Genomic DNA, 44,481 nt, shown 5'->3' with positions numbered 1-44,481 from the left:
ATTCTTGGTGGCAATGCTACCAGTAAACTTGTATTACCCTCAGAAAAAGGGAGCTCCATAATGGGGGTTTTCCTCGAAGTAGAGATGGATTTTCCACTCTGTACTCCGCCCCATATTGTAACCCGTATAATCGTCGAATCGAGAATGATTACCGGCAATATGTTGAACGTTTGCACTCGCCACAGCAGCCCACGTATTTTCTTTATGTTGAAGCTCTTCAAGCCACTCTTCTAGCGCTGCCCTTTGCCCTTGTAGTAATAAAGATTCAGCTTCATCTGACCACGCCTCTAGCTCCCTAACATCAGCTTCATTGAGCATGCTCATATCATTCTCAATTTGCGACGTTGCCATATTGATCACATAGAAAAGGGCAACCACGCCCGTTCCAATAATCAGACACAGCTTCCAAAACAAACGCTTATTCATTTTATACAGTACCCCTTACCGTGTACTGTTTGTAAACGCGAGCCATCCCACCCTTTTTCCATGAGTTTCTTTCTTACTCGGCTCATATGCATGTCTAGGCTACGGTCGTATTGACTGTACTGTTTATTTAAGACCGCTTGATACAAAAATGCTTTGCTCAGAACCTGTTGAATGTTTTGAACTAAGATACTCAATAAACCGAACTCTGTCGGTGTTAGTGAAACGTCAGCGTCACCTACTAGCACCTGTTTAGTTGTTAGGCATAACGCTAAATTATCAATTTGAAGGCTGGCATTAGTGACGTTTTCGTTCCTGTTGGATCGGCGAATCACCGCGTCAATGCGTAACAATAGCTCTTGGGAATTAAAAGGCTTGGCTAGGTAATCATCAGCACCTGCACTCAACCCCATTATTCGCTCTTCTTCCGCATGTTTTGCCGAAACCACTATCACTGGTGTTGAATTGCAGCTTCTCAAAATGTTTAGCACTGACAATCCGTCTTTGCCCGGTAACATAATATCGAGCAGTATTAAGCTATAACTTGATGAGATAGCGAGCTCCAGTGCACTTTCACCATCAAAGCACTGAGTAAAGCAATAGCCATTACCGCCTAAAAGCACGGCTATTTGGTCGTTTAATATAGGATCGTCTTCAACAACAAGTATATGTGGCTGAGTTGAGGGTCTGTCTACAGCAAGCGCAGAGTTCATAAAAGCACGGATTATTGAATATCTGAGCAACGCTACCTTAGATTCTCAACGGATTCAATGCGAATGATTGTCTTTTACATTTGTTACATTTAACAGAAGAATCATTCGCTGCAATTTTGCACACCTGTGTTAGGCTACAATTCCAGAGGTTTTATTCTGTAGAACAGAGGTTTATTGCAGTGACAGAGACTAATTGGGCAGTGAGTTTTCACGAGCGCAGGCTGCCGCGAACCGAAACAAGAGACGGCGACCATCGCAATGCTTATCAGAGAGATAAAGCGCGCGTATTGCACAGTGCTGCATTTAGAAGATTACAAGCAAAAACGCAGGTGTTGGGCGTTGGATTGAGTGATTTTTATCGTACCCGCCTTACTCACTCCTTAGAAGCTGCGCAAATCGGTACAGGAATTACCGCTCAACTGTGTTCTAAATATCCTCAACTTACCGATGTTCTCGCTATGGACGCTACGCTCATCGAAACATTATGCTTGGCTCATGATATTGGGCACCCTCCTTTCGGCCACGGGGGAGAGATTGCCCTGCATTACATGATGCACGAACACGGCGGCTTCGAGGGCAACGGCCAAACATTCAGAATAATTACCCAGTTAGAACCCTACACTGCCGCCCACGGAATGAATTTATGTCGTCGCAGTATATTAGGCCTAGTTAAGTATCCTAATTTTGTTGATACGCTAAATAAACAAGAAATCCACCCCACTAAGCCCATGTCTTTTAGACAGGTTCGCGCTGATGACTGGCATCCACCCAAGGGCTTGTTTAGATGTGACGAAGCGCTGTTCGATTGGTTACTTACACCCTTCAATGAGCAAGACAAATCACTGTTTTCGACATATAACGACGTTGCTAACGGGCACAGTAAAACCCGCTTTAAATCTTTTGATTGTTCTATAATGGAGCTCGCAGACGATATCGCTTACGGTATTCACGATCTCGAAGATGCCATTGTTATGGATATGGTTAGAAAACAGGACTTCTTTACTTCGGTGACGGTTCCGTTGAGTCAACTCGAGATACCTTGGTTATCAAAAAGCATAGAATCGTTAACCGACAAACTATTCAGTGCTGTTCATCATGAACGTAAAAATGCTATTGGTGCTTTGGTTAACTGTTTCATTACCGCCATAGCGATTGAAACTGTCGAAGGTTTTGAACATCCATTACTCGCCTACAAGGCCGCACTGCCAAAACATGTAGAACAGGCATTAAGTCTATTCAAACGATTTGTTTACCGAAACGTGATCCGTCGTGCAGATGTACAACAACTCGAATACAAAGGCCAACTTATAGTGATGTCACTGTTTGAAGCGTTCAGTGCTGATCCCACTCGATTACTTCCAGAAAGTACTCAACAGCGCTGGAGAGATGCGGAAGAGCAAGGCTTAGGTATGCGTATTATTGCGGATTACATTTCCGGAATGACGGACGAATTCGCTGCGCGACTTTACGCAAACTTGTTCAGTCCAAAACACGGCAACTCATTAGATAACTTACATTTATAACTGCTCAATGGTGTTTTTTGTTTTCTACTGCTGAAATTGATTAGGCGTTTGTGCGGTCTATTTTAAAGCAGAGCACATTTTTCGCGATATCAGGTGTTTTATTAACTATCTCATGGCGTTGAATAGGTTCGGGTCAATCTTAATTTGCAAACACAACGTAATAGTCTTGTGTTTAATCAAAGAGTAAATGTATGTCTAAACGATTTAAGCCATCCGTTGTATTTAAAGACAATCAAGTCACCGATGAAGCGGTATATCACGACAGAAGACGATTACTTAAGTCTATGGGGTTCGTAGGTGCGTCAGCACTGTTATCAGGCAATGCATATGGCCAAGGTTGGTTTTGGGAACGTGAAGAAAAGCCATTAGCCCAACAACGGCCACTTGAGTTTACCAATAACTCGTCGTTTTCAACTAACGACACTCTGACTCCTGAGAGTAAAGCAACAACATACAATAACTTTTATGAGTTTGGCATGGGTAAGGATGACCCTGTAGAAGAAGCCAAGCACTTTCAAACTGACCCTTGGCAGCTACGAATCGATGGTCTGGTCAATAAACCGTTAACGCTGGGTTACGATGATCTATTCAATCAATTTCAATTGGAAGAGAGAGCTTATCGCCTGCGCTGTGTAGAGGCGTGGTCAATGGTGATCCCTTGGATAGGTTTTGAACTCGGTCAGTTAATTAGACAAGCCGATCCTCTCTCCTCAGCTAAATACGTTGCCTTTGAAACGCTATACGATCCTGACCAAATGCCTGGTCAAAAAAATAGATTTATCGGCGGTGGTATTGACTACCCCTATGTTGAGGGACTGCGTTTAGACGAAGCCATGCACCCGTTAACATTGCTGTCGGTGGGCATGTATGGAAAAACATTACCTCCACAAAATGGTGCACCGATACGTTTAGTCGTACCGTGGAAATACGGCTTTAAGAGTATCAAGTCTATTGTACGTATACGTTTGACTGACAAGCAGCCACCAACAACGTGGAATATCCTGGCACCTAATGAATACGGATTCTACGCAAATGTTAATCCTTCTGTTGCGCATCCTCGATGGAGTCAAGCAAGCGAACGTCGCATAACAACAGGTGGAGTGCTCAACAGAAACCGTATTCCCACGCAACCGTTCAACGGCTATACCGAAGTTGCGAGTTTGTATTCCAATATGGATTTGACGCGTTTTTACTAATGAAATTATTAAATAAACCATGGCGTCTCAGCAAGATACAGCGAGTTACCATAAAATCATTGGTACACCTGTTCTCCCTTGGATATCTCTCGATAATTTTCTATCTGGGGATTATCGATAACCTAGGACCAGATCCGGTTCAGGCGCTGCTGGATAAAACAGGGAATTGGGCCATCTATCTGTTAGTCGCTACCCTACTTCTTTCACCCATTGCAAAGGTCTTGCCGAGTCCAGAACCTCTACAATTCAGAAGGCTGTTAGGCGTATATAGCTTCGTATTCGCGCTAGCTCACTTCTTGGTTTATTGCGCTTTTGAGATACAACTAGACATGTCACTAATAGGTAGTGAAATTATCGAAAGACCTTACATCACTGTTGGTATGACGGCGCTTGTTTTACTGCTTGCGCTTGCTGCAACATCGTTTAATAAAGCAAAACGTATGTTAGGCCGCCGTTGGCAAAAGTTACATAACGCCGTGTATCTGATTCTTCCGCTTACTGTGCTGCATTACACATGGGCACAAAAATCAGATCTACTCAGTCCGGCAATTTATTGGATGATAGTCATCGCCGTTTTTTATATCAAACGAGATGCCCTAATCAAAATAATTATGGGAAAAAAGATAGTGCCTAGTGGTAGAAAAAAACGCCAAGCAATCAGTCCATAACGGGAAGACTTGCTAATAAGAACAGCGACCAAGAAAAAGCGTAGTTGCACTTTTAGTGCACCAGCGACGAGTGTTAGTGGGTCACCAATCACGGGGACCCACGCAAGTAACAACGTCCACTTACCCCAACGTTGGAACATGCTCTCGGCTTTGGCATAAGTGTTATCAGACATTCGTAGCATGCGCTTGGCCAAAGGCTCACCGTAGTTTAACCCCAAATAGTAATTTACGGCTGAACCTAATGTGTTACCGATGCTCGCGACAAGCCACAACGATATTACTTCGCTGCCTGCAGTAAGTAAGCCCACAAATACCACTTCCGAACCCAGTGGCAGGATAGTCGCAGCGCCAAAGGCGGCAACAAACATTCCAACTAAACCTAATTCAGACAAAGCGTCCAATATCTACACCTGCAAATTAACATTCTGAATAGTATATGTTTTTTAGTAATTTTATCGTAGTTCTAAACGCAAATGATCTAACTGCTCAAAAAAATAGCGATTTTCCGCTTGCATTATGAATCAACACAAACTACTGTATACACATACACACTGTATGAATAAACAGGAATAAAGATGAACACCGCCACTTCTTCAATTTCACGTTTTCGCGCGTTACAAAACAAAGTAAACAATGAAGTACAGTTACCCTTACCTTTTGAAGGTTACCCCAGCGAGTATGCTCCAAAGCAAAACAAAGGATGGCATTATCTACTCGCCGATTCTGTATCCTTCAAAAAGGATACTCATCACGCTATTCGCATTCAAAAACCCAACAAAGAGAAGATGCCAGAGTGGATCTCAAAACTTATTACTGGCGGTCAATGTAAAACACTGTACGTAGAGAATTTAGATTTAGATTTACAGCCTACTGAGTGTGAAATGATTAAAAAGCTGTGTGAGCTTTTTTCAGTATCTCTAGTTAATGTCAAAGTATCTCAGGAATCTGGTGATACAAACCTAGTCACCGGTCCGTGGTAATCGGCTCTAATTAGCGGTAGCATTTGCCCCTTTATTCTACGGCATTTATTGGGGCTTTTTTATGCGTTGTTTTTGTTGTTCTTCACTGCCGTTTTCCTCGTGCTGTGAGCCTTATTTGTCAGGTTCGAAAAAACCTCCTACCGCAGAAGCATTAATGCGCTCTAGATTCTCAGCTTATGCCACGCAGAACTATCAATACGTTCTAGACACGTACTCAGCACAGAAGCGCGTAGGCTTATCGTTAGACAACTTAAAAGAAAGCGCCACTGGAACTCACTGGTTTGCACTTACGGTAAAAAATGACGCCAGCGCAGAAGATATTGTGGAGTTTACTGCGTTCTACTTTGAATCTAAGCAGTGCTTTCAGTTGCACGAAACATCTCGTTTTATTATTGAGAATGGCGAATGGCGGTATCACGACGGAGAACTGCATAGTGACTGTGGGAAAGTGAAACTGGGCAGGAACCTTCCCTGCCCGTGTGATAGCGGTAAAAAATTCAAACAGTGTTGTGGTAAAAAACTCAGCTAGAACCATCTTGATTAGATTAGACTAGCGTATACTTTTTACATTCGTTTTTTGTTCATTAAACTTATTCTTATCTACGCACTCGTTCCAACAAACGCTTGTTTGTCTGTTGTGCGGTAAACTCAGCGTCGAACTCAGGATTGCGTTGAGTAGGCACGGGGGCATTTATGTTTTCACGCCACTGGTTTAGCTCTAGTGTTAAGTAATTCATAATACCCGGTAAATATTGTGCTAAATTCACATGTTCACCCAAGTCGTTCTCCAAATCGTACAGTTCATAGGCATCGTCTTCAAAATAATGATGCAATTTCCACCGACCTTTCCTCATGGTTGTACCTGGTCGTGTTCTGAATAGAGGATCACGTGATTGATCTGCGCTTGGGTTATACGCTTGCAAGTAGATGGGAAAATGCCAAAAGAGTGCGCGTGGTTTTATTGGCTTCTCATAGAACCAATTTGATGATAAGTCTACACCATCGAGAACTTGTCGACTAACATCAGCACCTGCAATATTAGCTAGGGTTGGATAGAAATCTGCATTCACAACCGGTGTGCTATCTGTTTTGGCGACAATTTTATGAGGCCAAGAAACTAGCAATGGAACTCGAGTACCACCTTCATAATATCCGCCTTTGCCACCTCTTAATGGATCTTGATATGCAACCGAGCGAATTCCGCCATTATCGGAAGTAAAAATCACTAAAGTATCTTTTAGCAAAGATTGCTGCTCCAGACTTCTCATGATGCGGCCTATATTTGTATCCATCAATTCAACCATTGCAGCATATGCGGCATGTTTTTCATTTTGAATTTTTGGATGGCTCAGGTACTTTTCTGTGACTGAGTCGATAGCGATAATTGGCGTGTGTACCGTGTAGTAAGGTATGTATGCAAAAAACGGCTGCTGGTTGTTTGCTGAACTAACCTCCTTAATCCAATTAATAGCTTCACTCGTAATGCGGTTGGGAAGATACTCACCGCTTGGACCGTCGATCAAATTGGTCATTTCATAAGGACTAAAGTAACTTTTGGGGTGTCCAGCCGTGTCACCTGCAACATTATGGTCAAATCCTTGAGTTATTGGGTCTTGTCCTAAGTGCCACTTTCCAAAAGTACCTGTGGTATAACCCCTCGACTCTAACATTTCAGCCATAGTAACTATGTCATTATCAAGATAAGGTGTATTGGGAGTAGGTATTATTTTTCTGGTTTTTTCATTCCCCCTTTCGGAACTGCCTACCGTGTAAACACCATGTCTCGGAGAATATTGACCACTCATTAATACTGCCCTGCTCGGTGCACAATTCGATGCCCCTGCATACGCGTCGGTGTAAACGATACTTTTAGTCGCCAATGCATCAATATTTGGCGTTTGAAATACACCAGTATGGTCATTATAACCGACATCAGCCCATCCCAAATCATCGACTACGATCAATACTATGTTTGGTGGTTTTGTGTTGTCTGCTATTGCTGGAACCGAATTAAATAACGCACCAACGACAAACACGATAAAACTGAAGTTTTTTACCATTATTGTTCTCCGTTTAGTTTTTTGAACCATAACGACTAGGCCAATAGTCGAAATTCCATTCATCCAAAAAAGAGCGTGTTCTAGAGGAATCCATTAACAAAGCTGCTTGTTGAACTAATCTCGGATACTTAGATGCTAAATCCGTTGTTTCAGAAGGGTCGTCTCTAAGGTTATACAATTCAATCGGAGGGTTATCCCGATACTGTTTATTGAATATTCGAATTGCTTTCCAGTCACCGTTTTTTTCATCTCTTATCCTAACCGCTTGCGCATGATCGCCTCGTTTATGATGAAACTCCCAATACAAACTCTCATGTTGTTTTTGCTCTCCTTCGCCAGTTAATGTTGGCAAAAACGAAATGCCATCTGTTGTCGAACTAAGCTCCACATCAGCCAATTCTGCGAGTGTGGGTAACACATCCCAAAACGCTGATACGTGATTGGTCAATTTGCCGGCGGGAACAACACCTGGCCAATGCGCAATGGTTGGCATACGAATGCCGCCCTCGTACAAGTCTCTTTTGTACCCTCTGAATTGACCGTTGCTATTAAAGAATTCCATGTCTGCGCCACCTTCGGGGCTTGGTCCATTGTCACTGGTGAAAATGATCATGGTATTTTCATCAATGTTCAGCTGCTTAAGTAACGCTTTGACTTGCCCTATCCCTTTATCAATGTGAGTGATCATTGCAGCGCGCGCCGCTCTGGGTCGTCTTTGCGGTAAGTAATTTGAATGCAATCCGTACGGTGTTTCTTCAAAGTCGTACTCATCGATATATTCTTCTGGCGCTTGCAAGGCAGCATGAGGCCCGGCGTAAGCTAGGTACAAAAAGAAAGGTTTATTCTGGTGTTCTTTTATGTATCTCAATGCATCTTGCGTTAAGCGCTCTTGAGCGAAGTCTTCTCGTAAGTATGCTTGGTAGTTGATAGGGTCATACGGATCAACTCCTTCTGGCAATGATTGGTGAGAATGTAAGAACTCATTATTGAGGGCAAACCACTCTTCGTTTCTCCATAGATGGGTTGGATAATGATTATGCGCTTGTTTTTGATCCAAGTAGCCAAAAAAGTAATCAAAACCCTGCTTGTTCGGTGTTCCATAAGAACTTGGGCCGCCGAGCCCCCATTTACCAATTAGTGCGGTATGGTAACCAGCAGATTGCATCACAGTGCCAAGTGTTGTGGAGCCTGGGTTAAGTGGCATCTGACCAAACTCTCGTTCGTCAGTGAAATCACCCAATTCGTAATTACCGCGAATTTGATTATGACCCGAATGTAAACCTGTCATAAGAGCAGCTCTTGAGGGCGCACACACAGTGTTACCAGCGTAATGCTGCACGAACGTTAAACCTTCATTTGCCAGTACCTGAAGGTTAGGTGTACTTATTTTTTGCTGACCATAAGGCTCAATATCACCAATACCTAAATCATCAACAATAATGTAAATAATATTCGGTTTGTCGTGTTGAACTTTACTCGGAGGATTATTAGTTAATACCTGCGTTGAGGCACTTTGTTGAAGTGACCACCCGATAAGTGCAATTACAGTAAACGCCATCACACTCATCGTAGCTAATTTTCTATTGATTGTTTTTATCAATTGCATGTCTCTCAAGAATCTAACACTAGTGTTAAAAGCCACTAAGCTGTGAGATTGCTACCCTAAGAGCCGTTATTATTTTTTAAAATGCAATTATCAATTTTACGTTTTTCCTCTGGACTTAAATAATTTGAATTTTGCTCAATACGTAATTAATTAAGGTTTGTTGCGGTCGATAAAAACCAGACATTTTTTTTGGTTATGAGATGAGCACAGCCCACTGTGGCGCTGCTAGTACTTATGGATGTTGCAATGCCACTATTCACTCTTTCAACTGACGAATCCTGTGGTCAATGACCTCTACAACTAAACCACAAATCGATTTACGCTGGTCTGCACTTGTTCAGATAAGCCTGACAACTGATTAGCTACGTTGGAATTGATACGGGTAGAATCAGCCATTTCATTGGCTCTACGTTCAAGGTTCTCAACGTTTGCGTTTATCTCACTAATTGTCTCTGATTGGACTTCACTGGATTGGGTAATGTTTTGATTGAGCGCAGCAATCTCGACAACCACCAGAGTTAGCTCGTCGAGTGTTTGCTGCACTAACTCAACCAACTGAATGCCATTATTTGCAGACGATGACGCATTGCCCATAGAGGACACCGCATGTTCAGCAGAGCTCGTCAAACCCTCAATCTGTTGTTGAATAGTCACTGTACTCTCTTGCGTTCTTGAGGCAAGTGTACGTACTTCATCCGCAACTACAGCAAAACCTCTTCCATGCTCCCCTGCCCGCGCTGCTTCAATCGCCGCATTCAGAGCAAGCAGGTTGGTTTGGTCAGCAATTGAATTAATCACCGAAAGCACTTCTCCAATATCTTTCACGCTGTTTTGTAAGTTTTCCAACGTTACTGTAGCCGTTGATACTTCATCGACAAGCTTGCTGATATTGTTTACCGCATTTCTCGCTCGCTCAGAGTTTTGTTCTGCAGTTTGTTTTGCTTTACGTGTTGAAGCAGCAGCGATTTGGGTTTGCTCTGTAATTTGCGAGACCGAGTCGCCAAAGCGACCCAAAGACTCTTTTACGTCCGACACTTCAATGCTCTGTTCATGCATGGTGTGGCGTGTTTGCTCAGTATTTTGACTCAATTCCGTACCATTAGCTGCAATAGTTTCAACCGCTTCTTTTACATGGGTCACGGTACCTTGCAGTTGTTGCACAAAAAGATTAAAGCTTTGTGCAATATCGTTAATTTCAGGAACGTCTGATTTAGGCACGCGTACCGTAAGGTCTGCTTCACCTTGAGAAAGATCCGCAAAACGATTAGCCAAACCGTCAAGAGGCTTGGTTAACTGTTTTGAAAATACATGGCTAATAAAGAATGCGAATACTAGTCCAATGCATACCACAATGAGCGCAACTGCTACAATTCGAGATATGACGCCATTCACTGATTGAAACGCTTCCGCTTCATCGATTTCTGACATAATTGCCCATTGATGATTCAACACATTAACTGAACTGTATGCACTCAATACTGGCACTCCCCGATAATCCTCAAATACGTCGAAGCCGGTCCGCCCGTTTAGTGCTTGTTCTACACCCATCGTATCTACTGGTTGCAGTGAAATCGTTGTTCCCTTTTTCTCAATGTCTGTCCATTGAGTAATGCCTGCCTGCTTAATGACGTTTAAGTATCCTTGCTGATCCTCAACAAAGAATCGACTTTCATTTCTCAACGTATTATCGGCCCCAACCAGATAAATCTCTCCACTTTCACCAAAACCTGCATCAGCCCATCTTTCAGACTGAGTCATGATGGCGTTTATTCTATCTATAGGCATTTGAAAAATTAATACAGCTACCGTTTTCCCATCGCGAACAATAGGAGTCGATATGAAACTGGCAGGGTTGTTGTAGGAAGGCACGTAAGACGCAAAGTCAGACAGGTAGGTTTGCCCGGCACTCAGAGTGAGTGCTTTATTAAATGCTTCAGCTATTCCACTGTTGTTATAAGGTCCAGTGCGCAAGCTAGTTGCAAAGTCTAATTCCTTAAACACAGAGTACACTACGTAACCAGACTCAGGTTCAACGATAAATATATCGTAATAGCCGAACGCGTTTAAGAACTGTCTGATAGTGGGGTGATATCGCTCGTGTAACTGATCATAAGTGTTGCTACCGGCAGCAGTATTGAGTCCATCTTTTTCACCCAGTGGAAAAACGTTATCTCCAATATACGCAGCCTGCAAACTAATTGACGTGCTATCTAATGTGTTGAGCAATCGCGCTGCTGATAAGCCATCATCGTTTTGTTCATCGTATACACGCTGAAAGTCTTGCGTGTAATAGTCTTTAAGCGTGGATTGAGTCGAGAGGCTGATTGGGCGCTGTTCAAAAGCAAGCGCGAAGTCCTGTGCAGCCTCGACGATACTGATATCATTCGCCATTACGAGGATTTGTTTCTGAATAGATGAAAAGTAATCTTCGATTTGCTGTTTAACGAGTGTTCTCTTGGCAACAAGGTCCCTTTGACTTTGTTGAAAGGCTTCATCTCGCATACTGCTGATTGAAAAGTAACTCGTGATGATAACCGCTAAAATAGATACTACCGCTGCCACCGTAGTAATTACGAGTGACATCTTTCTTCTCAAGCGCATAACTCTATATCCCTGTGTCCGAACATCTTTACTCTACAAAATTACTACACGGTTGTTTTTATAATTCTTTATCGAGAAGACACTATACTGCCAACTAACCAAGCAAAATAAAATACCTTTATAATACAATTGGTTAATTAATTGAGCAATTAGTCAGCGATGGTCACTTTATGAGCGATTTATCAGATAGAACTTAAGAATCTATTAAGCCATCAGAGGGATCGACAGCTAGATAAATGATGAAGCTTCAGCGGGTTTAAACTAATGGCCACCTGGTGATGTGTTTAATTTGCCATTGGCGTAATCAATGAGCGTTTGTGTGTTGAATCTTGGCCACCCGCCAAAACAATACCGGCCGATAAGCGCGTGATATTGGCCTTGTGTACGCAGTATCTCGTACTTTTTTTGGATATTGCCAAACTCGTTGAGTGAGCAATACATAGCAAGGGCAAAGTCTAAATACTTTCTATTGGACATAGATTCAGTGTAGGCGAATACAACTTCCTGTTCACTGTAGTGTTGCTTTTCACCAAAGTGAGCCACGAGGCGTAAAGTGACTTTACGCACTACCTTTCTCACATTAGCCCCCTCCAAAAACCACGAGATCACCGTTCCACCCTCATTTGCACCACTTCTATGTTTAGCCAAAAGTATGAGTATCGATGAAACTGACGACGTGGAAAAGTATTCAAACGTAAACGTTTGTTAGCAAATGTATATCTTAATCATATACAGAAGGTATTGCATAAAAAAAAGGGGGCGAATATCGCCCCCAAAATCCAGTGAAATTAAAGAGTTAGTTTACAGTGCAGTCACCGTAAGTGAGGGCATCGCACCATTAGGGCCAGACACTCTAAATTCATAAGTACCTGCATCCGTTACATCAATCATTAGATTGTTGTTACTAGAGCCCAATACTTTAGCTTCTCCCGGTACAACAACATTACTAGCTGCGTCGTTTGGATTCCCCAAGTTAACAGTTGCCCAGTCTTCGGATGCCACCTTAAACTCTACGCCACCAGCACTAAGATCGACTTGTACCGTATAAACCCCTTCACCTTGGTAGGTAAACTGACTATCGGTGCCCCAGCCATTCATGCCGCCGCGTAAGTAAACTTGTGTACTACCAAAGAACTCTTCTTTGTACACCGAGATCGTTGGTGCATCTAATGTAGTCACATCAAATACAAACACGTAACGGTCTGACTCATCGATGGTTAGTACTAAGTTATCGTTTGTTGCTGCTAGTGGAACAATCGTGCCCACAGATACAGCTTTGTCTGCATCATCACCACTGATAGCACCAAAGTTAACCGTAGACCAATCTTCTGATGCCACTTTAAACTCATAGGTTCCAGCATCTATGTCACGGGCAAAGGTGTAGATTCTGCCACCTTGATAGGTGAATGCATCGTCAGTTCCCCAGCCGTTCATCGCACCACGCAAATAAACTGTTGTACCCACGTATGGCTCTTCATTGACCACAGTCAGTACTGGTGCAGTTGGTTCTGTAGCGTCAATGGTGAACAAGTAGGTCGCTGTCACTGATGGTGTAAAGCTTAGGTTGTCGTTAGTTTGTGCGAGAACTTTCGCCTCCCCTTCAACGACCACACTTTCTGCACCACTCGCCGCACCATAGTTAACGGTCGCCCAATCTTCTGACGCAAACTTAAATCCATAAGTGCTATCGGCATCAAGCATTACTGCGACTTCGTACACTCCATTACCTTTGTAGGTAAATGCGTCGTTAGTAGACCAACCATTCATGTCACCACGAAGATAGACCGCTGTTTCACCATAAGGAACTACATCAGGTGCGCCAGATGTTGCAAACGATGATAATCCGTAGCCTTGCGCGCCCATTTGAGGCTTCACAAACACAGCGATAGTCATCGCAGGTACAGTAAAGGAACCGTTGCCATCTTCACCTTCAGTGAAATATGCTCCACGCACATCAGCATCCACTGAATTCATTTGCGCCATGTGAAGTTCAAAGCCTGTGGCTGTATTTACAGCAATCGACTTTTCTTCATAGCCAGTGTTAACCACCACCATAATCGCATCATGCATCATGTCGAGGTCTTCACGCATTTCTTCAGAGTCAGGCATAACACCGTCATCAATACTCATGGCAATAAGACCACGCTGTTGGCGGGCGCCTAAGTTGTGGAAGCCGATACGATCAATGATTTGTTCTGCTGACGTTAGACGGAACAATGGGCTAGACGTACGAATAGACAGTAATTCATTGAATACCGCACTGGCATACTGAATATCACTCATACCAGCCGCACGTTCAGGAGAGTAAACAAACTCACCCATTTCAGCCCAACGGCCTTCGTTGTCTTGTGCAAGGGGTAAACCCACGTTCCAGTTGTTCGACTCGTAGCTAAAGTCTACAAAGTTAAACCAGTCACCGGCGTCGTAAGTGTTTCTGTCCATAGACTTAGAGCGAAGGAAGTCACCACCCATTTGTAGGAACGGGATACCTTGAGAAACCAATGGCAGCCCAATAGCCACATTTTGTGCACGAACCCGCTCATACAAACTAATATCTGAAGGTAGCGTATAGTTAAGTTGGTCCCACAGGGTTTCATTATCGTGCTTAGACACATAGTTGATGATGTCTGCAGGATCATCGGCATAGCCACCTAAATTACTAGTCGCACCGGCAACGCCTGAAGACGTTTCAAGTACGTAGTCTTTAAGTGTGCCTGCAAGACTCATTTTCACGCGATCTTGGTCGTACAGTAACGAGTCAGACTCGGGTGTGAATATGCTGCCCTGACGAATAGCTTCACGAATACGGTCGTTGAACGTACCAATTTCCGTGCCCGCCATGTTGAGTTGATTAGCTTGCTCGTAGCCACGGTCGATACGTGTCCAACCTTCACCATAGAAGTAGTTATCACTATCGATAGCTTGCACGGCTTCGCGTAAGCGCACCATAGTTGCTTTAGACGCTTGGCTCATGATGTCGAAGCGGAAAGAGTCATATTTATAGTGCTCAGTCCAAATCAACAATGAGTCATGCATGAGTTTTTCCATCATGACATTACGTGGTTCAGTATCGTCACAGCAAGTTTCACGTACTATCGCACCTGAATCCGTCTCATAACGGTGGTAATAACCAGGAACCACTTTGTCTAGCACTGACTTAGAGAAGACGCCAGAGGCATTGGTATGGTTGTAAACCACGTCTAGCGCAACTCTCAGTCCCATTTCATGAAGCGCTTGAATCATTGCACGCATTTCAACAATACGTTCAACACCCTCTGCACTCGATGCATAACTACCCTCAGGTGCGTTGAAGTGATGCGGATCGTAACCCCAGTTGAACGTATCATAACCACGCATATCATTCGCTAGCTCTTGTGCCTTTGCAGCTTGCGCAAGTGGATCGTAGCTCTTAAACACATCAATAAGTAATGCAGATTCGCTTTCTTCATTACACACTGAAGCATCGCTGTTTAAACGACATAAATCAGCCACCGTGTCATACAAGTCTACGGTGTCACTAGGGTCTTCTTCGATAGTTGCAATGTCATTTGCTGGCAGCAAATGAATGTAGTTTAGGCCTGCATCCACTAACGATTCTAAGTGCATCACAGGTGCAGTGCCTTCTTCGGTAAAGGCAAGGTATTTGCCGCGATTTTCTGCGCTCGTTGTCATATCCAAAGCACTAAAGTCACGAATATGTGCTTCATAAATAACGGCGTCTTCTGGGTTAGCGACTACCGGAATAACGTGGTCATCCCAGCCTTCTGGCTTAAGATCATCATCGGCAAGATTAACAAAACGAGTAAACCGGCCATTTGTGCTCAGTGACACTGAATAAGGGTCAGTCACTTCTAACGTTTCTAATTGGCCCGTAACAGGGTGATAAACCACAACTTCATAGCGATATAGTGTACGGTCAAGGCTCATATCACCTTCGTAGCGCCATACACCAGACGCGTCATCGCGAGTCATGTCCATACTGCCCGACTGGGTTTTATGTCGTTAAAGGTCAGTAGTTTTACAGATTGTGCTGTCGGTGCCCAAACCGCAGCAGTAATACCACTGTCGGTATAAACTGCACCAAGTTGAGCTTCGTCAGCATCCGCTTCGCCAGAGGTGTAAACCGCGTCAATGGCATTCGCTAGTTGAATACCAGTGGCAGCAACTAAAACACCTTCACTATTGTAACCACCAAGCACAGCTTGTGTTGTCAACACGGCTTTAGCATCATCAACACTCCAAGTGCCTTCCCATGCCATCATATTAGCTAAGTGCGGTGCACGTGCAGACTGCTCTTCGGTTAGCGTAGCAGACATTAGCTCAACCGCAGTACCATTGATACCTGCGTCAAGTGACGTCTCTAAGTCGGCTGCTGCTGAGTAATGCAGTTTAACCATACTCACTGCGTCAGGCGCATCCCAAAGTAATGTATTGGCATCCAACCAATGCGCACTCATGCCCTCAATGTCAACAGGCTGTGGACCCAACGACATAATCGGGTATTCAAAAATAATTGGCTCGCCAGACAAGGTAAAGTTCATACGAACGAAAGTGTCGTCGTCTTGAATCAAAGAACCTTGGAAGTCCGCACCACCCATTTCTTTACCGGCATCATCGGTACCAATATGAATAATAAAGTTGTGGCAGTCGTCGTAACCTTCTTTTAAATCAAGGATCCAATAAGCACCATAATTGGGATCAACACCGTTGTGTATACGGCCATTCGCCCAATCTGTACCTGCGTCAGCATAGGCATCACATTGGTCGTTGTTCCACGTGTGTAGGCGCCAGCCCTCGTAGGCAGGGTCATTACTTGAATTGTCTGCATCTACCGCTGCACGGTTGTAATAGAGTACCGCCTGGTTTTCAGCAGGGAAAAATACAGGGTCTGGTAAGGTAGGATCTGCACCCACAACACAAGCGTCATTGGTCTCGTTGGGAACCAGTGGCGCATCACATTGAATAGGTGGTGGTGGTACACATGCTGTACCCTGTTCATTGGGTACTTCTGGTACACTACAAACAAGCAAGTCACTAGAGCCAGACTCAACGTCCGACCCGCCACAGCCTGCCATCACCAGAACTGCAAAAACTATGGCGATGGCTCGCCATGCTGGTATTTTGTTAAACATAGTAAACTCCAGATCAAAACTGAATAGCTTGGCCAAACCACGGCCTTTCTTTAATTGGGGGCTGATTGTTTTCATAATTGATAAGTCATCCCAAGAAAGTACTGTGTGCCAAAGAACTGAATCGTTCCGGTTTGTTCAGGTGAGGTGAAGTAGCTCTTCGTCGGTTCGTCAGTGACGTTGTTAACCTGGAACAAAACACTCCAATTATCATTAATTTCATACGATGCTTGGTAATCGATAACCAATTCAGAATCAAAGTTAACTACTTGATTGTTAACAGCAACTTGTTCAGAAACAAACGCATCTCTGTAGCGGCCAGAAACACGAGTTTCAAACCCTTCGTATTCCCAGAATAGCGTTACTGTTGCTACGTTCTCTGATAAACCCGGTAGACGGTTAGAGTAGATCCCATCACTCAATGTGCGCTGGATTTCACTTTCCGTATAAGAGTAGCTGGCACTGACGCCCAAGCCTGACCATGCGCCAGGTAGCATGCTATAGATTTGTGTATAGGCTATTTCAAGACCACGAATATAGCCGCCTTCCGCATTGTTTACCGCAGTTTCGTAACGACCGTTTTCAGTCGGAACGGTAACAAATATTGGATCGCCATTTTCGTCTAGTGCAAGCTCTGCTTCCTGACCAGAAAATTCTGGCTCTAAGAACACGGGTACCTGTACTTCGTCTGGAACTATGATGCCATTCGCAGCAAAGTCATAAGGCTCGATAGCAACTTCTTCAATGAAAGATTCGATGTCTTTAAAGAACGCCGCAACAACTAACGCGCCCTCTGTTTCTTCGAAATAGTATTCCCATGAAACGTCGTACTGAGTCGCATAGAATGGTTCAAGGTATGGGCTATTTTTCGCTGAACCGTTTACACGCGCTGTAGGCTGTGACAGGGTGATTTCACCAGAGTCGCGATCTTGAACTGCAGTAACCGTTTCGATAGTTGTTGACGCATTTGCTGCAAAGCGATTGATAGGCGCCCGTCCCATCACTTTTGCCGCCGCAACACGAAGCTGCGTAGCATCAGTAAGCTTGAAGTTCAGGTTGATTGATGGAAGTACATCAGAGAATTCGTGGGTTAACACCGCTGGACGGTAGAAATTATTAATTAATCCCGCTTCGTCCATAATGTTTTGTGCACCCGCTGTTGGGTCGCTCACCTCAACCGTTACACCAGTAACTGGGTCTGAAATCAGCTGAGTTGCTCGCTGAAGGGTTGTCGATGCTTGTTTTGTGCGTACATAGCGCACGCCTACGTTACCAGTAATAGGGAGCTCACCAATTTCTGTATCGATATTCGCCATCAAGTAACCAGCGTTAACGGTTTCAAACACATCGCCACTTTCTTGGATGGTCCAAGAAGTACTTGGTCCTGTGCCTGGCCCATTAATAACACCGGCAGCCCCTGGTCCCCACGTTTGCACCGGTTGCGGTGTACCTTGTGGGAACCACGCAGACAACGCTTTATTCAAGTCAACAGACAAGTAAGACGGGAAGTAACCAAATTCTCCACTCCAATCGATTTGCTCCACCATATCACTGGTTAGCTGAAGCGGTGGTTCACTCGCAGAGAATGCGCCATCGTTACCGTATTCAAATACTGAACGATCATTACTGTACTCGCGATCAGAATAGCGATAGCCGAACTCAATTCCAGAGAAGAATGGATTGTCAAAATAGTATTGGAAGTCTAGACGGTACGCGTCTAGCTCGTCGTTGTTCACGAAGGGATAAATACCGTATTTACTCACCATTACGCGATCTAAATCGGTAAATGCACTACTTTGATTAAATGCGAGGTCGGGTAAGTTTAGCCCGTTAAGCAAATATGAAATCTGCACATTTTCATCAAAGCGAGGACTAACAGCGTTTGCGTCTTCGCCAACTAACGACCATAACAGGCCATTGCGGAAATCACTTTGCGCTTTAGACAGTGAGATATCCGCTTGCATTGAGAAGCTGTCAGTAATCTCCCAATTCGCATTAATACCGTAGCTCTCTACTTGGTCAAAGTCTTGGTTATCATCGTTAACCAATTCAACCCGAGTAAAGCTTTGATCAGTGCGTGAGAACGTACCACCAACCACTGAGTTATTCACAATAACAGGGTTAGTAATGTTGGCATTGACGCCGCCAAGTTTTACACGAAAACCACGAGCAAATTGTTCAGAATCAAACTTAGAAACAAAAGCATCGGCTTTAAGAGTAAAAGTATCAATGGGTGCCCATTCGATAGCAGCAACATAACCGTTACGGGTTTCTTCACCGCCTTTGTGCTGCATTTCAAAACCCTCTGAAATCAACTCGCACTCTGGGCAATCAGTACCTGCTCTATCGTTATCACCCTCAACACCATCAACATCCACGGCCCCATTGTACGCTAGGCCGATAAATTGTGTTGATACGCTGGGTTGTACCAAACGAGCATAACCCAATGAGACACCCAATGTGTCTTCTAAAAACTTCGCTTGATAAGAGAAACTAATGCGCTGACCAAACTCCGTCGCATCGGCAATGTCACCTGCGGCGTCATTGTACATTCCGCGGACGTTAGCACTAAACTTGTACGGTTGGTCAATTGACAGTGGGCTGGCGGTCTTGAGTTCAACCGTACCCGCAATACCACCTTCAATCAAAGACGCTTTAGGTGATTTGTAAACAGCAGCTTCAGTAATCAATTCCGATGGATATTGATCAAACTCAATGGCTCTATCACCACTGGTTGAAACCTGCTCTCGACCGTTTAGCGTTGAGAATACGAAATCACCGGCTAAACCACGAATATTAATTTCCGCGGCCTGCCCACCAGTACGTACCGCTGATATACCGGGGAGTCGCGTTAATGCGTCAGCCATCGATACATCGGGTAATCCACCTAAGTCATCTGCAGAAATTTGCTCAGATACCGTGTCGGAAAAGCGCTTTTGGTTAAGTGATTGAATAAGGCTTGTACTAAAGCCTCTTACCTCAATACGCTCAAGTGTTTCTTCTTCAATCGCTGATTCAGAAACTTGAGGTACTTCATCGGTAGGAGGTGGTGTGTTTGACTCCTGCGCGAAGATGGGGAGTGATGCAAAAGCAAATCCACTACTCACCAACGCAGCCGTGATCAAGCTGGGTTTGAAGTTTTTCATTGTGTCCCATTCCTTGTTTTTATCGGCTAACCAACACTGTGGCTAACCCATTATGGTTCACTACAAATTTTATCTGCTTGACCAAAAAGGGAGCAATGGGATGCATACGTATTCATTCACAATAACTTCACTTGTGATTAACAAAATTTAAGATTTATTCGCTATCAAAATGAAATAAATGAATTTTCATGAGGTGCATTGGTGATAACTCTTACCACCAATGATAATAATATGTGATTAAAATGTTTAAATCGCAACTCTAGCGAGCTGACTTACACAACATCTCAATATAGGTGTCGTGGTCTGGTATTTGTGCGAGAGGTTCACGTTTAATATCGTAAATCGATGACAACATACTCTGAATTTTTTCGTCCGACATGCTATTCACTATACCGTGATAATCTTGTGGCGTTATCCCCTGCCCATACATCACCTGAAGCCATGAACCTTCTGAGAACAAATCATTTTGCTCGCGAACTAACGTACCGTTTTGACGAAACAGTTCCATTTTGTGCTTGAGGGAATCAGGCACATCAATATTCCGTATGTCGTTCCAGAACCGGCTTTCATAACGTTCATTCTGAATATAATGCAACACAAGGAAATCTCTGATTTGCTCGTACTCTAATTCTGATTGCTTGTTGTACTCGTCAATCAGTGAGTCTGAAACGCCGTTGTGTGGGAACAAATTGAGTAATCTGACAATAGCCGATTGAATCAGATGAATACTTGTTGACTCTAGCGGTTCCAAGAATCCGCTAGACAGACCCACTGCCACAACATTCTTAAGCCACTGCTTTCGTCGACGGCCTGTAGTAAAACGAATGAGTTTGGGATCGCCCAATGGTTTTGTGTCTAAGTTCGACATTAATACATGCTGAGCTTCGTCTTCACTGATATAACGAGAACAAAAAACATGGCCGTTGCCGTTTCTGTGTTGCAGTGGGATCCGCCACTGCCATCCCGCACTATGGGCAATTGAACGGGTGTATGGTGCGGTTTTTTCATGTCGTTCAGAAGGTACGGCTAGCGCAGAGTCACAAGGTAATAAATGAGACCAGTCGTCGTAACCCGCGCCAAGGGTTTTATTGATGAGTAATCCCTGAAAACCAGTACAATCGATAAACAAATCACCTTCGATGGTGTTGCCGTTATCTAATGAAAGTCCTGTAATAAAACCGGACTCACCGTGTCGTACAACGTGATTAATTTTACCTTCAACCCGAGTAACACCCATCATTTCACAACGCTTGCGCAAGAATCTTGCGTAAAGGGACGCATCAAAGTGATATGCAAAAGGAAGATCCAATACGCTGTCTTTTGCGTTGATACGGGCAAACTTACCGGCTTCAGCAGCTAGATAATTGAGGTCGTATTCCCAAAGATCATGCTCGTGACCTTGCTGTCGAGCTTTAAGCCAAAAGTGGTGAAAATGGCAAAAGGCCAAACTCTTTCCTGGGGCACCAAATGTGTGATAGTAGTGCTCGCCTTGGGTTTTCCAGTTTTCAAACCGAATAGCAAGTTTTACAGTTGCTTTTGTTTCGCGAATAAATTCGGCTTCATCTAATCCGAGTACTTGATTTACCAGTCGAATAGGAGGGATCGTGGCTTCACCCACCCCTACGGTACCGATTTGCTCAGACTCTACAAGGGTAACTTGAATAGCGTCACCAATGACTTTCTTCAACAGCGCCGCAGATAACCAACCTGCGGTACCACCACCTGCAACTACAACGCGCTTTACTGGCGCTTTTGACGGGTCATGCATACCTGCTTTGTCCTCGACATTGAATTTACACACAATACGCAAAGACAAGTAATCGCTACATTTTTAATTACTTGTCATTGGGCACTGCATAAAAGAAAAGCCACCTGCCTATTTGCTACCGCCCTACATCGATAACAAAACAACAGTGTGGCTTTAAATACAGTTTGGGGCAACATTAGAACGCCGTTACCCCGTAACAACTCGCACTTAGAATGTGTAGTTGAAGCCCAACAAGTAGTTAGTACCGTAAGACTGGAATTGCGTCACTTGACGAGCATCTGATGCTGACGTTTGAATATCTTCTAGGTCAGTCAAGTTTTGTGCCTGTAGTGTTACACGCAATCCTTCTAGGTACTCAATACCAGATTCACTGAAGTCATAACCAATCTGAGCATCAACAAGCGTTCCGCCCTGTTTAGTTGCATCAACCAATGCCAAACTTGTACCACGTTCTTCTGTTAGGTAAGAGTCACGCTTAGTACCTGCTACACGGAACTCAAAACCATTGCTCTCGTAGTAGAATGTCAAGCTGTAAGACTCTTCTGAAAGACCAGGAATACGTGTTTCCGTTTGGCCTGGTGCTGCATCAACTTCACCGTCCATAAAGGTTGCACTTGCAAATAGACCGAAGCCTTCAAGTGAGTCGTGTAGCATTTCACCCGTTAATAGACCCTGAAGTTCGTAACCACGTACAAAACCTTCGAACCCATCAAGTACACCAGAAACACCACCTAGGAATGTACCAGGAGTTTGGCCCTGTGATCCTTGGTGCAGTTCAGGAATGTACACGTCAGAGAAATCAACGATTACGCTGGTATCACGGTGCCAGTTCTTAATGTCTTTGTAGAAGAATGACGCTGCAACATAACCCGCATCAGCAAAGTAGTACTCGTATGCAAGGTCAAGCTGGTTAGCTTCAAGTGGTTTAAGTTCAGGGTTACCTGCACTACCACCCCACGGACCGTTTTCTGGATCTGTGCTGGTGATTTGGTTGTCGTTAAACGCGAAGCTCGCTTGTGTATTCGGACGCATGTCATCCATACGTGGGCGAGAAATTACTTTACCAAGTGCGAAACGAACGAATTGTCCTTCAGCAACTTCCGCAGACAAGTTCAAGGTTGGTAATACGTCAGTGTAATCAGCACCACCACTTACCGCAGTAGCTACCGTGTTGCCGTCTGCATCAGAGGTCGTTGAGAAGCCTGTTGACTGCTGGTCTGCGTTAACCACTTGAACACCCACGTTACCGCGAACCCAAATGTCACCGACTTCCCACTCAAGATCAAACTTGGTGTAGAACGTAAGCAATTCTTCATCGACAGTATAGGTATCACCTAAACGGTCATTCTGAACTAACTTGGCATCAGTTGCCGTGTAGTAACCACTGTTATATAGACCTAGTGAGTCATAACCTAAGATACCGTTGATACCAATGAAATCTAGAGGAACAACACCAACAACAGAAGGTAGTGCTTCATCACCAGGGTATGATGGAGCAGTTAAATACGCACCATTGTTAAGCTTAGTTTTAGAGCGGTCAGAGTAGATAACCCCAGTAGACATACCAGTTACTACACCCCATTCAACAAAACCTTTTGCATCAAAGCGCAAAGTATCAAGATCTTCTTCAAAGGTAGGTTGGTTAACAAAACCATCCTGAGCGTCAGAACCGATGATAGGTGCACCCCATGCCTGCGGACCCGCTAAGCGAATTAGGCTTTGATCAGTGAGATCAAGCGGTGCCAATGTTGGGTGGTCTGAATACATAACACCAGTAGAAGTCATTTCCCAGCTACGCGGCGCTAGAGGACGACCATCAATGCCAGCACGGCCAACCCCTGAATAGCTCTCTACGTCAATAATTTCTTTTTCAACACTACCCGTAGAATAATCAACTTCTAGCGTCCAAGAATCATTAAGTTGATACTCAGCGTTTACACCGATAGTGGTGAGTTTTGCATCTTGGCTACGCGCGTCGTTACGGATTACTGACAGGAATCCATCGTGATAACCAGAAGTCACAAGGCCGTTTTCAACACCCGTGATAGTGTAGTTAACACCACCCCACTCTGGACCACCTTCTTCAAGACCACGGCGGACATCGTTTTCAACAAAATCAATGTATAACGCGTCAACTTGAATGTTTAATTTGTCATTCGGCGCCCACTCAACAACAGCTGCAACCGAGTCACGCTCTAGCATTGCTGAACGTGCGAACGAATCGTGACCACCAAGAATAAGTGTACCGTCTGGTACGTCAACGCCGTCTGCCGCGTTTGCAGCATTGGCTGTTGCGTAACCCCAACCACGGAAGTGCTCTTCTTGACGAGGAGATTCCATGCTAGCAATAGTTAATGCTAGACCGAGTGTGTCGTCAGCGAATTGATCAACGAAATTCAACGATAAGCGATGGCCTTGGTTGTCATAATCTGGGTTAGGAGAATCTTCAGCATTTTTCTCAATGTTACCATTGAAAGTAAATGTGCTCTTTGCAGACAAAGGACTAACCGTTTGAAGGTCGATAGAGCCACCAATGTTCTGGGTAGTCATACCGGCTTCAGCCGTTTTATAAACAAGAATATTTGAGATAATTTCAGTTGGGTAAAGGTCGAATTCAACGCCTCGGTTATCACCCATACCTAGCAACTCACGTCCATTAAGCGATGTACCTACGTAGTTTTCGTTGAAACCACGAACTGAGATACCACTTGTACGACCGTTGCGACGTTCACCTGCAAGACCAGGTAGACGTGCGATCGATTCTGCGATACTTGTGTCAGGAAGCTTACCAATGTCTTCTGCAGAAAGTGCTTCAACGATAGACGTGCTATCCATCTTGATCGCTTGTGCACGTTGTAAGCTTCCGCGGATACCACTTACTTGAATTACTTCAACAGTGGCTTCGTCGATACCTTGTGCGTTAGCGTCTTGAGCAAAAGCAGATGAACTTCCAAAAGCAACGCCACTTGTAATCAGCGCTGCTTTTATGAGATTTGGTTTAAATTGTTTCATAAAACGGGTGTCCCATTCGGTTATAGTTTTTGTCTTATTCTTGTTTTTATGACAATCCAGTGACAATACATCTCGTCGCCGACAATGCTATAGACCTCGTTTCTTTTGCACAATTGCCTGCATACGTATTCAATAAAATTAACGCAACACACTGTTAACATTACCAATATACGAAAGCATGTAATTTAACACCAAAAAGCGCCGTATTTAGGGCGTTTACAGGCAATCTGTTGTAATTTTGTAACAAACCCAAAAATACAAAAAACGCTCGATGTTAATAAAACAAATCCATGACAATTGTGCGACGACGTGAAATTTACATCACATTGTAAAACTTAGAATAAAATCAGCGGTTCGCAAATAAAGTGCGTCTAAACACTAGGAAAATTGAGGAGTGGAGAGCATTGAGGTATTAATATTAGGCGCTCTTTTTCATGACATAAAAAAACCGCAAGTAATGTCCTTGCGGTTTGCATTGGTTACAAAATTAAGTTGTACTAATTTACTTTTGTGCTGCTATCCACTGCTCGATTTTTTGACTCAAAATCGGCATTGGCATTGCTCCGTCAGTTAATATTTGGGTGTGGAAATCACGGATATCAAACTTATCACCCAAGGTTTCACTTGCTGATTCACGAAGTTCTCGAATATGGCGTTCGCCTGTTTTATATGCGAGTGCTTGACCAGGCATAGAAATATATCGCTCAACTTCAGCAACCGCATCAGACTCAGCCATAGACGAGTTGTCTAGCATATACTGAATGGCCTTTTCACGACTCCAGCCCTTAGCGTGAAGCCCTGTATCCACCACCAAGCGCATTGCGCGAAGCTGCTCGTCATTCAATCGACCGTACCACATGTAGGGGTCTGAGAATAAACCGAGCTCTTTACCTAAACTTTCAGCATAAAGTGCCCACCCTTCACTGAACACGGTATAGCCGTTAAATTTACGGAATAAAGGCAAGCCTTCCACTTCTTGTTGAATAGCAATTTGGAAATGATGTCCTGGTGCGGCTTCGTGCACACTGAGCGTTTCCAAGCTGAACTTAGGCTGAGCTTTTAAGTCTCGCGTATTAATGTAGAAAATACCTGGACGGCTACCATCTGGTGCAGGCGGCATATAACTGGCCGCTGCAGAAGACGCAGCGCGATAAGGCTCAACCGCTTTCACAACATAGTCAGACTTGGGAAACACGTTAAATAAGGCAGGCAGTCGTGCATCTATGTCTGCTTTAACATTGGTATACGCAGCTATCAAGTCCTCTTCTGTGGTGAAGTAAAACTTGTCGTCTGTACGTAGATGGTCAAAAAATGCCGGCAAATCACCCTCGAAACCAACGGTTTCTCGTACTTTATTCATTTCATCAAGAATACGGCTAACTTCCTGCAAGCCAAATTCGTGAATGGCATCTGCACTCAAAGGTAATGTGGTGTGTGTCTTAATTTGATACTCGTACCATGCTTTTCCATCAGGCAACCCAGACAAACCTACACTAGCGCGAGTTGCTGGTAAGTACTCATTTTTCACATAATCGTGAACCCGTTGATACGCCGGAGCGATGACTTCTAGGATAAGCGCTTTGTAATCAGCAGTAATTCGCGCTTTATCTTCTTCAGAAATGCCCTCATTTTCTGACAGCGCTGCGACTGGCCCATAAAACACACTCGTCGTTACATCGTCTACGACATGTGCAGAAAGTTGCGGTAAGAGCTTTTCTGCGATTGGCGTAGGAAGTACAACCCCTTCCTTAACCCCAAGTTTCATATACGTCACTACGCTATCCATATACGTAGCGAAACCTAGGGTACGTTTAGCAAAGTTATCGTAGTCTTCCACACTATTAAATGGCTGAGCTGACTGACCAGAACCTAACATTGGGAAGAAGGTGTGTACACCACCCATCTGGGAGATAGGCATGTATTGTGTGCCAAATCTCACACCGTCGATACTGTGTTGGCGATCATTTTTAAAGATTTCGTAGCTGATCCAATCTTGGCCAGAAAGCTGAGTGCTATCAATTTTTTCCAGCTCGGCAAGATAACGTTTCTCAAAAGCAAGTGCGTCCGCTAGAAGCTCTGGGCTAAGAGGATCGTTGAACTGATCATTGTACTCACTGACACCATAGAAGGTTGCCATCAGTGGACTACGAGACAAACTTTCATCGAAATACTGTTGTGTTAACACTGCAAGCTTTTGCGCCTCAGACTGCTCAGTCACTTCAGCCCCGTGCGCGTTGCCGTTGTTATCGGTTGAGTGAGAGTGTGCCAAAACACCTGTCGATACCGACATTGCACCGGCAATGACCAGAGACAAGAGTTGTTTTTTCATGTCGTATTCCTAATTATTTATTGTTGTTCGCTGAGATTCTAAAGCAGTATGGCGCATTTATCGAAAGAGTTTTTCTGAAGTGCCAAGGTAAATTGTTTGAAAATATGTCACGACTGAGATTGTAGAAGGGAAATGCAAACGAGTCGGCCTCGACAATATGGATACCTCTAGACTAATGACATATTAAGATAGACTGTTAGAATGCGCGCTAATATGACAGTTACAGCGTTAAAAACAACAATAACCTTGCTATATCAGCAACATTAAAGCGCCACTAACGAGAGAAACATATGCGTAAACACATCTATATTGCTTATACAGGTGGCACCATTGGTATGAAGCCATCTGAGCAAGGCTATGTACCCGCCGCAGGCTTCTTACAGAATACATTGAAAAATATGCCGGAATTTCACCGTCCGGAAATGCCCGATTTCACCCTACATGAATACGATAATCTTATCGATTCGTCTGATATGAACCCTTCAGATTGGCAGCGCATAGCTAATGATATTGCTGCAAACTACGACAACTACGACGGATTTATCATTTTACATGGCACAGATACAATGGCCTATACTGCCTCTGCACTGAGTTTTATGCTTGAAAACCTCAGTAAACCCGTCATTGTTACTGGCTCGCAAATTCCGCTCGCAGAACTGCGCTCTGACGGACAGGTGAATCTGTTGAATGCGTTGTATGTGGCAGCGAACTACCCCATTGCCGAAGTCAGTTTATTCTTCAACAATCGTCTACTGAGAGGCAATCGAAGCCGAAAAGTTGATGCTGATGGATTCAATGCATTTGATTCTCCCAACTTTCCGCCCTTACTCGAGGCAGGGATAAATATAAGTCTAAACGCAGGTAAGCTAGCCACTCCCACCTCGGAGAGTTTAATGGTCTCTAAAGTCTCTGCACAACCCATTGGCATGGTAAGCCTATACCCTGGGATTGCCGCACAGGTCATTCAAAATACACTGATGCAACCGGTGAATGCTCTGATTCTGTTGAGTTACGGCGTGGGCAATGCGCCACAAAACGCAAAGTTAATTGAACAGCTCGAGTATGCACGGCAGCGTCAAATACCTATCGTAAATTGTACTCAATGTTTAAGAGGAAGCGTAAACATGCGTGGCTATGCCACAGGTAATGCACTCAAAGAAGCTGGGGTACTATCGGGCGGGGATATGACACCAGAGGCAACGCTGGCTAAACTACACTATCTATTAAGTAAAGATATTGACTACAAAACACTGACGGAACAACTCACCAAGAGCTTGCGCGGTGAACTTTCAGAGCGAGAATTATAATGGAAATTTCAGGTGCCTTACGCAAAATGCACACGCAAGCTGACGAGAATGGTTTAGTTAACTATACCCTTCCGATAGGCGAACAGTTGGTTGATATGTCTTCGCTCATCGGCCAACAAATTTCGGTGTCATTCGATGGTGATATCCATTGTGTCCATTGCGCAAAGAAACTAAAAAGAGCTTTAATCAAGGTTACTGTTATCGCTGTCTAATCACACTGGCTCAGTGTGATAGCTGTATTATCAAACCTGAGAAATGTCATTACCATGAAGGGACATGTCGAGAACCCTCATGGGGTGAAGAGCATTGTTTAAGTGACCATTTCGTTTACCTTGCCAATACTGGCAATTTAAAAGTTGGTATCACACGTCACGTAACCAATAGCATCTCATCGAGATGGATGGATCAAGGTGCAAGCCAAGCCTTAGTTATGCTTAGGGTTAAAGATAGGCTCACCAGTGGTAAGGTTGAGATGTTGTGTAAAGAGCACATTGGAGACAAAACGAACTGGCGTACAATGCTCAAGGGCCAGCCGGACTCGCAAGACTTGCTAGCGCTAAAGCAAACACTGATGGAAAAAATAGCGCCAGGTCTCGAAGCCATCAAACAAGAATTTGGCCTCCAAGCTGTGTCGGAAGTGGACAGCCCAATGCATGCTATTAATTACCCTGTCTCCGTATATCCAAGTAAAATCACGTCGATAAACGCGGAGAAAACGCCAGAGTTTTCAGGCGTGTTAAACGGAATTAAAGGGCAATATTGGCTACTAGACGATAACAGAGTTATTAATATAAGAAAGTACTCTGGGTATACTGTTACGTTGAAAGCCCCCGATGCGTAACGCTGTGAGGGCTTTCAGCCAGAGGATGACCGTGGTAAAGCGCTAGTTCCAATAAGTAACAAAGTCTGAGAGGTTTTTCTCAGGCTTAGTAGGCGCGGCGAACTGGGGCGTACCTAAATACAAGTAACCAACAATTTCGTCTTCTTTTTCTAATTCAAAAGCAGTTTTCACGTGTTCACAATGAGCGTAACTTCCTGTTCTCCACATTCCGTTAAAACCTTGTGCTAGGGCCGCCATTTGCATTGCCATTACACTGCAGGCAGCAGAGCCAATTTGCTCTACTCTTGGTACTTTCTCATGTTCAACATAGCGAGCAATAGCAACCACAACCATGGGAGCTCTCAGCGGTAGCTGTTTTGCTCGGTTTATATCAGAATCTGGCTTATCATTTGAACGGGCAGAATCACTATAAATCTCACCCAAGCGATTCAGCCCATCACCAGTGCAAACAATAAAACGCCAAGGACACAAACCCGCATGATCAGGAACTTGTGTTCCAGCCTTCAAAATATTCTCTAGCGCTTTCCCCGATGGAGCAGGCGCAACCAATTTTGGTTGCGAGCGGCGAGTCAAAAGTAGTTCTAATGCGTCCAATGGGCGCTCCTCACGATATAGTCGTACTGCGTTAATGAAAGTGGATACTACTTATCGTGAAATAAAGTGCAATAAAAAGTAGTTTAGCTAGTCTACCGCTTTCTTCGAACGGGCTTTCGACACAAAATAATCAACACTCACGTAACGTCCACCACCGTAGAACAATAGTACCGCTAACATCACAAAGTAAGTAGCGCCAAACTCTATACCATTGTTTAAAATGACAAAACTACCACTACCGGTGAGCCAATCGTAATGTCCATGTGCCTGAAGCAATGACTTAGCCGCAGCAAGACGCTCAGGCGCTTCCATTACGGTCTCATTAAGAAAAATAGTCCCGTCTGACAGCCATGAGGATGCGTCCGCAATTGCTGCCCAACCATTTTTAGCATGAACCGTCACCATGGCAACAACCATAGTGACTAACAACGGAATACTTACCAGGCGAGTCAACGCACCAATTAGGATGAGAAAGCCCCCTACCAACTCCGCGGCGGTAGCCAGGAATGCCATTACCAAGGGAAAGGGTAACCCCAAACCGTAATCTTCATTTCCAAACCAATTGACAATATTGTCGAAGCTTTGCACTTTAGTCCAACCCGCTTGAATCATCACTGGGGCGAGAAAAAGTCTCAGTAGTAGCAACGGTATGCCGTCACCATATTTCATCTTATCAACTACGGTGTTATATATTTGAGTTATCATTGTTTGGTCCTAAGTGGGCTTATTTGTAAATAAGAACGAACTCGAATGAAAAAACTTTCTTCATCTCTAAAGAATCGTGCAAAACCGTCGCCTTTCAAGCGAATCGTGGCCCGAGGACAAGAAAAAGTTCACTACAAACCGAAAGTAGGTAAGTTAATAATGAGTTTGAGTAGTGAAGATCATGAACGAATTGCAGTACTGATACGTAAGTGGTTAAAGGAAAGTGATTAGCGCGAAATCTGCGGTTTTACTCTCCTTCTGAAGTACAGTTCTAACAATTAATTACAATTAATCAGGCGATTTTGATTAGAATAGGTCGCATAATAGAATAAAACAAAACTAGGTATCAGATTTTATGGCTTCCAAAGGAAACTGGACAAAGTCCTTATTTTTAGGGTTGTGGGCGGTACTCAACTTTTCAAGAAAGTTGTTTTTTAACATCATTTTTTTAGTGTTGTTCGTCGGGCTAATCGTGGCATTAAGCCAAGACAATGATCCAATGAAGGTCAATAACAACAGTGCACTGATGTTGAGCCTAACGGGAACTCTCGTTATCGAGAAGGAAGGCGTTGACCCATTCGAGCAGTTCCTTCAAGACGCATTTGGGCAAGAATCTGATAATCCTGAAATGCTGGTTCGAGAAGTTGTAAAGGTCATCGAAAACGCCAAACAAGACCGCAGAATTACCGCGATGATTCTGGATTTGAACGGGCTTGCCGGTGGCGGTCTAGATAAGCTCCGTACCGTCGCGATGGCTATCGAGGATTTTAAAACTTCCGGTAAGCCTGTTTATGCTATTGGCGATTACTTTACCCAAAGTCAGTACTATCTCGCAGCGCATGCCGACCATGTTTATATGAACCCTATGGGTGCATTACTTATCGAAGGTTTTGGCCGCTACGGCATGTACTACAAGGACATGCTTGAAAAGCTTAAAATTACCACACACATTTTCCGTGTAGGTACTTACAAGTCTGCTGTAGAACCTTTCATGCGCAATGATATGTCAGAAGCGGCAAAGCAAGCCAATCAGTTGTGGTTAGATACGTACTGGGAGCAATACAAACAAGATATTGCAGCGGCTCGTGGGTTTGATGTTAACAACTTCGACGAAACGCTAGGTGAACTAGTTGAGAAGTTCAACAACGCAGGTGGTAACTTTGCACAGTACGCCGTGGACCACCAGTGGGTAGATGCGCTGAAAACTCGCGAAGAAGTTCGCCTTGAGCTATCAGAGGTTGTAGGTACTGGTGACAACCCACTCGGTATAAACATCACAGCTTATAGAACGTACTCGAATGTTGTGAATGCACCACTACCTGTTCCAGAGTCAAACTTATCTAAAGTCGCTGTAGTCGTTGCTAAAGGCACTATACTCAATGGCACTCAAAAAGCGGGCACAATTGGTGGTGACAGTACTGCACAACTGCTTCGCAAAGCCCGCCTCGACGACAACGTAAAAGCAGTAGTTCTTCAAATTGACTCTCCCGGTGGTAGCTCATTTGCCTCTGAGATAATTCGCCAAGAAGTACTAGAGCTGAAAAATGCAGGGAAGCCTGTGGTAGTCTCTATGAGTACTTATGCTGCGTCTGGCGGGTACTGGATAGCGGCCAACGCCGACAAAATTTTTGCCAGCCCGAGTACGATCACTGGCTCTATCGGTGTGTTTGGTATGTTCATGACGTATGAGAACACACTCGATTATCTTGGTATTCATAATGACGGTGTAGGTTCAACAGAAATGGCAGGTTTGTCTCCTCTTCGTCCACTTGCGCCAGAGTTCGGTCAATTGTTGCAACGCAGTGTAGAGAGCAGCTACCACGACTTCATTTCACTCGTGGCAAATGCTCGAGAAATGGAGCTGACACAAGTAGACGGTATTGCTCAGGGCCGTGTTTGGATTGGTGAAGATGCGCTAGAGCTTGGTTTGGTCGACGAACTCGGCACGTTAAGTGACGCAATCAACTCGGCTGCAGAATTCGCAGAGCTCGAGCAATACGACACTTTTTACGTACAACGTAGCTTATCGCCACAGGAGTTATTCTGGAAGGAATTCTTCGGACAAGCTTTCGGCGTTGTCGGTAAATGGCAATTTGCTGAAACAGATTCAGCTCTTGTAGATATGGTGAAAAGTGTTGTCAGTGAACTTGATAATGTTCGTAAACTTAATGACCCTATGGGTGTTTACGTACTTTGTATGCAGTGCAAGGTGGAATAGCATCGCAGATAAAGATCTCACTGAACATGAGCGTGCACGCATTTACGACAAAGTTAATGCGTGCTACGAACTGGCGGAACAATACCTAGGCCGTCAGTTCCCTCGCCCTCAAATTACCTTCAGAAAATCAGGAAAAACAGCGGGAACCGCATTTTTGAATGTGAACCGTATCAACTTCCACCCGCTTATTTACAAATCAAACCAGGACAGCTTCATTAACGATGTCGTTCCTCATGAAGTCAGTCACTTATTGGTTTGGCAGTGTTTCGGCAAAGTAAAACCTCATGGCAGAGAATGGCAATCCATGATGTCACAAGTATTTGCATGTGCCCCTGAGGTAACACACAAATTTGACACCGCTGAACTCAAAAGAAATACCTTTGATTACCAATGTGCCTGCGGCGTTGTGGAGTTGGGAGTACGGAGACACAACAAGGTGTTAAAGGGTGCCCAGTATCGCTGTAAGCGATGCGGTAACACACTTCAACAGGTTAAGGTTAGTGAAACCAACGCTGCGTAAATGCAGCATCTAGGTTATCGAACGCAGACTTGAGTAATTTTGCCAGCGCGCGGTACTTAGGTTTAGATTCTGCAGATGAAACCGCCACACCGTGCGAACGCATTTTTTCGTGTATTTCCATATACCAATGCTGAAGCGCAGGTGGTAATTGCTGATTGGAACGATGACCGAGCCACAACAGACCTTGCAAAGGTAAACTCAGAAAGAAAGCACCTATAGTAATGATTTGTGGTAAATGAGACACGCCCATGGTGTGTAGCATAAATGCACAGGTAACCACCGCAGCGGGCGGCATTACCTTGATACTGAATCGAGTTGCAGCCACAACACGGCATTCAGGAAAGTAGCTATATAGCTCTTTCTTCATAGGCCACTCATTCATGTAGCCTTGCCCATCTTTCAACATGCTAAAGACTGACTGTGACATTTACCCCTGACTCCACACTATGGTTTTGCATATTAGTTAATGACTGACACTTTCTACAACAAGCTTCGTTGAGCAAAATTACGAATAATTAATACTGAACTTTACCGTGCCATACCATGGCTTAAGTATAGCGCACTACACTCTGCATGTGACAATTTCCGAAATAAAAGGCACAATGATCGCCATATATTATTATCGCATATTACAAATCAAATCCTACTGTTGAAAAGTGACACCGTTGCCCTCACCTAGCATTCATTACGCTTTTTAGCCCATTGTGGGGTTACGAGAATTGGAGATTCAAATGTCAGAGAGCAGACATGTTCGTCTACTTATTCTGGGTTCAGGCCCAGCAGGTTACTCTGCCGCAGTCTATGCTGCACGAGCGAACTTAGAACCCGTATTACTTACAGGTATTCAACAAGGTGGACAGCTAACAACGACCACAGAAGTTGAAAACTGGCCGGGTGATCCAGAAGGTTTAACAGGTCCTGATTTGATGGTTCGTATGCAGAAGCATGCAGAAAAATTCGATACGGAAATTATTTTCGATCACATCAATAAAACAGACTTAACAAAACGCCCCTTCACGCTTTATGGTGACAACGGCACTTACACCTGTGATGCGTTAATTATAGCGACGGGCGCTTCAGCAAAGTATCTTGGTCTGCCATCAGAGCAAGCCTTTATGGGTAAAGGTGTATCTGCTTGTGCTACTTGTGATGGTTTCTTTTATCGCAACCAAAAAGTCGCCGTTGTGGGTGGTGGTAATACCGCTGTAGAAGAAGCGCTTTATCTATCTAACATTGCTTCAGAGGTGCATGTAGTTCACCGTCGTGACACCTTTCGCAGTGAGAAGATTTTAGAAAAACGTCTTCGAGACAAAGCCGAAAACGGCAATGTTGTGCTTCACCTCAACAAAACGCTTGATGAAGTGTTGGGTGATGAAATGGGCGTAACAAAAATCCGCGTCAAGGATACACAAGATGCATCTACTGAAGAGCTAGATGTGATGGGTCTTTTCATTGCAATTGGTCACCAGCCCAACACACAGATTTTCGACGGCCAGTTAGAAATGAAAGACGGTTACATTGTGGTTAATAGTGGCCTTCATGGAAACGCGACACAAACCAGCGTAGAGGGTATATTCGCAGCCGGTGACGTTAGCGACCATATCTATCGACAAGCTATCACATCTGCAGGGACAGGATGTATGGCTGCTCTAGATGCTGAGAAGTATCTTGACGGCTTGGCGTCAGACGAAAACGCATAAACCGGTGAGGTTAGTGAGCTCAATTCTCACTAACCTTATTTCCTGCCCATCGAGCGATTATGATTCAACTTCACCATCTGGATGTAGATTCACCATTCCCACCAGTGTCGGAAGCACTAGACGAACCGAATGGTTTACTCGCCTACGGTGCAGACCTCAGCCCTCAACGTTTATTTACCGCCTACTCTAATGGGATTTTCCCTTGGTTTAGTGAGGGTGAACCTCTTTTATGGTGGTCTCCCACGCCAAGAGCAATTATCGAACTTGACGAGTTTATCTGTAGTAAAAGCCTTAAAAAGCTTGCTAAGCAGAAGAAGTTCCGTGTCACACTTAACCATAGTTTTGAGGACGTGATAAGCGCTTGCGCCACTATCCCAAGACAAAGTTTAACCAATAGTGATGTTTCAGCTGAAACCTGGATCACACAAGACATGCAGTTGGCTTACATTCAACTTCATCAGTTAGGTCTCGCGCACTCAGTTGAGGTGTGGGATGCTGAAGCGCTCGTGGGTGGTCTCTACGGTGTTGGCATTGGAAAAGTTTTCTGTGGCGAGTCCATGTTTCACAAAAAGAGTAATACATCAAAGCTTGCCATGCTCTCCTTAGTGCAACACATGAAACAGCAAGGTTTATCATTCATTGACTGCCAATTACCCACTGAACACCTCTCATCCCTTGGCGCTAAATCAGTGGGGAGAAATAGCTTTGTTCAAAAACTCTATGACAACAATCATACTCTTGACGAAAACGGCCGCTTATCAAAAGAATACCAGTCCTACTGGCAAGCAAAGGATATTACGCCTTGAGGTTCGGCATAACACAAACATTTGATTGTAGTTACTTACCGGACGAACAAGAGCGATTGCTTGTTTATGCCGACAACCCCTTGTTGCAAGCGGAAAGGTACGGGCAGCTGATTCAATTAGGGTTTCGTCGCAGTGGCGAGCAGATTTATCGCCCCCATTGTGCAGAATGCAGTGCTTGCGAATCCGTGCGCGTGCCAGTCGAAGATTTTATTCCCTCAAAAAGCCAAAAGCGTCTTCTCAATAAGAACAAAAATCTTACTATTCGAACGTCAAACACCATGTCGCCCGACTACTATCCGTTGTACGAACGATACATTAATGAACGACATGCCGACGGCACTATGTATCCACCGTCTGAGGAACAATTTACTAACTTTGTTGCCTGTGACTGGAAGTCACCCATGTATATTGAGGCCTACGACGGGGAGCATCTGATTGCGGTAGCTGTGACTGACGTAGTTGATCACGAAAATATTCCTCACGGTCTATCCGCACTGTACACGTTTTTCGACCCAAATTATGAAAATCAGTCCCTAGGAACTTGGATGATCCTACAACAAATTGTGCTTGCTAAAGCCCACCGTAGGCCGTTTGTTTATCTGGGTTACTACGTAGAGGGCTGTAAAAAAATGTCTTATAAACACAAATTTCACCCTTTTGAGCAATTCAGCCACAACAATTGGCTCAGAATTGATAAAAATCCCGCGTATTAGCTTTACAGTCGGGTCAAGATTGGTTAAGGTCTGCGCGGCAAAATTATTGAATCACTGAGGTAACTGCTTTACATGGCAAAAGAAGATTGTATTGAAATGGAAGGTACGGTACTCGATACCCTACCTAACACTATGTTTCGTGTTGAACTAGAAAATGGTCACGTTGTTACAGCGCACATTTCTGGAAAAATGCGTAAAAACTATATTCGAATTCTTACTGGCGACAAGGTAACGGTGGAAATGACACCTTACGACTTAACTAAAGGTCGTATTGTTTATCGCGCCAGATAATGTGCCATTAAGCGGTTAACGCAATAAAAAAGCCCGACAGTGTGAACTCTCGGGCTTTTTTGTTAGTTTTACGCAATGGCGAAGTCGATCAGTTCGACTCCGCTTCTTCGCTAACTTCATCAACACCTGTATATTCAAAAACAAGAGCATCGTTGTCGTCAAGGTCAACCTTAACACTGCCGCCTTTCACCAAACTGCCGAACAATAATTCATTCGCAAGCTCTTTCTTAAGCTCTTCTTTGATAAGCCGTGCCATGGGACGAGCGCCCATAGCTTTGTCATACCCTTTCTCAGCCAGGTATGCTCGTGCAGATGAAGACACCTCCAGTGATACGCCTTTCACATCTAGCTGAGCCTGAAGTTCAATAATGAACTTATCGACCACCTGTAGAATAATTTCAGCGTCAAGATGATTAAACCAGATAATACCATCTAGACGGTTTCTGAATTCAGGCGTAAATACCTTGTTGATTTCACTCATTGCATCGTGGCTATGATCTTGCTGCTTGAATCCAATAGACTTACGCACAGTCTCTTGAACACCAGCATTCGTGGTCATTACCAATACAACGTTTCTAAAATCTACTTTACGACCGTTATTGTCCGTTAATGTGCCGTGGTCCATCACTTGCAAAAGGATGTTGTAAATATCGCTATGGGCTTTTTCTATCTCATCCAACAGAACTACTGAGTACGGATTTTTAATCACGGCATCGGTGAGTAAACCACCTTGGTCAAAACCAACATAACCTGGAGGCGCACCAATAAGACGACTCACAGCGTGACGCTCCATGTATTCAGACATATCGAAGCGCACAAGCTCAACACCCATAATTTTAGCGAGCTGCTGAGTAACTTCTGTCTTACCTACCCCCGTTGGGCCTGCAAACAAGAAACTACCAATGGGCTTTTCTTCTGCGCCTAACCCAGAGCGAGAGAGTAAAATCGCATCGTTCAGTGTCTCAATGGCCTTGTCCTGCCCAAACACAACCATCTTGAGGTTACGCCCAAGATTTTTGAGTACTTCTTTATCAGAGGCTGATACTGACTTCTCTGGAATACGCGCCATCTTCGCAATAATTTGCTCAATGTCACCCACGCCGATTGTCTTCTTACGCTTGGATTGAGGCAGCAAACGCTGACTTGCGCCCGCCTCGTCCATTACATCAATGGCTTTATCTGGTAGGTGACGCTCGTTGATGTACTTGGCACTGAGCTCGGCTGCTGCCTGAAGCGCTTTTTGTGTAAAGCGCACACTGTGGTGTTCTTCGTAGCGGCTTTTTAGGCCAAGAAGTATTTTAGTGGTATCACTTACACTTGGCTCAGTAACATCAACTTTTTGGAAACGACGTGCTAATGCACGGTCTTTCTCGAAAATGCCTTGATACTCCTGATAAGTGGTTGACCCGATACAACGCAGCTCGCCACTCGACAGTTTCGGCTTCAATAGATTAGATGCATCCATCACACCACCAGACGCTGCGCCAGCACCAATAATGGTGTGAATCTCATCAATAAAGAGTATAGCGTCAGGATCTTTACCTAATTCTTTAAGAATAGACTTTAGGCGCTTTTCAAAATCACCGCGATACTTAGTACCCGCCAGTAAACCACCCAGGTCTAGAGAGTACACGGTACTTTTGCTGATAACCTCGGGCACATCTTCAGTGACAATCCGATACGCTAATCCCTCAGCAATAGCCGTTTTACCAACTCCTGCTTCACCGACAAGAAGCGGATTATTTTTGCGTCGACGACACAGAATCTGGATAGTGCGCTCTAATTCTTGGTCTCGACCGATTAACGGGTCAATCTTGCCATCTTTAGCATGCTGATTTAGGTCCGTAGCATATTTAGCCAATGCTGAACCATCTTCCGAGGCCTCTCCTTCTTCACTTGATTCAGGATTCACCGGACTTTCCTCATCAGCTTTACTTACGCCATGACTAATGAAGTTGACGACGTCTAGACGCGTGACATCTGACTTTTTAAGAATATATACGGCTTGCGACTCTTGTTCGCTAAAAATAGCGACCAATACATTAGCGCCAGTTACCTCGTCTTTTCCGGACGATTGCACATGGAACACTGCCCGCTGAAGTACCCGCTGAAATCCTAGTGTTGGTTGAGTCTCTCTCTCATTTAATTGGTCATCTAAAATAAGAGGAGTGGTATCTTTTACGAATGAGAGCAATTCCGCCTTGATAACTTCGATATCAGCGCCACACGCTAACAGCGCTTCACGCGCGGCGGAATTGTCTAGTAGTGCAAGCAAAAGGTGCTCAACAGTCATAAATTCGTGACGTTGCTCTCTGGCAAACACAAAGGCTTGATTCAACGTTTGTTCAAGTTCTTTATTCAACATAATACTCGCCCTCTACAATTTTACTTACGCCGGTTCCATCGTACACATCAGTGGATGCTGATGTTTTCGCGCATGCTGGTTGACCAACATGACTTTGGTTTCTGCTATCTCAGCAGTAAATATCCCACACACGGCTTTCCCTTGATAATGAACCGTAAGCATTAACTGGTTTGCTTTCTCTGCATCCATATTGAAAAACTGCATCAATACTTCTATTACAAAATCCATGGGGGGTGTAGTCGTCATTATTCAACAACACTTTGTACATCGGGGGTGGCTGCGCCTTCTTGCGCTGCTCGTCTTTTAGCTTGTCCTTGTCGATACTAATGGCGTTGTCTTTACTCATAATTTAATGATAGTGCTTTGTAGGCATAACGCGTACTAAAATTGTATAAAATTAATTCGCGTTTTGTCTTGACATAATGTGGTTAAAAAATCTACATTTTGATTAAGGTTCCGTAATTATTCGGGCCTTGAATGCGCTTATTTCTATAATGGGGGCATTACCGTGTTAGTTCAAGGATTAAGAGGAAGTCGAAGTATGGCGATTGGCAAAGTTAAATGGTTTAACAACGCGAAAGGGTTTGGGTTTATTGTTCCAGAGGACGGCGGGGAAGACATATTCGCTCATTACTCAACGATTCAAATGGAAGGATATCGCTCATTAAAAGCAGGTCAGGAAGTGACCTTCGATGTACAGCAGGGCCCTAAAGGGCTTCATGCAGAAAATATCGGCTTCAAAGAAGAACCTGAGCGTTAATAAAAGCAAAGATTTTATTGGCGGTCAGTGGATAGTTCACTGACCGCACTTTAAACGAGTTACGAGCTAAGTCTCGATTTTTTTGTGCATGCGTATCAGACCATTCGGTCATATTATTTTAGCAACTTTGCACTTTATAACGTCAGAAAAAGAAAAAGCCCGATGTTTTGCAACATCGGGCTTTTTGTCATTATGGCTTTATAGATTAACCAATAATCTTGTTCAATGTGGCACTTGGACGCATTGCAGCAGATGCTTTGTCGAAATCAGGGAAGTAATATCCACCGATATCTTTAGCTGAGCCTTCAGTTGCACCGATCTCGCTTACGATAGTGTCGATGTTGGCTTCAAGCTCACTAGCAACGCCAGCAAATTCCGCCGCCAATTCAGCGTCGTCGGTTTGCGCAGCAACTTCTTTCGCCCAGAACAGCGCAAGATAAGCGTGGCTGCCGCGGTTGTCTAATTGACCCGCTTTTCTCAACGGAGATTTACCTTCGTTAAGCAGCGTCTCAGTCGCCTTATCTAGCGCAGAAGCGAGTATTTGTGCTTTAGTGTTACCTTGCTTGTTCGCAAAATCTTCTAAAGATACTGCCAAGGCTAAGAATTCACCCAGTGAATCCCAACGCAAGTGACCTTCTTCAACAAATTGTTGAACGTGCTTAGGTGCACTACCACCAGCACCCGTCTCAAATAAGCCACCGCCGGCCATTAGTGGCACGATAGAAAGCATTTTAGCACTGGTACCAAGCTCTAGAATTGGGAACAAGTCTGTCAGGTAATCACGAAGTACGTTACCTGTTACCGAGATAGTATCTAGACCACGAATCGCTCGCTCCATTGAGTAACGAATCGCGCGAACTGGTGACATGATTTGAATATCTAGGCCATCAGTATCATGGTCCGCAAGATAGGTATTCACTTTCTTGATAAGCTGTGCATCGTGAGCACGCTCGTCGTCTAGCCAGAATACCGCAGGCATACCTGATTGACGTGAACGAGTAACCGCTAGCTTAACCCAATCTTGGATAGGCGCGTCTTTCGCCTGACACATACGCCAGATATCGCCTTCTTCTACATCGTGTTCGATAAGAACGTTGCCGTCTTGGTCAACAACTTGAACCGTACCATCAGCGTGCAGCTCAAACGTTTTGTCGTGTGAACCGTATTCTTCTGCTTTTTGCGCCATCAAACCAACGTTTGGTACTGTACCCATAGTAGTTGGGTCGAACGCACCGTGAGTCTTACAGAAGTTGATTGCTTCTTGATAGATAGTTGCGTACGTGCTTTCTGGAATTACCGCTTTGGTATCCGCTGGGCGACCATCTGGCCCCCACATTTGACCTGAGTTACGGATCATTGCAGGCATAGACGCATCAACAATAACGTCACTTGGTACATGTAGGTTTGAGATACCCTTGTCAGAGTTAACCATAGCTAACAATGGACGATCTTCGTAACAAGCATTGATATCACGTTCAATTTCAGAACGTTGTGACTCAGGAAGCGACGCAATTTTGTCGTAAACACTACCAAGTCCGTTGTTTGGATTTACGCCCAACTCGTCAAAAAGCTCGCCGTATTTTTCAAACAAATCTTTGTAGAAAACTTTAACACAGTGACCAAAAACAATCGGGTGAGACACCTTCATCATGGTCGCTTTAACGTGTAGCGAGAACAAGATGCCGGTTTTCTTAGCGTCTTCAATTTGCTCTTCAAAGAATGCACATAGGGCTTTTTTGCTCATGAACATTCCGTCAATAACTTCTCCTGCTAATAGGTCAACACGAGGCTTCAGGGTTTTCTTACTACCGTCTTTACCTGTGAACTCGATGCTCACGTGACCGGCTTTTTCTACGGTCAATGACTTCTCACCTGAGTAGAAGTCGCCGCCACGCATATGCGCAACATGGGTCTGAGAAGCCTGGCTCCACGCTCCCATTGAATGAGGGTGCTTGCGAGCATAGTTTTTAACAGCGTTTGGTGCACGACGGTCAGAGTTACCTTCACGTAATACTGGGTTTACGGCACTTCCAAGTACTTTACTGTAGCGGTCGCGAATTTCTTTTTCTTCGTCTGTTGCAGCGTCTTCTGGGAACTCAGGTACTTTGAAGCCATTGTCGTTCAGCTCTTTTATTGCCGCACGCAATTGAGGGATAGAAGCACTAATGTTTGGCAGCTTGATAATGTTTGCATGCGCATCTTGCGTCATTGCACCTAGCTCAGCCAACGCATCTGAGGTTTTTTGCTCGTCGGTCAAATACTCAGGAAAGTTCGCTAAAATACGTGCAGCAAGTGAAATGTCACTTAGCTCAACGTCGATGTCGGCTGCGCCAGCAAATTTCTTTATGATGGGTAGCAAGGAATATGTTGCCAAGGCTGGTGCTTCATCAGTCTTGGTATAGATAATCTTTGAGTTGGCTTTACTCATTATATACCTCAATGTTGTCGGTAGAAGGCTACCGAACTTTTAGTCCATTTGGTTGCATTGCACCTCCACTGCCCAGAGACACAGCCGAGAAAATGCAAAACGGGATTGATGTTTGCTATCCGGAAACGGGAGATTACCGAATATCACTTGTTGTAACACCGTAAGCAAACCTGTAGGGCCTGAACGGGTGTGCGGATTTTTTCTACTTTTCGACCGCGAACAATAGTATAGGGACGAACGCAAGAGTTACAAGTCATACCATCGGCTTATCTGGTCATGTTTTATCAGTTTAATGCACTTTTATGTCCTAATCCGCATAAAGCAGCATTGTGTGGTAAACTGAGCAAGCCGTAATAACTCACTTAGACCCCGCTTAACTTATGACAAAAAAGTCTAAAATCATTCTGTTCAACAAGCCATTTCAAGTACTGTCACAGTTCACCGATGCTGATGGAAGACAAACCTTGAAGGACTTCATTTCAGTACCAGACGTGTATGCTGCGGGGCGCTTAGATAGGGATTCAGAGGGGCTCCTCGTACTTACCAACAACGGCAAATTACAGCACAAACTTGCGCATCCCAAAGCAAAAACAAGCAAAACCTATTGGGTTCAAGTGGAAGGGATCCCCGATGAAAAAGCAATTCAAGCGCTGTGTAGCGGTGTTGAGCTAAAAGACGGGATGACACGCCCTGCAAAGGTTAAGGCCATAGAACCACCCAACGTTTGGGACAGAAATCCGCCGGTAAGATTTCGCCAGTCTATTCCAACGTCGTGGCTATCAATTACCATTTCAGAAGGGCGAAACCGTCAGGTTCGACGCATGACAGCCCACGTGGGCTACCCCACGTTGCGATTGATTCGCTATCGCGTCGGAAATTGGACCATAGATGGCATTGAAAACGGTAGTTATACTCAAATCGAATCGTCGTTTTAATACACATTTTTGATGTGATTTACCCAATGAATTCTGGTAAAATTCGCGACCCTGAATTCAACCCAAGAGAGTGAACTGCATCTGTGAGTGATATCGCTGCCAACGCTAGTAAAAAACGTCATCGTCGGAATGTCTGGCGGTGTTGATTCTTCTGTGTCTGCCTATTTGTTGCAACAACAAGGATATCAGGTAGAAGGCTTGTTCATGAAAAACTGGGAAGAAGACGACAATGACGAGTATTGCGCAGCCGCAGAGGACTTAAAAGACGCACAAGCTGTCGCTGATAAGCTGGGCATAGAACTTCATACCATTAACTTCGCTGCCGAATACTGGGATAACGTTTTCGAGTACTTTCTCGCTGAGTACAAAGCCGGACGTACGCCTAATCCAGACATTATGTGCAACAAAGAAATCAAGTTTAAAGCGTTTCTTGAATTTGCCGCTGAAGACTTAGGCGCAGACTACATCGCCACAGGCCATTATGTGCGTCGTCGAGAAAAAGACGGACACTGGCAAATGCTGCGCGGGTTAGATAACAATAAAGACCAAAGTTATTTTCTTTATACCCTTGGTGAAGAGCACGTTGCGAAAACACTCTTCCCAGTAGGTGACATCGAAAAACCAGAAGTACGCCGTATCGCTGAAGAACAAGATCTCATTACCCACGACAAAAAAGATTCTACGGGCATTTGCTTTATTGGTGAGCGTAAGTTTAAAGACTTTCTTGCTCGCTATTTACCTGCACAGCCCGGTATTATTCAAACCGCTGAAGGCGAAGATATTGGTAAGCACGAAGGGTTGATGTATCACACATTGGGCCAGCGTAAAGGCTTACTTATCGGCGGCCAAAAGGACAAAGGTGATCAGCCTTGGTACGTGGTTGATAAAGACGTTCAACGAAACGTACTCATTGTTGGGCAAGGTGCTGATCACCCTCGCCTCTACTCTAAAGGACTGATAGCAAATCAGCTTCATTGGGTTGATAGAACATCAATAACTGAAGAACTATGTGCAGTAGTAAAAACACGCTATCGTCAAACTGACATTCCTTGCACGATAAAGCCCATTGATAATGACACTATCGAAGTTATGTTTGATGAGCCGCAAAAAGCAGTAACACCAGGGCAATCTGCTGTGTTTTACA

The 44,481-nt window shown here is 44.3% G+C and carries 31 protein-coding genes and 3 pseudogenes (1 of these 34 running past the window's edge); 16 read left to right on the top strand and 18 right to left on the bottom strand.

Going from position 1 to position 44,481, the window contains the following annotated elements:
- Positions 1-39: 39 nt before the first annotated feature.
- A complete protein-coding gene (locus tag EYS00_RS17515; protein ID WP_130638934.1) occupies positions 40-426 on the bottom strand; it encodes a histidine kinase sensor domain-containing protein in 387 nt (128 codons plus the stop codon).
- Complete coding sequence (locus EYS00_RS17510; RefSeq protein WP_130638932.1) at positions 423-1,136, bottom strand: response regulator transcription factor; 714 nt, start codon at positions 1,134-1,136, stop codon at positions 423-425. Before EYS00_RS17510 ends, EYS00_RS17515 begins: the two co-directional genes overlap by 4 nt.
- A gap of 179 nt (positions 1,137-1,315) precedes the next feature.
- On the opposite strand from EYS00_RS17510, the gene EYS00_RS17505 reads away from it, so the two are divergent.
- The 3 genes from EYS00_RS17505 to EYS00_RS17495 all read left to right on the top strand — a co-directional run bounded on the left by EYS00_RS17505 (position 1,316) and on the right by EYS00_RS17495 (position 4,523).
- Positions 1,316-2,659 (top strand): anti-phage deoxyguanosine triphosphatase, encoded by a 1,344-nt coding sequence (locus EYS00_RS17505; RefSeq protein ID WP_130638930.1) that lies wholly within the window; start codon positions 1,316-1,318, stop codon positions 2,657-2,659.
- Between the two features lie 191 nt (positions 2,660-2,850).
- Positions 2,851-3,855, top strand: coding sequence for a protein-methionine-sulfoxide reductase catalytic subunit MsrP (gene msrP, locus EYS00_RS17500; protein WP_130638928.1), 1,005 nt, complete (start codon positions 2,851-2,853; stop codon positions 3,853-3,855).
- A complete protein-coding gene (locus EYS00_RS17495) occupies positions 3,855-4,523 on the top strand; it encodes a sulfite oxidase heme-binding subunit YedZ (protein WP_130638926.1) in 669 nt (222 codons plus the stop codon). The genes msrP and EYS00_RS17495 overlap by 1 nt, the downstream gene beginning before the upstream one ends.
- On the opposite strand, the gene EYS00_RS17490 is transcribed toward EYS00_RS17495, so the two are convergent.
- Positions 4,433-4,924, bottom strand: a complete 492-nt coding sequence (locus tag EYS00_RS17490) for a YqaA family protein (protein WP_242618815.1) — start codon at positions 4,922-4,924, stop codon at positions 4,433-4,435. The two genes, EYS00_RS17495 and EYS00_RS17490, sit on opposite strands and share 91 nt — an antisense overlap.
- Positions 4,925-5,098: 174 nt before the next feature.
- On the opposite strand from EYS00_RS17490, the gene EYS00_RS17485 reads away from it, so the two are divergent.
- Together EYS00_RS17485 and EYS00_RS17480 are read left to right on the top strand one after the other, a co-directional pair.
- Positions 5,099-5,503, top strand: coding sequence for a deoxyguanosinetriphosphate triphosphohydrolase (locus EYS00_RS17485; RefSeq protein ID WP_130638924.1), 405 nt, complete (start codon positions 5,099-5,101; stop codon positions 5,501-5,503).
- A 115-nt stretch (positions 5,504-5,618) separates the two neighbouring features.
- Positions 5,619-6,032, top strand: a complete 414-nt coding sequence (locus EYS00_RS17480) for a YchJ family protein (RefSeq protein ID WP_373995578.1) — start codon at positions 5,619-5,621, stop codon at positions 6,030-6,032.
- Positions 6,033-6,099: 67 nt separating this feature from the next.
- On the opposite strand, the gene EYS00_RS17475 is transcribed toward EYS00_RS17480, so the two are convergent.
- The 9 genes and pseudogenes from EYS00_RS17475 to EYS00_RS17435 all read right to left on the bottom strand — a co-directional run bounded on the left by EYS00_RS17475 (position 6,100) and on the right by EYS00_RS17435 (position 27,154).
- Positions 6,100-7,563, bottom strand: a complete 1,464-nt coding sequence (locus tag EYS00_RS17475) for a sulfatase (RefSeq protein WP_130638920.1) — start codon at positions 7,561-7,563, stop codon at positions 6,100-6,102.
- Between the two features lie 13 nt (positions 7,564-7,576).
- Entirely contained in the window at positions 7,577-9,121 is a 1,545-nt protein-coding gene (locus EYS00_RS17470; RefSeq protein ID WP_242618814.1) for an arylsulfatase, read from the bottom strand.
- A gap of 348 nt (positions 9,122-9,469) precedes the next feature.
- A complete protein-coding gene (locus tag EYS00_RS17465; protein ID WP_130638918.1) occupies positions 9,470-11,770 on the bottom strand; it encodes a methyl-accepting chemotaxis protein in 2,301 nt (766 codons plus the stop codon).
- Positions 11,771-12,031: 261 nt separating this feature from the next.
- Positions 12,032-12,379 (bottom strand): DUF6559 family protein, encoded by a 348-nt coding sequence (locus EYS00_RS17460; protein ID WP_130638916.1) that lies wholly within the window; start codon positions 12,377-12,379, stop codon positions 12,032-12,034.
- A gap of 192 nt (positions 12,380-12,571) precedes the next feature.
- Positions 12,572-16,902, bottom strand: a pseudogene (locus tag EYS00_RS17455) (alpha-1,6-glucosidase domain-containing protein).
- A 71-nt stretch (positions 16,903-16,973) separates the two neighbouring features.
- Entirely contained in the window at positions 16,974-20,045 is a 3,072-nt protein-coding gene (locus EYS00_RS17450) for a TonB-dependent receptor (protein ID WP_130638914.1), read from the bottom strand.
- A 259-nt stretch (positions 20,046-20,304) separates the two neighbouring features.
- On the bottom strand, positions 20,305-21,813 hold the full coding sequence (locus EYS00_RS17445; RefSeq protein ID WP_130638912.1) for a tryptophan halogenase family protein: 1,509 nt from the start codon (positions 21,811-21,813) through the stop codon (positions 20,305-20,307).
- A gap of 207 nt (positions 21,814-22,020) precedes the next feature.
- Positions 22,021-24,825, bottom strand: coding sequence for a TonB-dependent receptor (locus tag EYS00_RS17440; RefSeq protein WP_130638910.1), 2,805 nt, complete (start codon positions 24,823-24,825; stop codon positions 22,021-22,023).
- Between the two features lie 502 nt (positions 24,826-25,327).
- On the bottom strand, positions 25,328-27,154 hold the full coding sequence (locus tag EYS00_RS17435) for a DUF885 family protein (RefSeq protein WP_130638908.1): 1,827 nt from the start codon (positions 27,152-27,154) through the stop codon (positions 25,328-25,330).
- Between the two features lie 290 nt (positions 27,155-27,444).
- Between EYS00_RS17435 and ansA the strand changes: the two genes are divergently transcribed.
- Positions 27,445-28,461, top strand: a complete 1,017-nt coding sequence (gene ansA, locus EYS00_RS17430; protein ID WP_130638906.1) for an asparaginase — start codon at positions 27,445-27,447, stop codon at positions 28,459-28,461.
- A pseudogene (locus EYS00_RS17425) lies at positions 28,461-29,302 on the top strand (DUF2797 domain-containing protein). Before ansA ends, EYS00_RS17425 begins: the two are co-directional and overlap by 1 nt.
- A gap of 42 nt (positions 29,303-29,344) precedes the next feature.
- Here the strand turns inward: EYS00_RS17425 and EYS00_RS17420 are convergent.
- Together EYS00_RS17420 and EYS00_RS17415 are read right to left on the bottom strand one after the other, a co-directional pair.
- Positions 29,345-29,896 carry an NAD(P)H nitroreductase gene (locus EYS00_RS17420; RefSeq protein WP_130638904.1) on the bottom strand — a complete coding sequence of 184 codons (552 nt, stop codon included), beginning with the start codon at positions 29,894-29,896 and terminating at the stop codon, positions 29,345-29,347.
- Between the two features lie 87 nt (positions 29,897-29,983).
- Complete coding sequence (locus tag EYS00_RS17415) at positions 29,984-30,601, bottom strand: DoxX family protein (RefSeq protein WP_130638902.1); 618 nt, start codon at positions 30,599-30,601, stop codon at positions 29,984-29,986.
- Positions 30,602-30,956: 355 nt separating this feature from the next.
- Here EYS00_RS17415 and sppA point away from each other — a divergent pair, with 355 nt between their 5' ends.
- Positions 30,957-32,819, top strand: a complete 1,863-nt coding sequence (gene sppA, locus EYS00_RS17405) for a signal peptide peptidase SppA (protein ID WP_130638898.1) — start codon at positions 30,957-30,959, stop codon at positions 32,817-32,819.
- Complete coding sequence (locus tag EYS00_RS17400) at positions 32,782-33,339, top strand: SprT family zinc-dependent metalloprotease (RefSeq protein WP_242618813.1); 558 nt, start codon at positions 32,782-32,784, stop codon at positions 33,337-33,339. Before sppA ends, EYS00_RS17400 begins: the two co-directional genes overlap by 38 nt.
- Here EYS00_RS17400 and yfbV read toward each other — a convergent pair.
- Positions 33,317-33,766, bottom strand: a complete 450-nt coding sequence (gene yfbV / locus EYS00_RS17395; RefSeq protein ID WP_130638896.1) for a terminus macrodomain insulation protein YfbV — start codon at positions 33,764-33,766, stop codon at positions 33,317-33,319. The two genes, EYS00_RS17400 and yfbV, sit on opposite strands and share 23 nt — an antisense overlap.
- Positions 33,767-34,070: 304 nt before the next feature.
- On the opposite strand from yfbV, the gene trxB reads away from it, so the two are divergent.
- The 4 genes from trxB to infA all read left to right on the top strand — a co-directional run bounded on the left by trxB (position 34,071) and on the right by infA (position 36,849).
- Positions 34,071-35,039: a thioredoxin-disulfide reductase gene (trxB, locus tag EYS00_RS17390; protein ID WP_130638894.1), complete on the top strand. Its 969-nt coding sequence runs from the start codon at positions 34,071-34,073 to the stop codon at positions 35,037-35,039.
- Between the two features lie 59 nt (positions 35,040-35,098).
- Positions 35,099-35,845: a leucyl/phenylalanyl-tRNA--protein transferase gene (gene aat, locus EYS00_RS17385; RefSeq protein ID WP_130638892.1), complete on the top strand. Its 747-nt coding sequence runs from the start codon at positions 35,099-35,101 to the stop codon at positions 35,843-35,845.
- A complete protein-coding gene (locus EYS00_RS17380; RefSeq protein WP_130638890.1) occupies positions 35,842-36,558 on the top strand; it encodes an arginyltransferase in 717 nt (238 codons plus the stop codon). Before aat ends, EYS00_RS17380 begins: the two co-directional genes overlap by 4 nt.
- Before the next feature lie 72 nt (positions 36,559-36,630).
- Positions 36,631-36,849, top strand: a complete 219-nt coding sequence (gene infA / locus EYS00_RS17375) for a translation initiation factor IF-1 (protein WP_014949333.1) — start codon at positions 36,631-36,633, stop codon at positions 36,847-36,849.
- Positions 36,850-36,937: 88 nt separating this feature from the next.
- Here infA and clpA read toward each other — a convergent pair whose 3' ends face one another.
- Together clpA and clpS are read right to left on the bottom strand one after the other, a co-directional pair.
- Positions 36,938-39,214, bottom strand: a complete 2,277-nt coding sequence (clpA, locus tag EYS00_RS17370) for an ATP-dependent Clp protease ATP-binding subunit ClpA (protein WP_130638888.1) — start codon at positions 39,212-39,214, stop codon at positions 36,938-36,940.
- A 24-nt stretch (positions 39,215-39,238) separates the two neighbouring features.
- Positions 39,239-39,560 (bottom strand): annotated as a pseudogene (gene clpS / locus EYS00_RS17365) (ATP-dependent Clp protease adapter ClpS).
- Positions 39,561-39,755: 195 nt separating this feature from the next.
- Here clpS and cspD point away from each other — a divergent pair.
- Positions 39,756-39,974 (top strand): cold shock domain-containing protein CspD, encoded by a 219-nt coding sequence (cspD, locus tag EYS00_RS17360; RefSeq protein ID WP_130638886.1) that lies wholly within the window; start codon positions 39,756-39,758, stop codon positions 39,972-39,974.
- A 205-nt stretch (positions 39,975-40,179) separates the two neighbouring features.
- On the opposite strand, the gene EYS00_RS17355 is transcribed toward cspD, so the two are convergent.
- Positions 40,180-42,402, bottom strand: a complete 2,223-nt coding sequence (locus EYS00_RS17355) for an NADP-dependent isocitrate dehydrogenase (protein WP_130638884.1) — start codon at positions 42,400-42,402, stop codon at positions 40,180-40,182.
- A gap of 380 nt (positions 42,403-42,782) precedes the next feature.
- On the opposite strand from EYS00_RS17355, the gene EYS00_RS17350 reads away from it, so the two are divergent.
- Both EYS00_RS17350 and mnmA read left to right on the top strand, forming a co-directional pair.
- Entirely contained in the window at positions 42,783-43,337 is a 555-nt protein-coding gene (locus tag EYS00_RS17350; protein WP_130638882.1) for an rRNA large subunit pseudouridine synthase E, read from the top strand.
- 129 nt (positions 43,338-43,466) lie between these two features.
- Positions 43,467-44,481 carry the 5' portion of a tRNA 2-thiouridine(34) synthase MnmA gene (gene mnmA, locus EYS00_RS17345; RefSeq protein WP_130638947.1) on the top strand. 50 nt of this gene lie beyond the right edge of the window, so 1,015 of the gene's 1,065 nt are visible here — the first part of the coding sequence; the start codon lies at positions 43,467-43,469; the stop codon falls past the right edge of the window.

This window comes from Alteromonas sp. KUL49 (assembly GCF_006538345.1).
Lineage (GTDB): Bacteria > Pseudomonadota > Gammaproteobacteria > Enterobacterales > Alteromonadaceae > Alteromonas.
Note: the sequence above shows the minus strand (reverse complement) of the source record. Positions and strands in the feature narration are given on the sequence as shown.

Coding starts and splice junctions, on each gene's coding strand:
- EYS00_RS17515 (WP_130638934.1), bottom strand. CDS start 426: ATGAATAAGCGTTTGTTTTGGAAGCTGTGTCTGATTATTGGAACGGGC.
- EYS00_RS17510 (WP_130638932.1), bottom strand. CDS start 1,136: ATGAACTCTGCGCTTGCTGTAGACAGACCCTCAACTCAGCCACATATA.
- msrP (WP_130638928.1), top strand. CDS start 2,851: ATGTCTAAACGATTTAAGCCATCCGTTGTATTTAAAGACAATCAAGTC.
- EYS00_RS17495 (WP_130638926.1), top strand. CDS start 3,855: ATGAAATTATTAAATAAACCATGGCGTCTCAGCAAGATACAGCGAGTT.
- EYS00_RS17485 (WP_130638924.1), top strand. CDS start 5,099: ATGAACACCGCCACTTCTTCAATTTCACGTTTTCGCGCGTTACAAAAC.
- EYS00_RS17475 (WP_130638920.1), bottom strand. CDS start 7,563: ATGGTAAAAAACTTCAGTTTTATCGTGTTTGTCGTTGGTGCGTTATTT.
- EYS00_RS17470 (WP_242618814.1), bottom strand. CDS start 9,121: ATGGCGTTTACTGTAATTGCACTTATCGGGTGGTCACTTCAACAAAGT.
- EYS00_RS17465 (WP_130638918.1), bottom strand. CDS start 11,770: ATGCGCTTGAGAAGAAAGATGTCACTCGTAATTACTACGGTGGCAGCG.
- EYS00_RS17450 (WP_130638914.1), bottom strand. CDS start 20,045: ATGAAAAACTTCAAACCCAGCTTGATCACGGCTGCGTTGGTGAGTAGT.
- EYS00_RS17445 (WP_130638912.1), bottom strand. CDS start 21,813: ATGCATGACCCGTCAAAAGCGCCAGTAAAGCGCGTTGTAGTTGCAGGT.
- EYS00_RS17440 (WP_130638910.1), bottom strand. CDS start 24,825: ATGAAACAATTTAAACCAAATCTCATAAAAGCAGCGCTGATTACAAGT.
- EYS00_RS17435 (WP_130638908.1), bottom strand. CDS start 27,154: ATGAAAAAACAACTCTTGTCTCTGGTCATTGCCGGTGCAATGTCGGTA.
- ansA (WP_130638906.1), top strand. CDS start 27,445: ATGCGTAAACACATCTATATTGCTTATACAGGTGGCACCATTGGTATG.
- EYS00_RS17415 (WP_130638902.1), bottom strand. CDS start 30,601: ATGATAACTCAAATATATAACACCGTAGTTGATAAGATGAAATATGGT.
- sppA (WP_130638898.1), top strand. CDS start 30,957: ATGGCTTCCAAAGGAAACTGGACAAAGTCCTTATTTTTAGGGTTGTGG.
- yfbV (WP_130638896.1), bottom strand. CDS start 33,766: ATGTCACAGTCAGTCTTTAGCATGTTGAAAGATGGGCAAGGCTACATG.
- trxB (WP_130638894.1), top strand. CDS start 34,071: ATGTCAGAGAGCAGACATGTTCGTCTACTTATTCTGGGTTCAGGCCCA.
- aat (WP_130638892.1), top strand. CDS start 35,099: ATGATTCAACTTCACCATCTGGATGTAGATTCACCATTCCCACCAGTG.
- infA (WP_014949333.1), top strand. CDS start 36,631: ATGGCAAAAGAAGATTGTATTGAAATGGAAGGTACGGTACTCGATACC.
- clpA (WP_130638888.1), bottom strand. CDS start 39,214: ATGTTGAATAAAGAACTTGAACAAACGTTGAATCAAGCCTTTGTGTTT.
- cspD (WP_130638886.1), top strand. CDS start 39,756: ATGGCGATTGGCAAAGTTAAATGGTTTAACAACGCGAAAGGGTTTGGG.
- EYS00_RS17355 (WP_130638884.1), bottom strand. CDS start 42,402: ATGAGTAAAGCCAACTCAAAGATTATCTATACCAAGACTGATGAAGCA.
- EYS00_RS17350 (WP_130638882.1), top strand. CDS start 42,783: ATGACAAAAAAGTCTAAAATCATTCTGTTCAACAAGCCATTTCAAGTA.